The following is a 57,671-nucleotide window of genomic DNA, read 5'->3' as shown; positions in this document are numbered from 1 at the left end:
GCGGTAGAACTTTTATCAAACGGTAAATTATTAGAAAAAGCAACCCCAAGTAAAGGCACTATTTATGACGGATTAGAACATGCTCCTTTTCATTTTAAAAATATAAAATATGCTCCTGGAAAGTTAACTGCCAAGGCTATATTTACTAATGGAAGCATTCTTGAAACCTCAAAACAAAATGCTGGAAAACCCTATGCTATTACTCTAAAATTAGATACTGAAGGACGACAATTTAAGGCAGATGGTTCTGATGTTTTAATGGCTTACGCTACAGTTGTAGATAAAAACGGAACCACAGTTCCTAACACAAAGCACTTAATAAAATTTGCGGTTAAAGGAGATGCTTCAGTTATTGGAGATAAAGCTATTATAAATGCTAACCCTATGTTTACAGAATATGGTGTTGCCCCTGCCTTAATTAGAGCGGGAAATACGGTTGGTAAAATAACAATTACCGCAAAAGCTAAAGGGTTAAAATCGGCCAGCGCTAGTACTAATCTAGTTTCTTTTAGTACTAATACCCTTATTAATAATGCTATTGCTATCTATGATTTTACCAAAGAGAGAGTAGATTTAGGTGCTAGCGACCAACTTTTACAATTTAATTGGAACCCATGGTATGGAGCAGACGAAACTAATAATAGTTATTCTTTTAAGTCATTCAAAGGTGCTACAGCAACTATAGAAAAAGGTTCTGTAAATGGTATTAACCGTTGGTTAGGAGAAATGAATGTTATTGGTAAATATGGCTACGCCTATGGCGATGGTGTAATTACCATAGATGATAAAGGAGTAAACTTAGTTTTTAAAAACCTTCCTAAAGGAACTTATAAACTTAAAACGTGGCACCATGCTCCAAGTAGTAATTCAGACCTAATGGATCCTAACAAGGATAAATTAAAGTCTGCTACCATTCATAAATTACCTTATGAAGATGCTATTACCATACTATCAGATGCTTTGGTAGAAACAAAACCTATAACCGCAAAGGTAACATCTGGTAAAGAAATGCAATGGGAAACTCCAGGAACAGGAGAAGTAATTTTTACATCAGATGGAAACAAGCCAGTAAAAATTAATTTTAATGGTAAAGGAAATAAGGGTGTTTGGTTAAATGCTTTTGAGCTTAGTGAGTGGGAGAATTTTTAGAAGTTACCTTCTAAATTTATCCCATGATAAATAAACAATAGAAATTAAGAAAAAGCTGAACAGTGTTATCATTGTTCAGCTTTTTTAGTTGTACCATTTTTGTTTAGGCTATATGACAATAATGAGAAAGAAAAACAGTTTTCAATTAATGATATTATCCGTAATACTCAGAGAAAAGAACTTATAATTGAGCTAAAATCACATTTATATTTCTCTTTTCCGCAGTTGCAATTACTATACTATCCATTATAGTTTATTCAATATTTAATTATGAAAAATTTACTTAACTTAAAACGTCTTTTTATTGTACCACTAGTAATACTTACTACTGCATGTTCTTCGGAACAAGATGCAATTACACCAAATAATAGTGGGTCTATTAAACTATCTGATGCTGAAAACATTCAGATTTTCCCACAAAATCATCCACTAAATAAAGAGGTGTCTAATAGTCCAGTAGATTCAAAATCTAGTGCAATACTAGAAAATATAGGATTAAATGCGGGTCTTTTTGCCGATTTTGGTAGTGGTCTATATAACGACGTTCCTATTGGTATACCTTATACCGTAGTTAATGGTAGCCAACCAAATGTGCCTATTACTTTTAATGAAAGTGGTTATCCTTCAGAAAGTGATAAGGGTCCTTTTCCTATTCCCTTAGATGCTCCGATAGAAGGTAATGGAAAAGGGGATAGTCATGTTATTTCTGTGGATATAGAAAACGGTATGTTATATGAATTATTCCATTCAAAGCAAGTTGGTGCTGGTTTTGAAGTATCTAGCGCAGCAGTTTTCGATTTAAATGCAAATACCTTTAGACCAGATGGGTGGACATCTGCAGATGCGGCGGGTTTACCAATTTTCCCTTTACTTGTTAGATATAGTGAAATAGAAAAAGGAGAAATAGACCATCCCATTCGTTTTACAATACCTAGATCAAAAATTTATGAAGGGTATCTGCATCCTGCACGTCATTTAGTTTCTGGTAATAAAAATGACCAATTATTACCATTCGGAGCTGTTTTAAGACTTAAATCAACATTTGATACCAGTGATTTTTCTGAAACGAATAAAATAATTCTAAAAGCAATGAAAAAACACGGATTAATTTTGGCAGATGTTGGATCCACTATGTTTATATCTGGCGCACCAGATGAACGCTGGAATAATGACGACCTTAAAGAATTAAAAAAAGTAACCTTAAAGAATTTTGATGTCATCCAAATGGGAGAAATAAAAACGAAGTAAAATAGTCTAAGAAAAAACAATTTTCTCCAGAGTTACATCCGTAAAAGAAATGTAACGGAAAACTCTAGAATTAGGAGAAGTAATTTATACAATGGACGAAAACAACCCAGTAAAAATTAATTTCAAAGGGAAAGAAAATAAAGAAGTTTGGTTAAGTGCTTTTAAGCTAAGTGAATGGACCAAATTTTAGAACTCTCAACAAAAGCTGAATACAAACAAAAAGCCCTTACAGAAATGTAAGGGCTTTGTTTTGCTTGTGGTCCCACATGGGCTCGAACCATGGACCCCCTGATTATGAGAAACTAAAAAACAGTTACATTTAGTTGCTTATGTTTTCTTTTGTATTGATTATCAGTATTTTATAATATTTCTTTTTGCATCTATTTACTAATAAACTACCTTTAATCGATGATTTGTTGTACCTATGTTGTACCCGTTATAAAAAACAATGGCTTCTATCAAGACAATTTTACGAAAAAAATCACTAGCCAATGGCCACTTTCCTGTTTGTTTGAGAGTGACCAAAGATAGACGCACTAAATACTTTAAAACTCTTTTCAGTATTCCAGAAAATGAATGGGATTTAAAAGGCGGTCAATTCAATAAACGAAATGCAAATTATATTCAGAATAATCGCCTTTTAAATAAAATTCTGGATAGAGCTCTGAAGATTTATGGCAATTTAGAGATAGAGACCGAAGATTTTACTCTAGAAGATTTTGAAAAACATTTTAGGGTTGATTCCAATCCAGCTCGTCAAAAAGAGGTTTTTTCTTTTTGGAAAGAAATCATTGATGAAATGAATGAAGCAGGGCGAACAGGAAATGCCAAAGTAAACTCTGAAGCCTTAAACTCTGTAAAACTATTTCATCAAAAAGAAAGACTATCATTTAAAGAAATAACACCAACTTTTTTAATTAAGTATGAGGTTTTTTTAAGATCTCGCGGCGGTACTGATGGAGGAATTGGAGTACGAATGAGATCTATACGTGCGCTTTTTAATTTTGCAATTCAACGTAACATAACCAAGGAAGGCTATTACCCGTTTAGAACTTACAAATTATCTAAGCTTAAAGGAAAAGCCATAAAAAAGGCTTTAACGATGGACGAGGTTACGAAAATTACACATATAAATCTTGAAGATTATCCAACATTAATAAATGCCCAAAATTATTTCATCTTTAGCTTCTACACACGAGGAATGAATTTTGCTGATATGATTAAACTGAGGTGGAAAGATGTTAGCTATGATAGGATTCATTATACTAGGTCTAAAACAAAAGGTAATTTCTCTATCAAAATATTAGAGCCTGTTCAAAAGATTTTAGATTATTATAAGGATATAAATCCGCATACCTCTTATGTATTCCCTGTTCTCTTTAGAGAAGACTATACGCCCACTCAGTTAGAAAACAGAAAGCACAAAATGTTAGTTCGTTATAACCAAGATTTGAAAAAAATTGCTGCTATGTGCCAAATTAATAAACCCATGAGTAGCTATGTCGCTCGTCATAGTTTTGCCAATTGTCTTAAACAAAAAGGTGTAGCCACAGACATAATAAGTGAATCTATGGGACACAAAAATTTGACTGTAACCCAATCTTATTTAAAAGAGTTGGAAAGTCGTGTTATTGATGAAGCTAGTGAGATATTGCTCTAACTCAATTCATTCTCAAAAATCTAAATTTATACAGTGCTATTCCTAATTTCCTGCCATGCCATTTATAAATGTTTCAACAAAGTCTGTGATTCGGCTCAGTATTCTGTCGCCTAATTTTTTGCGTTGAAGAAGACTTGGTTTTTCACCTTCAAGTAGTTCTAAAACCTCATCTCTAAGTGGTATCTTTTCAGCAAAAAGATAGTCTTCAATTAGCTTTTCAGTTTTCTCAGAAGAAAGTTTTTCTTCTTCTACTAATTTGTCAAATGCGTTTTGCTGTTCCTTATTCCAGTATTTATCAAATTCAGGTATTACTTCATTAGAGTCTTTAATGATTGGTAAATTCTCTTCTATGAATCTTTCTATTAATTCACGTTTACTACGAAGCGTTGTTTCCGTATTTAGTAAGTTGAAAATTTCCTTTTCTGCTTTGCTTGTATCTTTTTGTGTGTTAGCTTTGAGTTTAATTAAAAGTTGGATAATGTAAGTGACATTAATTTCATCACGGTGAATTAACTCTAATTCAAAATCAACATCTTCTAAAATAGAGACTTTCTCCTTTTGGTTATTACTTTTTACCTTGTCATATAGATCAAGATATTTACTTTTATAATCTTCAAATTCTTGCTCCGACATTTGCAAACCTTCCCAATTAAAATCAGAAAATGCTGAAAGAATATTCTTAATACGCATTAAGTCACGAAATGCTTTGATAAAGTTTAACTCATCTTCTTCAGTTAATAAATGATTTACACTATCAACGGTTGGAGCGTAAAGTTTTAATTGTTCAAAAGCTTCATCAAATTTGGTTGCATATTCTTCATAAGGTTGCATAACAATTACCTCTATGGCCTCTTTGTTGCTAAATAGTGTAATAGCCTCATCCGTTCTGTTTTTTAGATTCCTGAATACTACAATGTTTCCTTGTGATTTTTGTTCATTTAGAATTCTATTCGTTCTTGAATAAGCCTGTATCAATCCATGGTGTTGAAGGTTCTTGTCCACATAAAGTGTGTTCAATGTTTTGCTGTCAAAACCAGTCAGGAACATATTAACGACTAACAGAATGTCAATTTTACGCTCTTTTACTTTTTTTGAAATATCGTTGTAATAATTGTAAAAATCTTGACTATCCTTGGTGCTATATTTTACATCAAAAAGCTGATTGTAATCCTCAATGTATTCATCTAGCTTTTCTCTCGTGTGTTTACTTTTTTTATATTGTGGACTGTCTTCGGCAACAATGTTTAAATCGAAACTGTCAAAATCTTCTTCAAAATTGATAAATCCATTTGCATCTTGATCAGGCTCATTTGCACCATAACTAAATATAGTGGCAATTTTAAGGTTGTGTTCTCCAGCTTCTTTCTTTCTTTTTAAAATGTCATAATATTTAATAAGTGTTGGCACACTATTAATACAGAACATTGCCGTAAACTCTTTGTTGTGTGTTTTACGACTGTGATTGGCAATGATGTAATCGGAAATCTTTTCCAATCGTTTTTCATCCTCCATCAATTCTTTTGTATCAATATCTTCAACTTCAATATCTATTTCAGTTGCAGAATTTTTCTTTTTGTACCTACCAACATACTCAACGGAAAACTTTAAAACATTCTCATCTTTAATAGCATCTGTAATCACATATTTGTGTAAACATTCATCAAATAAATCTTTAGTAGTTCGGGCAATAGCTTCACTTTTATTGGCGTTTTCTTTTAATATTGGAGTACCTGTGAAACCAAACATCTGATTATTGCTGAAGAATTCTTTTATTCGCTTATGTGTATCTCCAAATTGACTTCTATGACATTCATCAAAAATGAAAACAATTTTCTTGTCTTTCAGGTCAGCCATTTTAGCTTCATACTTCAGCTTAGTTATGGCCGTATTCAACTTTTGAATAGTGGTAACAATTAGTTTGGAGTTTTTAGATACTCCCTTTTTGTCTTTATAAGTTCCTGTGAATTGTTGGACTAGGTTTTTAGTATTGTCTGTTCCATCAATGCAACCTTCACTAAAGCTATTAAACTCCTTGGTTGTTTGGTAATCCAAATCTTTTCTGTCAACTACAAATACGACTTTATGAACTTCTGGAAGTTTCATAATTACCTGACTTGTTTTAAAACTCGTTAGGGTTTTTCCTGAGCCCGTGGTATGCCAGATATATCCGTTTTTGGTGGAGTTCTTTACGCGATCAATAATCGCTTCTACTGCATAATATTGGTATGGTCGCAAAACCATAGGGATTTTTTGTGCCTCATTCAGTACAATGTATTTACATATCATTTTACTGAGATGGCATTTTTCTAAGAACGAATCGGTGAATCCATTAAGTATATTCGTTTCTCTGTTGTTTTCCCTATCCGTCCAAAAGAAGGTTTGTTTGAAACTTTGGTTTCTGTTGTTAGCGTAATATTTAGTATTTCTACCGTTACTAACAACAAATATTTGAACGTATTGAAATAAAGCATTACCAGAACCAAAAGAATGACGTTGATAACGGTTGATTTGGTTGAATGCTTCTTTTAGCTCTAGACCACTTCGTTTGAGCTCTATTTGAACTAAGGGCATACCGTTAATCAGAAGCGTTACATCATAGCGATTTTTGTATTTACCTTCTTGTGTTATTTGATTAGTTACTTGGTATTGATTACGACACCAATATTCTGTATTTAGGAATTCAAAATAAAGGTTGTCTCCATTGTCTCGTACAATATGTTGTTTTTCTCTCAGTATTTTACTTTTTTCAAATACAGTTCCTTTGCTAAGGATATTCAACACTTTATCAAATTCAGTTGGAGAAAAAGTAATGCTATTATGTTTTTCTAATTGAGATTTTAAGTTTCGCAATAAGTCTTTTTCACTATTGATTACGGTAAATTCATACCCCAATTTTTGAAGTTGAGCAATCAACTGTTGTTCTAATATTTGTTCAGATTGTTTACTCATGTTCTTCCAATTCTAATGTTTCTAGATAATCTTGTAGTTCTTGCTCATAAGCAACTATATCTTGTTCAAACAATGCTTTACTGTAGCTTAAAAAGCCAAAATCATTTTCGGTATCTAATTTTTCATTGAATTCAGGGTTATCTTCATATGCTAACTCTTTTACAGCTTTTACTTTGGAAAAACAATGCAAAACATAATGAAGCATATTATCAGTAATATTCATCACTAAGTTTGAAAACTGGGAATCGCTGAAATAATCTTTAGGGGATAGCTTACCGTGAGAAATATCACCTCTTCTATTTCTTAATTCTCCAATAGAAACAATGAGTTTATTGATTTTATTGACAAAATCTATTTCTATATCCTCATTAAACTCTGCCAATTTATTCATAGATTTTCTGACTAAAGGATGAAAATCCATTTTGTCTGCTACTGCTGAATCATAAGCACTATCAACTTGATTCCAAATAAATTTTGAAATACCTTCTAAAAGTGCCTTGCAACTTTCAATAGCGATATCAGGATTATCGTTTACATTGTTTTCAATCTTATCAATAATAATATTATAATAATCAATGTTGCTATATTCAGCTTCTAATTGCTCCAAGATGTCTTTAGTTTGCTTCATAGCTTAACAAAACATTTTTTGTAATAATCCTTTTTTCCATTGCTCCGTATCGTTCAACTTTTTATCTATTAATCCTATTTTTTTGTCAATAGAAGATAGAAAGTCAGCTATTTTGGTTTGCTCATCTACTTTAGGAAAAAACCATTTAATTTTTAGAAACTCTTTTTTACTTAATACTCGGTTTCTACCAGCACCTCCAGGAGAAATTAAATCAAGAATATTTCGAAATTCTTTTTGGACAAAAACAAATTGAAAAAATTCATGAATAACTAAGTCTCTATTAAATGTATATGTTGGAAATCTATGTGAGACATGCCCTCCTTCATCTTTCTTTTTTACTAGGGCAATGGCTCCTTCCCAAGCAAAAGTGATATTGACAATCAAGTCATTTTCCTTTACAGTAAAGAGTTTATCCATTGAAATTTTTGATGGGTCTGAGTTTGGTTTTTGAAATGTGCCTTTACAATGACTTCTAATTCCAATTGCTAGATACTTATCTTTTGGAGTTGATACCTCTCTAAGTGTTGGAATTAAAAACTCTGAAAGCTCTAATTCCTCCCATTCAGGAAAATCTTTCCCTTTATCATTTTTAAATCGAATAGCTTGAGAGAATAATTTTTGAGAAACCCCTTTCTTGTATTCTTCCAATAACTCTTTATTGTTTTTGAGTGCTTGTGTTTTTTTGTCAATAGTAGAGAAGAAAGAAGCTATCTTGGTTTGTTCTGGTATTTTTGGAAGCAACAATTCCAACTGAGATAATTGCGTTGAATAAAGATGTACTACCGATATCCCTTGTGCCAATCTTGCTATCTCAATTTTCTTTTTACTGTTCAAATAATAGGAAAGAAAAACACCATTGTTTTCTGTCTTTATAATATTTAAATCCCCACCTAAAGCAATTCCTGATTTTAAAACACAAGATGCTGTAGCAATATCTAGTTGAGATTCACCAGATGCTGGAATAATTACATCATTTGCTTCGCTAAGTATTAATTCATTTTTATCAACATTTGTTCTCGAAACTACTTCATCTATTGTTTCTCCGTATGTCGTATAAAGCTCTCCATATCTAATGCATGCCGTCTCGCCATTTTCGGCTATGTCAGCTTTAGAAATACCCTTTCCTTTTGAGAAATTCTTTTTTTCTAAAGAACCTTTACTCCAATCTTCATTGAACTCAGGAAAACGCAGCTTGGGTATGTTTTTTTGTTTTGCCATTTCTAAAAAGGTGCTGTGATTTTAAGATCTTTACAGAATTGTTCTATTATTTTATCAATACCAACCATAGAATCATCCACTTTACTTATTTTTTTGGCAATAGCTTCTATATCAATATCAGGTTCCTCCTCAAATGTATCAACATACCGAGGTATGTTCAGGTTGTAATCGTTTTTAGCAATTTCTTTTAAGGTAGCTTTATGACTGTATTTTTCTAACTCATTTCTGTTACGGTAAGTCTCAACTATTTTATTAATATGTTTATCTTTAAGCTGGTTTTGGTTTTTAGCTTTTTCGTACTCATTACTCGCATCAATAAACAAGACATCATCAGGGTTTTCTCTACATTTTTTAAAAATCAAAATACAAGTTGGGATGCTCGTTCCATAGAAAATGTTGGCTGGTAAGCCAATTACAGCATCCAAGTAATTTTTATTTTCAATTAAATACCTTCTAATGTGTTGCTCTGCCGAACCTCTAAATAATACACCATGAGGTAAAATAATACCCATTGTTCCGTTTTCAGCTAAGTGGTGAATCATGTGTTGCACAAAGGCAAAATCTGCTTTACTACTAGGAGCTAGTTTACCATATTGGCTGAAACGGTCATCACTTGTAAATAATGGATTAGCACTCCACTTTGCGGAGAATGGAGGGTTAGCTACAATGGCTTCAAATTCCATATCAATGTGCTGTGGCCTCTCCAAGGTGTCTTCTTGCTTAATATCAAATTCACGGTAATGCACACCGTGCAAAATCATATTCATTCGTGCCAAGTTATATGTGGTACGATTCATTTCTTGTCCGTAAAAATCCCCCACATCATCTACTTCCTTTGCCACACGAAGTAATAGAGAACCTGATCCGCAAGTTGGATCATAAACAGACTTTAGTTTCTGTTTACCTGTAGTTACAATCTTTGCCAAGATCATAGAAACTTCCTGAGGGGTATAAAATTCACCTGCCTTTTTACCAGCATTACTTGCGAATTGCCCAATCAAATACTCATAGGCATCTCCTAGTACATCTAGTTCAGTATGTTCTAATTTGAAATCAATTTTATCAAGGTGAGTTAAAACTTTGGCAATAATGGTATTTCGAGCTTCAGGAGTTTTACCCAGTTTGGTACTGTTCAAATCCATATCTTCAAAGAGATTGTCAAAATCTTCCTCACTATCTGTACCCATAGTGCTCAATTGAATATTGAGCAATATTTTTTGTACATCCTCTAATATGAAACCTGTTTTTTCTTCATCAAAATGATCGTCTTCATTGTTTTCTCCTTTACCTCTTACAGCTACTTCAGAAAACAATTCTTCAGGTTTTAAGAAGTAACCTAGTTGTTCTAATGCTTCTTCTTTGATGGCCTTTAAATATTCATCAAAATCAGGCATTGAAGGGTTTATTTCTCGAAACTTTATTTTGTCTTGTTTCAATATTTCGTTGGCGAAAATTTCCATCTTTTCACTTAAGTACTTATAGAAAATGAATCCTAAAATATAATCGCGAAATTCATCCGCATTCATTTTGCCTCTAAGTGTATCAGCAATATTCCAAAGCTGCTTTTTTAATTCTTTTTTATGATCTTCAGACATTCTTTATTTCAATTCGTTCATAATATTTTTAAGTAGTACATCAAAACCCAATGATTCACCATGTATCATACTATTTTGCATTTCTTTATAATCAGATTTGTAGTTATCCAAGAATTCTTTTGGCGGAATAACATTAAGACTTTGTAAAGTCAAACTTTCATAATCCGTAGTTTTCATTGGGGTTAACACACTTCTATGAGTAATTATACTTTCAAAAAGAGATGTATTTTTCAAAGCAGCCTGCCCATATTCAGAATTTAGTATTTGCCCAATATCATAGAAATGCCTTGACATACGTAAATGCCTTATTTTCTCTGGAGGTTTTTGAAACTCTTCATGAAGGAGAATGAGTTTTTCTAAAAATGTCTTTTGAGGGTTAGTGGCATTCACAATAAATTCTTCTTCCGAAAAATCTGCTTCATGATAATGTTCATCAATTATTGATTTAATAGCAACTTCTTGATTGGGTTCAATTAACGACCTAGCGCTAACCTCAATCAATACTCTTGTAGGTAGATAAGGCAAATCTCCAAATAGTGACTGATAGTTCACTTTAATAGTTTCTGGATCTTGATCAGACACCTGTGTATTTTCTACTATAATTTCAAATAGGGTTTCATCTAACCCGTATGCTATTAATTGTTGTCTTAACAATTCGGATAAATCTTTAGAAACAAAAGAGTGGCAGGCTCTTCTTAATTTTCGAATTTGCCCTTTTGACAAATCCCCTTCAAACCCCAAGTATTGTCTGTCAATACCTAAATCAATATCTTCTGAAAACCGTTGAATTAAATTAAAAGCTTTACTCAATGAAGTTCCTCCTTTGAAAATTAAATGATTGGCTAAACCTGAAGTGAATATCATTCGTAACATTAATGTAACCCAAGCATCTTTTTCTATAGCCTGTGGAGGTAAATTGGTTTTTACACCAATTTGAGTAAACAATTCTGTTTGCTCTTCTTTTGATAATGTTAACCAGTTATTCATTTATCTACTATTATTTTCTGAATCCAAATAGGTGCATTATTTAGATTTTTATAAACTATTTCTTGTTCTTTACTCTTTTCTATTATCCTCTGTATTTTATCAAGCTGTTCTGGAGTAACATGTTTTTCTCCAATTTCTTTTAATGCCTGAATTATAAGATTGGTTAATCTATGCTCAATGCTTAAATTTTTAGGGTTTGTCTTTTTAAACTGAATAGTTTGATTTCCGACTTTTATGTTCCTAGCAGAACCATCTGTTAAGAACACTACTTTCAATGGGATTTGAGTAGATAACCCCAATAAATTTAAAGCTGTAGAACCCGTGGCTATTATCCGTGCCTTATCACGTTTTGCAATAGCTTTGGCTATTTGTTCAGCATGAGGATAAATAACCCCTAAGCGCTTGTGTATTTTGGGTAAAAAATATATTCCTTTTGCAATGCGTTTTATGCTATCATCCTTCGTTAAGCGTTGTAAAGATTTTCGAATTGCTTCGTAATTTCCAAGCTCGATAAAATCTGAAATAAAGAATATTTCTCCAGGTTTAATTTTCTTTTGTATGGTATTAAAATCCATCATTGTCCCAAAAATAGATAAAAATCGGGACAAATATAATTAAAATACTGCAATAATTGTCCCGAAAATAGTAATTATTTGGGACAATTCTATTAGAAGAAATGCGAGCTAAGTAGCATTTTTTACTATCTATCGTTCAAAATTACTAAACTTCTGAATACATAAAAATCAATTAATCATGGAGTTCTTTTCTCAATAGTAATATCAGAAGTTCTTTCTGAAACGACCTTTGTATGATAGACATAAACCAATGAAGTTACAGAAAAAAGAATAGCTACAATAAACGTGATAACCGCCCATTTAGGGTATACCCCAGCTGTCTTAAATAAGGATTCCATTCGATTGTAAAATCGTTCCTGTTGTTCCCTTTGATCCTCTAATTGCTTACTATGCTCTTTTAAAACTTCTTTGATCTCCTTCAGGTCGATAGAAATCTTTACATCCTTCATGTGGTCGTTGATGGTTTCCAATCGGTTGACATCATCTCGGAGAACTTCCATTTCAGACGTTAGCAATTCAATATATTCTTTAATCTTTATCATGATATAGTGTTTAAATTCCTAGCCCTGCATCAATGGTGTATTTTATTGTTTTTTTAGCAATTTTCTTTAGAATACTAATTGCCAATCTTGGAGCTACAGGAACTGCATTATTTAATATTTTTACGGGTGCTATACTTTTTATTTTGGTATTGGATTGACTATACAACTGTTGCCCAATATTACTTCCAGTCATACTCCGGTGTACCTCACTACCTTTTAAATTATAGCCATTGAATTCGAATCGAAATCCCTGGAGCTTTCCCCCTTTATTAATACTAGGAATTACTTTTACCCCATTAGTCTCCATCGATTTGATATAATCCTCGAAATTCTTGGGTGTAAATTGTTTTAATGTAAGTTCATGTCTTCGCTTTATTTCCTGTCTAACGTCTTGGAGTAAGAACTCCTTTTCCATTTGCACTTGCTTTACAGTTGTCAACTGCAATTGTTCCGCTACCTTTTCCGCTGCTTGTTGACTTAGTTTTCCAATAAAACTATCGTTATAAGCTACTCCTTTATAATCAATCCGATTTACGTATAAATGAATGTGAGTATGCTGTTTATCTCTATGAACAAAGGCAATCGCTTGTCGTTCTCCTAGTTTCATCTGTTCCATAAATTTTTGACATACTTTTTCAAAATCTTTTAGTTTCAATCGTTTCCCATCTTCTACAGTTGGGCTAAGAACAAAAGAAAGCGTGTTCTTTTGGCAATGATAATTTTGATCCTGGAGCATTTTAAATTCCTGTGTTATTTCTTCAGGGTTGTTGCCTATCAATTCCTGTTTAAAAACTACTTCAGCATCTTTTTCCTGATTCCATCCATAAGACATAGAAGCTTTGGTGTGGGCAATAGCCATTCCTTTTCCAATCATGGTGAGAACTTTTGAAGATGGTCTTTTATTTCGTCAGCCAACCAATACACTTTTTCAGTTAAATGAGGATTACGTTTTCGATACATGTTTCCTATTGCTTTAAAATTGTTGTGGAATTTTACTAGAGTCCTATAAATAGTAATCTCATCTTCCGTCAGGCGTTCGGTTATCTTTTTTTCAAAAGCAACCCTTCTAAAATATTCGCTAAGAGTCAATCCACATCGTCTTGCACGATTCTTCAATAGTTTCTTTTCTAGTGATGTACATCGGAATTTAATCAGTTCTGTTTTCCCTTTAAACACCCTTTTTTTTTCATTGCGACCATCGGGAGTAATCGAGTTTGTGTCCACAGACACACATCTCGAATTCGTTTGCACCGAATCTTCCTCGCCTAGCTGAAGTATTAAAAAATCGCTATCTTCTAACTGTTTGGTAGTAAGTTGTATTTTGTTTTTCCGTTCTTCTGATTTTCGTTCTACCCAATCAAAGTTTTCATCTCTGTCATCGTATTCTAATCCCATAACATCAATTTTTCATTAGCATCTTTATGAGCTTTATAAATTTCTCTACAATCAATAGTAGAAGGAAAAACATTTAATAAATATTCTGTTGCCTTATCTCCTGAAATATCGTTATCTAAACACAGTTTGATAGTTGTATAGCTTTTTAGCAAAAGACCAACACGTTTTACAAATGCCACTGAATTAAGAACAATCAAGTCATGCTCATGAAAATCCTTATTTAATAAAACTGGTAAAGAGAGTAAGTCAAACATCCCTTCAATAATCATTAGGTTTTCATTTCCGTTATTGAAATAACTATAAGATTTAGGTGTGGTAGACGTTTTATAATATTTGTTTCGAAGTTCCCATCCGTCTAACTGATTTTTGAGTCCAAGAGCGAAAAGTGTTTTTTCGTTATTTCTATACCAAACCTCTTTACAGTATCGTTTAGCTATTTGCAGTGGTATTTTTCTTGACTTCAAATAGTTAATTAATGCCTGATGTTGAATAAGCTGCACTTTTAGGATTTCTAATTTTCCTGTTTCTTTTTCCAATTCCAAAAATGAATGTTGTTGAACATAAACATCACTCATATCGTTTGATAAAATAGTTAGTGCTTCCTTTACAGAACAGTGGTTTAATTTAACTACCAAATCTATTGCATTGCCTCCCTCAAAAGTTCCAAAGTCAATCCAGTAGTTTTGTTTTAAAGAGACCTTAAAAGAGGCTTGTGTTTCTGACCTGAAAGGACTTAGAAACCAAGCTTCTTTTTCCGTTTTCCGATTGGGAAAATGTCCTAGTTTTGCAAGTATTTTAACGACGCAAAGACTACGGGCTTTTTCGCAATTCATTATTTCTTTTTTCATTTGCTTTTACTTTTTGTAATTTCTCTTACCTTCCTACCATTAAGCCTATACATGGGGATTCCCATCACATTAACTCAGTAAATAGTCTTACCTATCCTACACTTTTGGGTAGGTTAGGTAATCATTAGGTAGAATAGGTTTTAAGCATCTTACCTAAAAACACACCCTGTATTATTACTATTATATCTTTCAGGTAAGTAGGTAAGTGTTATTCTTGCTTTTTTGAAAATTCCATTTCCCAAGGAGAATCCTTAAAGCGAGGTTTAGCTAAATAACCGTATACCTGTCTTTTAGGGTGTTTCACTTTCTGAAACTTAAACCCGGATAAAGCTCTGCCAATATTAATATGGTTCAATCGAAGATTAAGGCAAGACATAGACACCAGAACATCAGAAGCAGTAACAAAGTCTTCCATGTCATTAGATTTCTCATAATACTTGGCAATCAACTCCTGTTCAGAGCTTAGTTTGGTGTATTTCTTATTACGCTCTTCATTTTCCTTGATATCATTAATACTTAATTCAGGATTAAAAGTTGGGTCATGGTATGCCAAGTGATAAGCTTGCGTCCAAACATCTTTAATATTGATTTCTTTTGAATAGGCAAAGTCAATTTTGTCTATCAATTCAAAACAAAGCCACCTTACCGAACCTGTTTCATCGTTTAGAAAAGAGGACATATTAGTAGAACCAAGAAAGGAACATATTCTTGGTAGTGTAGTGTTCTTTCTGTCATATGGTAATCGTTCATTGATAAAGGTTTTGGAGAAAAAAGATTTCAATGCATTCACATCCTTTTTTGATAGAACCGCTAATTCATCCAGATTGTATAAAAAGTTTCTGCACAATTGTACTCGTGCATCTTTATCATTACTGATATCCTCAGCCATAAATTCGGAAAGTTCTGGAGGACATAAAAATCTGCACCAAGTAGATTTTCCAGAATTTTGCCCCATATGAGAAAGAATAAACGCTTGTTTGTTGAAATAACTTGATTCCAATGCACACTTAATAGACCTTACCAACCATTTTCTAAAATGATACACAAAAGCTTCTTTTTCGTAAGTAGGCACATAGGATGCTAATTTCAATATATAATCTACACCATCCCATTTTGGAAGAGATTCAAAATACTCCTTGATTGGGTTGTATTTAGGTATCCATTCAGATCGCATGAGAATTTCTAATTTACTCGTACTAATATCGATACCCGCCTTGGTCAATTCTATAATTAATGAATTAAGATTAAGGTAATGCCAATTCCTGGAATCTTTAAAAGCAATCTGAAAATCGTGTGAAATCTCGTTATACATCACGTCATACTTCGTTTCCAAGTATTCCATTGTATAATCATAGATGGTTTTCTTTTTTGGATCCTTAACGTTGTATAAATCCTGTTTATCAGTAGCCATAACCAAGGATTTATTTTTTGTTTTTCAACAGCTGCTTATTAAATTGCTGTTCTAGGTATTCATCGGACAGATTAGGTTCTCCCATTAACCAGGCATCAATAGTTTCTTTATCAAAGAACTTTTGACGTATGTTAGGATTCCTACCTGCAGGTATTAATTTAAGCTGGGTAAGCTTGTATATTTTACTTTTCGATAATCCCGTATAAATTACTAGATCATCTACATTCATTACCTTTTTGGTGTGGGATAATAAACCTTTAATGTCGCGTAGTAATTCTACGACGTTTTCTTGTTCACTCATCACTCTTATTTTTAATATTTAGAAATGAGTAAATGGCCATTTACATTTTTGTACATGGCAAACATATGACAACAAATACCGCATAATCAATAGGGTAATTACAATTACGCTATCATTATTTCTTAATTATGCTATATCAAAAACACTTTTCCAGTATTTTATATAACCCTTGCCTTTATCTGAGCTTAAATCTCCTTTCCAACCTGAGAAACTGGATTTTAACGTCTTGTAATTGATAGTTTTTCCGTTCATTAAAAAAGAATCTTCGAGCATTTCAAAAAACACTTTTTTATGAACATCAGTTAAATTCTCTATTCCATCTTCAAGTATTACATGAAACATTGAAAACAACATTCGATGATTGGCAGAATCTTTACTTTTATTGTTCTCCTGAAAATTGATTTTATTTTGAACTTTTCTCCTGTTTAATAATAAGTGGAAGTCAATTTTTTCGTCATCATTAAGCTTTAGAGCATCGTAATTGATATTCCCTATTTTTAATGTTCTGTAAAGAAAAGGGTATAGTCTTTTATTTTTTATACGTTTCTTTTCGTGGTATGCTCCAACAATGGTCAATCCTATAAATCCCATAAAAATATAAGCGAAAAAGAATAGGAATCTATAAAAAACAGAATTAAACTCTGCGAAAAAAGCTATACTAATCGCCACAATCCCAAGCATAGAAATTAAGAAAAGAAAGGTAGAGTTATGCGTTCTTAAAATCCTTCTATTGAAAAAATTATCAATAGAATCGTCTAGGCTGCACCATAATTGAGCTATATTTTTAATTAACTTATCCATAAACTCCTACCTCTTAATAAAAGCAGTAATTAAAGATACGTAAAAAGAAAAGAGATTGTTGTACCTATGTTGTACCCGTCTTAAAAAACAAAAGCTTCCGATTTCTCGAAAGCTTTGTATTTACTAGTGTGGTCCCACATGGGCTCGAACCATGGACCCCCTGATTATGAGTCAGGTGCTCTAACCAGCTGAGCTATAGGACCCGCAAATTGCGGTTGCAATATTACTACTTATTTTATTATGGTGCAAGGAAATTCGGTGCTTCTATCCTATTTCTTGGCACAATTCTAATAAAACGCCATTCGTAGTTTTTGGGTGTACAAACGCAACTAATTTATTATCAGCACCTTTTTTAGGTTCATCGTTTAAAACGATGAACCCTTCTGCCTTTAAACGTGCTATTTCTGCTACTATATCTTCGACCTCAAAGGCTATATGATGTATGCCTTCTCCTTTCTTTGCTATAAACTTAGCAATTGGACTATCTTCCTTAGTAGCTTCTAATAATTCTATCTTATTAGGGCCTGTTTTAAAAAAGGAGGTTTTAACTCCTTCCGAAACCACCTCTTCCTCTTTGTAAGAAGGCGTTCCCAATAGTTTTTCATACAAATCATTAGACTTTTCTAAACTCTTTACGGCAATACCGATATGTTCTATTTTCTTCAAAACGTTACTTATTTTATAGATGAATATACGGAAAAACTAAAAAACTCCATTTTCTACGTACTTTTGTAGCATGGAAACGCAACGTCAGAAAAAAATAGCCGGAGTAATACAGAAAGATATTGTAGATATTCTACAACGAGCAGCAATAGATGGTGGACTTACAGGGACTTTAATTTCTGTCTCTAAAGTATCTGTAACTACCGATTTATCTATAGCTAAGGTATATGTTAGTATTTTTCCAAATAAAGGTGCAGAAGAGCTTTTAAAGGGTATACAATCTAACCAACCTCTTATAAAACATGAACTTTCGCAACGAACTAAAAATCAATTACGAAGAGTTCCGGAATTACTTTTCTATTTAGATGATTCTTTAGACTATATAGAAAAAATAGAAAAATCTTTAAAAGGAGAAGAAAACCCAATTGAAAATAGAGATCTTTTAGATAAAAGAAAAAAATCGTAACTATTGAACTTTCCATTATACATCGCGAAAAGGTACCTGCACTCTAGGAGCAGTCAAAATGCGGTGAATATTATTAATTTCATTACTTTTTTAGTTATTGTTATAGGCTCTGGGGCACTTTTTATTGTTTTATCTGGTTTTGCTGGTTTAAAAGAATTTAGTCTTTCTTATACAAATACTATTGATCCAGATTTAAAAGCAATACCCAAAACAGGGAAATTTTTCTCCATTACCCCTGAACAAGAGGTACAGCTTTCCAAAATTAAAGGAATAAGCTTTTACACCAAAGAGTTAGAAGAGAAGGTATACCTCTCGCACCGTCAAAAAAATCATATTGCGTATATAAAAGGGGTAGATTCTAGCTTTACAAAGGTAACCGGAATAGATAGCACCATACAGTATGGTAATTGGTCTATAAACAACGAGCAAGGAGTTACTGGTATTGGTATTGCCAATTTATTGGGAATATCTATCAACCAGTACAGACATCCATTAGTAATTTTAGCTCCAAAACCAGGAAAAGGAAACACTTCGCAACTAACATTAAAAACAAAACCATATAATGAGCTTGCTCTATTAATGAGTGGCGTTTATGTTATTGAAGAAAATATTGATAAAAAGTATGTCTTTGCGCACTTACCCTTAGTACAAGCATTGTTAGAAAAAGACAACACTGAAGTCTCAGGTATTAATTTTAAAATCTCAGACTCTGCAACTGGTGATGTACTAAAAAATGAAATAACAGCTATTATTCCTAACGTAATAATTAAAAGTAGAAAAGAACTGAATAGTACGCTTTATCGCATGTTAAACACTGAAAATTTAGCAACCTACCTTATTTTTACCCTAGTACTTATTATTGCTCTTTTTAATGTCGTAGGAGCCATAATTATGATGATTTTAGATAAGCAACAAAATTCTAAGACCCTATATAATTTAGGAACAACCATAAAACAGCTTCGGAAAATATATTTCTTACAAGGGGTTTTAGTAACTAGTTTAGGTGGGCTAATAGGTGTTCTTTTAGGCTCTTTATTAATTGGTTCGCAATTGGCTTTTGGGTGGTTAAAAATTACCCCAACCTTAGCCTATCCCGTACAATTTAATTTAATTAATGTAGTAATTGTTTTAGCCACTATTATTGTTCTAGGAATACTAGCCTCTTTAGTTGCTAGTAGTAGAATTTCTAAAAAATTAATTACTGCCTAGTAAGTAATTAATAGCTAAGAAAAACATATTAATATGATACATAAATTAGTAGTATTTCTTTTTTGGGGACAAATTATTTTTGCACAACCTAATACAGACAAATTAAATGTTTTAATTATTGATGGTTTTAATAATCATAATTGGAAACAAACTTCTTTACTTGTTAAAACAATTTTAGAAGAAACTAATTTATTTAAAGTAAGTATTTCTACAACACCTTCTATATCTGCAGATAAAAACTGGAAAAATTGGCGTCCAAAATTTAAAAATTACGATGTTGTTATTCAAAACACTAATAACATAAGCTGTAAAGATATACGCTGGCCCAAAGAAGTAGAAAAAAACTTAGAAGAATATCTAAGTCAAGGTGGAGGTTTATACATACTTCATTCTGCAAATAACGCTTTTCCAAAATGGAAAGAATATAATTTAATGATAGGATTAGGTTGGAGATCAAAAGATGAAGGGGTAGCATTACAGGTGAAGGAGAATAAAGAAATAATTACAATTCCTCCTCACGAAGGAAAAGCAACATTTCATGGACCAAGAAATGATGAAAATATTTATATCTTAAATAGCCATCCTATTAATAAAGATTTTCCAAAAATATGGAAAACTCCAGATATGGAACTTTATAAATTTGCACGTGGTCCTGGAAAAAATATTACTATTCTTTCTTATGCTAAAGACTCTAACACTTCTATTAATTGGCCCGTAGAATGGGTAGTTTCATACGGAAAAGGAAGGGTTTACAATTCTTCTATGGGACATCTTTGGAAAGACGATATATATCCTAAAAGTTACAGGTGCATAGGGTTTCAGACTACCTTAATCCGCGCAACTGAGTGGCTAGCAACAGGGAAAACTTCTTATAAAATTCCTAATAATTTTCCAGATTATAATACGATGGTGTTAGACACTACACCGTATAATAAAAAGAATTAAAAACTATCTAACAAACTGATAATTTCCAAATTTTTCTAGAACCTCATCAAAAGTAGCAAAGACATCTTTAGAAGCATCACTAGTAACCATTTTCATTCTATATTCTTTAAAGTCTGGAATGCCCTTAAAGTAATTTGTGTAGTGTCTTCTGGTTTCAAAAACACCCAATTTTTCACCCTTCCAATCTATAGACATTTGTAAATGCCTACGTGCGGCTGTAACACGTTCTTCCATAGTTGGTGGTTCTAAATGCGTTCCTGTATTTATAAAGTGTTTTACTTCTTTAAAAAACCAAGGATACCCAATACTTGCTCGCCCAATCATTGCCCCATCTAAACCATATTCATCGCGCATTTTTACAGCAGCTTCTGGGGTGTTTACATCACCATTTCCAAATACAGGAATATGCATTCTTTGGTTATTTTTTACCTCGGCAATAGGTTTCCAATCCGCATCTCCTTTATACAACTGCGCTCTAGTTCTACCATGAATGGCTATTGCTTTACAGCCAACATCTTGTATGCGTTCTGCAACCTCAACAATTTTAATAGAACTCTCATCCCACCCTAATCTGGTTTTTACCGTAATAGGCAGCTTGGTATGTTCTACCATGGCTTTGGTTAAAGACACCATTAAATCTATGTCTTTTAAAATTCCTGCTCCAGCACCTTTACTAACTACTTTTTTTACAGGACAACCAAAGTTAATATCTATAATATCTGGGTTAGATTTTTCTACTATCTCTACAGAGCGTAGCATAGAATCTAAATTAGCGCCAAATATTTGAATCCCTACTGGGCGTTCTTTTTCATAAATATCTAACTTCATTACACTTTTTGCAGCATCACGAATTAGTCCTTCCGAAGAAATAAACTCGGTATAAACCACATCTGCTCCTTGTTCCTTACACAAAGCTCTAAAAGGTGGGTCACTTACATCTTCCATAGGTGCAAGTAATAACGGGAAATCTGGTAATTGTATGTCTCCAATTTTTGGCATGGTACAAATTTACTACTATTCCAGTAGCTGTAAAAACAGAAAATGCTACTATCTTAGATTTATGTTTTTAAGCTTTTCTATTCCGTATGAACCTATTCTCTTTGGAATAAAGATTAATATGCACCTAATCTTAGAGTACTTAGCTTTTTTTATTGGCTTTCAATACTACCGCTTTTTACGCAAAAAAAGCTCCGATTTAATATCGTCTACAAACCGCTTATCAATAATTATTGGTGCTATTTTTGGAGCTTTATTCTTATCTAGGTTTGTTGCTTTTTTTGAAAACCCTGTACTACATTATAACCAAGGGTGGCTTTCTATTCTAAACAATAAAACAATAATGGGTGGCCTATTTGGTGGCCTTTTAGGGGTAGAGTTGATTAAAAAATATATAGGCGAAAAAACATCTTCTGGAGACCTTTTTACATTACCCATAATTGTAGGGCTTATCATTGGTCGTTTAGGTTGTTTTTTAACAGGCACCAATGAGTTTACTTATGGTATTGTTACTAATACTTTTCTTGGAATGTATTTGGGTGATGAATATTTAAGACACCCCATAGCGTTATATGAAATAGTATTTCTAATTTTCCTATTGGCCTTTTTAAAAAACCTTATTAAAAAGAATACGTTAGAAAATGGAATGCTTTTCAAAATCTTTATGATTAGTTATTTTATTTTTAGATTCTTCATAGAATTTCTAAAACCAAATGCATTTCTATTTTTAGAGCTTAGTAGTATTCAATATTTATGCCTAATTTGTGTACTATACTACTATAAAACAATACTTCAAGGAATACAATATGCCGGAAAGAAATTACACCTATTATGATTTTACATTAAGCCTATGTCCTGAATGTTTACGTAGGGTAGATGCCAAAATAGTTTTTGAAAATGAGAATGTATATATGCTCAAAAATTGCAAAGAGCACGGTCGTTCTAAAGTATTAATAGCGGATGATATTGAATACTATAAAAACATAAGAAACTATAACAAGGTTTCAGAATATCCAAAAACTTTTAATACCAAAACACATTACGGCTGCCCTTATGATTGTGGTCTTTGCCCAGATCATGAGCAACACTCATGCCTTACCGTTGTAGAACTTACGGATCGTTGTAATTTAACCTGCCCCACTTGTTATGCTTCTTCATCTCCAAGTTATGGTAGGCATAGAACTTTGGAAGAAGTAAAAAAAATGCTCGATGTTATTGTAAAAAATGAAGGAGAACCAGATGTAGTACAACTTAGTGGTGGGGAGCCTACGATACATCCTCAATTTTTTGAAATTTTAGAGTACGCAAAAACACTTCCTATAAGGCATTTAATGCTAAATACCAATGGAATTAAAATTGCTAAAGATTTTGAGTTTGCAAAGCGCTTGGCTAGCTATGCTCCTGATTTTGAAATCTATCTTCAGTTTGATTCTTTAGAGAATACCGTTTTACGGACCTTGCGTGGTGCAGATTTAGCAGAAACAAGATTAAAAGCCTTAGAACACTTAAATAAATTAAACCTCTCTACAACGCTTGTAGTTACCCTACAAAAAGGACTTAATGACCATGAAATGGGCAAAACAATTGATTTTGTTCTGAAACAAAAATGTGTGCGCGGGGTTACTTTTCAGCCCACACAAATAGCTGGTAGGCTAGATAATTTTGAAGCAGATGAAAATAGAATAACCCTAACCGAAGTTCGAAGAAAAATTTTAGAGCAATCCCCAATTTTTGAGCCCGATGATTTAATTCCTGTTCCTTGTAATCCAGATGCCTTAGTAATGGCTTATGCTTTAAAATTAGGTAATAACGTAAGTCCTTTAACACGGTACATAAACCCCGAAGATTTATTAAATGAAGGTAAAAACACCATAATTTATGAGCAAGACCCTGAGCTACATGGTAAAATGATAGACCTTTTTAGTACTGGAAATTCTGTAGAAAAAGCAGAGGAAAATTTAAAAAGCATTATGTGTTGTTTACCAGAAATTGATGCTCCTAATTTAGGCTATGATAATCTTTTTAGAATTATAATTATGCAATTTATCGATGCACATAATTTTGATGTAAGGGCTATTAAAAAATCTTGCGTGCATATCGTAAATAAAGATTATAAAATTATACCGTTTGAAACTATGAACCTTTTTTATAGAGATGATAAATTAAAACGCTTAGAAGAACTACAAAACGAAATATTATGAATATAACTCTACCCTTAGAAGTTGGTAATTTAGATGGCCTAGTTGCATTTCTTTTTGCCCTAATGTTTGGGCCAGCAATCTTATTATTAATAATAGGGTTTATTTTAAGAAGTAAAAGAAAGTATAAAGCGGGAAAAGTGCTTTTTATACTAGCAGGTATTTATTTACTAGTAAGTTTAGGCGTTTGCGGCGGATTAATGGGAGCATATTAAAAATTATATTCTCCCACGTTCTGCATTATTTTTTGATTTTTTATTAGCTTTTATCTTTTCATTTCCAAACTTATATCTAAACCCTAATGTGAAAAGACGATTTTCTCTTCTGGTAAAAGTAGAATTATTCTGATCGCCATATACCCTAGAAGCAAAATAGATGTCTTTTCTAAAAATATCGGACATTCCTAATGAAATACTTGCTTTTTTATTCCACAATGTTTTACGTATAGTTATACTTAAATTACTGCTAGCATCTGAGCTTTCGTTACCGTAAATTGTTGGCGAATAATATTCATAATCTACATCTGCCATTATACTTTTATCATCTAGTAGCGTAAAACTATTTCTTGTCCTAAACATCCACATCCAAATATTTCTGGATAATAAATCTCCAGAATTAAAATCAACAAATTCATTCTCTTTATTTGATATATATATTAGGGCATAAGTATCCCAAAAATTCGTAATATTTTTATTCATAGTAAAGTCTACCCCATAAGAAATATTCCTATCAATATTATAACTTAAATAACGTAATAAATTCGAGGCATTATCTTGGAATACTTGTTCGCTAAAGTAATTTTTTTCGGCCCTATAAGAAATCGCAATACTATACGCCTTCTTTAAAGTATATTCTAAAGCAATGTAATTTCTGGTTGCTGGTAATAAGTTTGGATTCCCTTCAATTACAGAGTTATTGCTTTCAAAATATTGAAAAGGATTAATTTTATTATATCTAGGCCTATTAATTCTTCTAAAATAGTAAAGTCTTACTCCATTATTTTTATTTGGAACAAAATTCAAAGAGAAGGAAGGAAATAGCTCTAAATAATTGTTTTCTGTTTTGCTAGGACTTGTATCTAAATCTCCTACTGTTTCTGTATATTCTATTCGTAAACCTGTGTTGAATTTAAACTTTTCCCAGCTAGCGTTAAAACTAGTATAGCCAGCGTAAATATCTTCATTATACAAAAATACTCCTGCATCTGTTGGGTTTATTCCGGGTTGATTACGGTCATAACCTTCTTGTCTGATAGTGCTCTCAGAATCTATTCCGGCATATCGAATTCCTGCTTCTACCCTACTAGATTCTCCAACTGGAGTAACAAAATCTATTTGAGCATTATAAAGGTTTATTTTCTGGTTAGAATCTGTGGTAAAGTTATTAACCCCTGTAGAAGATCCTAAATTATTAAAAAAAGTAGTGTTCAAATCTTGACCAATTTCTGACTTATAAAAAGTATAATGTGATCCAAAAGATACTTCAGCACCTTCTTTCTTTAATTTTCGTATCCAATCCGCATAATATGCCGTATTAAGATAATTTCTATCACTAAAAATTAGAGATTTAAAACTAGAATCCAAAGTGATATCTGCAAAGTTAATGTTTGTATCTGTATTATTAAGTGCACTATAATTTGGAGTAAGAACATTAAGACTAGATAGGCTAAGTGTATTTTTTTTATTTATAAAATAGTCAAAAAACAAATTTATATTGTGTTTGTTCTCGTTTCTAGTAGAATTTTGATTGGCAGTCCAATCTGAACTTGGGGTGCCTAAATAACTTGTTTTATCCGTATATCTAGTAATTTTCTTATTGCGACTAAAACTATAATTCACAGAAAAATCTGTTTTATCTCCCTTAAAATAATGGTCTGTACCCAAAGTATGTTTAGCAAAAATACCTTGTTTATAAGTATTATAAAGAGATCCGTTATAACCAGATGCTAAATTTTTATGCATTACAATATTAATCAACATACCACCTTCTGCACTATACTTTATAGGCGGATTGGTAATTACTTCTATAGATTCTACATTATTAGCACTAGTTCCAGAGAGTAAATTATACAAATCCTCGGTAGGTAAATTAACTTTTTTATTGTTGATCATGACCCCTATGTTATCTTGACCCTTAATTTGTAGTTTCTCCCCAGAAATAAGAACCGAAGGCGTTTTCTTTAAAACATCCCAAATATCGGAATCTGTCAAGGCGGTATTAGCAATATTAAACACTAAACGATCTGCTTTTCTTTCTAATCTAGGTTTTTGCAAAGTAACCACAACTTCGTCTAAGTTTTGGTCTTGTAGTAATAAGCTAATATTTTCTACAGTTATATTCTTATCTATTTGTACCGGTATTAGTTTAGAAGTATTACCAATATAACTAGCTTGTAAATAATACTTACCCCTTTTTATTTCTTCGATTTTAAATGTTCCATCTTCACTTGTAGACGTTCCTTTTATTAAAACAGAATCTAATCTTTTAACAACCACAGTAGCATAAGAAATAGGGATTTTATTACCATCTAAAACTGTTCCTGAAACTGTATATTCTTGAGCAAAAGAAGTTATACAATAAAAAAAAATGAAAAAAAGGGACGAATAAAGTTTTATCATGTAGGATTTTCGGTATTGTCGTAAATATAAATAAATATTTCAAGAAATACCCTACATTAATTGTAGTTTGTAGGTGTTTTTTATTCTTGTTTTACTTAAATAATATATACCGATAAGTACTAAAATAATAAAGGTTCTCTTGTAATAATAATTATAGTATAGCCTTAGATTCCAGTATTTAAATTAAACTATATTTGCAATTGCATTTCTTTACCAGAAATAAAACTGGTAAAAATTAAATGTAATAGCTCATTTTGCTCCTATGAAGAATATTAGAAATTTTTGCATTATTGCACATATTGATCACGGTAAAAGTACATTAGCGGATCGATTGTTAGATTTTACTGGCTCCGTAACCGATCGTGAAAAAAAAGAACAGCTACTAGATAGTATGGACTTAGAACGAGAACGTGGTATTACAATAAAGAGTCATGCTATACAAATGGAGTATACCTATAAGGGAGAAGAGTACATTCTTAATTTAATTGATACCCCTGGCCACGTAGATTTTTCTTATGAAGTTTCTCGTTCCATTGCTGCTTGTGAAGGTGCTCTTTTAGTTGTAGATGCTGCACAGAGTATACAGGCACAAACCATCTCTAATTTGTATTTAGCGCTAGAGAATGATTTAGAGATAATCCCTGTTCTTAATAAAGTAGATTTACCTAGTGCAAGTCCAGAAGAGGTTACGGATGATATTGTAGATCTTTTGGGATGTGATGCAGAAGAAGTAATTCCAGCAAGTGCAAAAACTGGAATAGGTATAGAAGAAATACTTGCTGCTATTATTGAACGTGTGCCTGCACCTGAAGGAAATTTAGAGGAATCTTTACAGGCTTTAGTTTTCGATTCTGTATATAATCCTTTCCGAGGTGTAGAAACCTATTTCAGAGTTATCAACGGAGAAATTAAAAAAGGGCAAAAAATAAAATTTGTAGCTACAGATAAAGATTATTTTGCGGATGAGGTTGGTACTTTAAAATTAGTACAACACCCTCAAAAAAGTATCAAAGCTGGTGATGTTGGATACTTAATTACCGGTATTAAAGATGCTAGAGAAGTAAAAGTTGGAGATACAATTACAGACGCTGCAAAACCTACAAAAAACGCAATTGAAGGTTTTGAAGACGTAAAACCAATGGTATTTGCTGGTATTTATCCAGTAGATACAGACGAGTTTGAAGAGTTACGTGCCTCTATGGAGAAGTTACAGCTTAATGATGCTTCCTTGGTTTTTGCTCCGGAAAGTAGTGCTGCTCTTGGTTTTGGTTTTCGCTGTGGATTCCTTGGAATGCTACACATGGAAATTATTCAAGAACGTTTAGAGCGTGAGTTTAATATGACGGTTATTACCACTGTACCCAATGTTAGTTACCATGCGTATACAAGAAAAGAACCTGAGACTCCTTTAATTGTAAATAATCCAACAGATTTACCAGATCCTTCTAGTATTGATCGTGTAGAAGAGCCATATATAAAAGCAACCATAATTACTAAAGCAGATTTTGTTGGTAATGTAATGTCCTTATGTATTGAAAAAAGAGGGCAAATTACTAACCAAACCTATTTAACTACGGAAAGAGTAGAGCTTAATTTTGATATGCCATTAGCCGAAATTGTTTTTGATTTTTATGATCGTTTAAAAACAGTTTCCAAAGGATATGCTTCTTTTGATTATGCTCCAATTGGTATGCGAACTTCTAAATTAGTACGTGTAGATATTTTACTTAATGCACAACCAGTGGATGCCTTATCAGCGCTAATACACGCAGATAATGCGGTTACTATTGGTAAAAAAATGTGTGAAAAACTAAAAGAACTAATACCAAGACAACAGTTTGATATTCCTATACAAGCTGCCATTGGTGCCAAAATAATTTCTAGGGAAACAACAAAAGCATTGCGTAAAGATGTTACTGCAAAATGTTATGGTGGTGATATTTCTCGTAAACGTAAGCTTTTAGAGAAACAAAAGAAAGGTAAAAAACGTATGCGCCAAGTAGGTAATGTAGAAGTACCCCAAGAAGCATTTATGGCTGTATTAAAGCTTAATGATTAAATATTTAGCAACATAGGCATTGTTAATATTATTTATTTACAACTATAAAAATAATAGTATTTCTTCCTATTTTTGCTGTCCTAATTATCCCCCGATTATGACATTATACATTGCTCAATTTACCGCTAAACATAGTATTATTCAGTTAGAAGAGCGTTCTATTTTTACTTGGAGACAGGAAAGTGGAGATATCGATGAGTCTATGTTAATAAACAAGATTAAAAGAGAATCTTCGGTTCACTTTTTTCAGCTTATTGCTGGCGTTAATTACCAAATAGAGGAGAAAGATATTACGGTAACCATTAACAAAGCCCAGCCTTTTTCTTAGTTAGAAATTACAAGTTTATAAGGTCTAGACAAAGAAGATAAACTATTGTTCAAAAAATAATTATAGAAAGAGTTTACACAATATTGAAAAGAATTTAAAGTAACAAAACGCATCTTTAAGCATTGATATTAAAAAGCACAATCAAAAAAGTTGGATAATGATATCATTATCCAACTTTTTATAATTAATTATTAATCCTTTAATAATTTGTATCGGTTATTTAGGACTTAATACCTATTTTTTACAATCCGCTACTAAATCTAATTGAGATATAAAAGTATCAAAAGAAACACCATCAAGTTCAACTGTTTGAGTTGTTCCTTGCGTTGTCACTGATATAGTTCCATCACCATTATCGCAGTACTTTGAGCTAGTTACAGTCCCTAACACATCCAAATCACAGGTTGAGCATGATGAAGCTTTATCATCATCATCTTTATTACAACTTGTAAATACAATAGAACTTCCTAAAGCGAGAAATAAAAATAACTTTTTCATAATTAAATTTGGTTTTTGGTTTATTAAATTAATTTGAAAAAAGAGAACGAGTCCTTTGTAGTTATATTCTTATAAAGCTTTTATTTTGTAGGTAAATGTTGTGAAACGGATAATTATAGATGCATAACTAACGTTTTAGTATATAATAAATACAAATTTATTGTAAAGATTTTCCTAAATAAACAAGCTTAAATCCTTTAGCAATAGTTTTAGTTTCTGCATCTATAGAAGAAATTATTTCAAGATTTCCCTTAATACCTTTAATAAACAATGGAATTGTAAAGATTTCTTTCCTTGTAAGTTCTAAAAGTTCTGAATAATGCTCCGGGCTTGTAATTTCTATTTCATTAATAGTAGGAAACTCTCTTGCCGCTTCTGTTAATTTAATAAAATCATCAGAAAGCGAAAAAAGACCTTCTTTTGGGTTGTTTTCAGGCTTATTCATCTCATCACTACTTACCAACCTAAACGCTCCATTTTCACCAAATTGTTTTTGAAATTTATTAATAGCAAATTTATTAATATCAGAATTACCTGTTAAGGCCATTAAATATCCCATATCATTTAATTCAATATTATCCATTAGACTATCGGAGTAAATATTAGCCACCAATGCCTCTAATCCTGCCTTCTTTGCTTTTTCAACATTAGTTTGGTTATTATCAATAAGTACTACGTGTCTACCGTTTTTAAGAAGATAATTCGCAATTAATCTAGAAACATTAGATCCACCAATAATTAAAATACCTTCCGATTTTTTTAAGAATACCCCGATTAATTTTGCAAACAATCTCGCAGTAGTAGCATTAAGCAAAACGGTTCCCAAAACAATCATAAAAACCAATGGCGTAATATATTCTGCTCCTGCTTCTCCTTTAGCTAAAAGTTTAGAACCAAATAAAGAAGCAATACCCGCAGCTACAATACCACGGGGACCCACCCAACTAATAAATAACTTTTCATTGAGTTTTAAATTTGACCCTTGCGTACTTAAGAAGACCCCTAAAGGGCGTACTATAAATATAATTACGGCAAAAAGTGCTACTGTTTTCCAATTATATATTAATTCTAAATCACGAATGTTAATATTGGCAGCTAAGAGAATAAATAGAATTGAAATGAGTAATACACTTAAAGATTCTTTAAAATATAACAACTCTTTAAGGTTAGGTAGGTTTATATTTCCTAAAACAAGCCCCATAACTACAACAGCTAAAAGTCCAGATTCATGGGCAAAAACATCAGAGGTTACAAAAACTAATAATACTATAGATAAGGAAGCTACATTTAATAAATAATGAGGAATTAAATTCTTTTTTATGGCAAAGGTTAACGCATGAGCAAAAGTAAAACCAAAACTAGTTCCAAAAAGTAATATTTTACCAAACTCTATTAACGCAGTTTGTGTATATCCATGACCTTCACCAACGCTAATAAATTCAAAAACCAATACCGCAGCTAAAGCACCAATAGGGTCTATTAATATACCTTCCCACTTCAAAACAGTAGAGACATCTTTTTTTAACGGAATATTCCTAAGAATAGGCGTAATTACGGTAGGTCCAGTCACAATAATTAAGGCAGAAAACAAAAAAGAAATTTGCCATTGTAATTCAAAAATATAATGTGCAGCCAAACCAGCTCCAAAAAAAGTAACTACAGAACCAAGCGTAATTAGTTTAGTTATTACAGGCCCTACGTTTTTTATCTCGGAACGTTTTAACGTTAGTCCGCCTTCAAAAAGAATAATACTTATGGCCAAGGATACAAAATAGTAAAGACCATCCCCTGGGAATAAACCATTTGTACCATTCCATATAGGTTCTATTAGTTTTAAACCATCTTCGGTAAATAAAGTGGCAATAGGCCCCACCAATAATCCGATTAATATTAAAGGTAAAATAGCGGGCAGTTTTAAACGCCAAGCCATCCATTGAGCTATAATTCCAAGTATAATAATTCCAGCAAGTTCTAGCATGATTTTATTTTTAGGGAAAATACCTTTTTATTTCAAAAATAACAATGTTAATATCCAAGAATTTATTTCTTAAATATTATAGTATCTTACGCACTTAATTTTTTTCATGAAAAACGAAATCCATCCGTTTAAAACTATCTTATTTGGATTTGCTTTTTCTCCATCACTCAATGTTAATGTGCTGGAAACTACACGCATTGCTCATTTTTTTAATGCCAAACTTATTTTATTACATGTTGGCGAAAAAACTGTAGAAAAAGAATTAAAAATTAAAGCTATTCTTTCTGCGATAGAACATCCAGATTTATCTGTGGAAATTCAATGGAAACAAGGAAATCCTTATGAAATTATTTTAAAAACTTGCAGCACCTCTAATATAGATTTATTAATGTTAGGGGCTATGCAACATGAAAATATGTTTCGATTCTATGTAGGTTCTATTGCTAGAAAATTAACACGTAAAGTTTGTTGTTCTGTACTTTTATTAATTAAACCTTCTGCGGAAAGGGTTCCTTGCAAACACGTTGTTGTAAATGGCTTAGATGCTCCCGAAACGCCTTTGGCTATTACAGATGCCTTTTATGTGAGTTATGCTCTTGGCGCTCAAAAATTAACGGTAGTAGAAGAGATTAGGCAAAAAGAAATTCATGTAACTGTAGAAGATGATCGCTCTCTTAAAAAAGCAACTATTGTAAAAGAACGATTAAAACACAGAGAAGAATTTAGAGTTCGCAAAATAATAGAAGACTTACCCAAATATTTAAAGACAAATTTAAAAGTTAAATCTCAGAGTATTTTTGGAAAAAGAGGCTACTCCATAGGGCATTATGCCGAGGTTGTTAGGGCAGATCTATTAGTAATGAATGCTCCAGCAAAAACAGGAATATTTGATCGTATATTTCCCCATGATACAGAACATATTTTATCTGATCTACCAACCGATTTATTAATTATTAGAAACAGAACTTGACCACAAAAACAAGCCAAACTAAAAATTTTATAAGCGCATTACCTAAAAATATATTTTCTGGTTTCGTTGTTTCGCTAATAGCCCTTCCTTTAGGTCTTGGTTTAGCATTGGCAAGTGAAGCTCCACCTATATCTGGAATAATCGCTGCCATTGTTGGAGGTATTGTTGTCGCTATTTTAGGGGGCTCCAATGTAACTATTACAGGTCCTGGAAATGGTCTTGTTATTGTTCTTCTTGGCGCCATTACAACCTTAGGTGGAGGAGATTTATACCAAGGGTATTTGTTTACACTTGCTGCTATTGTTATCTCCGGAGCTCTCATGGTTCTACTAGGTTTTTTAAAAATGGGACGCTTAGCAGATTTTTTTCCTGCATCTGCCATTGAAGGCATGTTAGCAGCCATAGGCTTAGGTATTCTTGCCAAACAATTTCATATTATGATTGGCCATAATAATGAAAGTGGCAGTATTGTAAGTCTTCTTGGAAAAATCCCAACAGGATTATATAAATTATACCTAGATACTCCTGAAATTCTCGTTGCTGCGACAATTGGAGCAAGTGCTTTGTTAATAATGATTTACTATTCTAAAATAAGGAATAAATACTTTCAACTTATTCCTGCACCAATGTGGATACTAATATTAACCATTGGCTTTAGTTATATTTTAGAGGCATTAGGTATTCCTTATCCTATGAGTTCTAAATTTTTAGTAAACATACCAGATAATGTACTTGGAAAATGGGCTTTTCCAGATTTTTCTATCATCCAAACAAAGGAATTTATATTAGTTGTTTTTGCTATTACCTTAATAGCAAGTATTGAGTCTTTATTAAGTATAAAAGCAGTAGATAAATTAGATCCACTAAGCCGGCGTTCTAATGTAAATAAAGATTTAAAAGCTTTAGGTATTGCTACTTCTTTAAGTGGTCTTGTAGGTGGGTTAAATGTTGTAACAGTTATTGCTAGAAGTTCCGTAAACGTTAATAATGGAGCTACTAATAGAACTGCGAACCTTTTTCATGCTCTATTTTTAGTTGCGTTTGTTCTTCTTTTTCAAAACCAATTAAGAATGATCCCTCTGGCCGCTTTAGCTGCCATTTTGGTATATACTGGTTACAAATTAGCAACACCAAAAACCCTTGGAAAAATTGCTAAAATTGGAAAAGAACAAATTGTAATTTTTCTTGTAACCTTACTCACAACATTATTTACTAATTTAATTACTGGAATAAGCGCCGGGATTGTGATTACCTTTTTAATTCACGTTCTTATAAATAAGAGTTTTTCTTTATTTATTAATCATATTACCAAGCCTAATATTTTAATGTATAAGGAAAAGGATGGTAATAACTATTATGTAAGTGTAAAGTACTTTTGTAGCTTCTTAAATTTTTATAAACTTAAAAATAACCTAGATGTAATTCCGGAAAATGAGAACATAATACTAGATTTTTCCCTATGCAGTTTTGTAGACCATACCGTAATGGATGGTATAGAAAGTTATGTAGATACTTTTAGTAAAAAAGGAGGAAGCATAGAAATTATTGGTTTAGATAAGCATAGAGCAGACTCTAAACACCCTTTTGCCATTCGTAAAGTAATTCCTTTTAGCAAAATAGGCGCTGTAGAAAGGTATTTTACGAAAAGACAAAAACTACTAAAAAATACCGCCAAAGAATACCATTGGAATTATGTTCCTAAAAAGGACATTAAAACAAATTTTCTAAATAATTTTATCTTTTTTAAAACAAGAGAAATTCCTTATATCTATAATACTTTAAAAGATAATGAGTCCAAATTTAAAGTAGTTGATGTAGAGTTTACAGAAGGTGCATTTATTGCAAAAGAGGTGGTTAAAACTACCATAATGTATATTCAATTAGACAATGAAATACCCGTTTTTACTTTAGATAAAGAAGGGTTACTAGATTTTATTTATGGCCTTGCTGGTTTTAAAGATATTACTATAAATAACCATCCCGACTTTAATAAACGTTTTTATTTAAGTGGTGAAAATGAAATTCCTATTAAAGAATTATTTACAGATGAGCTTATTCTTTTCTTAGAAAGTAACCCTTATTACCACATTGAATCTAATGGTTCTACTCTATTAATTCTAAAAAAAGAACGTCTTCTGAGTGTGCAAGAAATTAAGGCTATGATTTTCTTTGGACAACAATTACATACATTCTTACAATATAAAAATGAACCTATCTTGTTAAAAAACAGCTAATAAAACCGCCTATACCCCTAATTTCCTTACCATATTTCTTAATTTGCACAAATTATTTTTTACAATGAAAATATACCCTATAGAAACTGGTAATTTCAAGCTAGATGGAGGTGCCATGTTTGGCGTAGTACCCCAATCTATTTGGAATAGAACAAACCCTGCGGATGCTAATAATATGATAGATTTAGCTGCCAGATCATTACTTATCGAAGACGGCGACAAATTAATCTTGATCGATACAGGAATGGGTAATAAACAATCTGATAAATTTTTTAATTATTATTACCAATGGGGTAATCACACTTTAGATAATTCCCTTAAAATAAATGGATTTCATAGAGATGATATTACCGATGTTTTTATGACACATTTACACTTTGATCATTGTGGGGGAAGTGTTCAATGGAATAAAAATCGCACGGGGTACGAACCCGCCTTTAAAAATGCAACCTTTTGGACTAATGAAGAACATTGGAAATGGGCCACTGAACCTAACGTAAGGGAAAAAGCATCCTTCTTAAAAGAAAACCTGTTGCCCATGCAAGAAAGTGGTCAATTAAAATTTATAGAACGTGGAGAAACTTCTTTCCTAAAAGAATCTGAATTAGGTTTTGGAATTCTATTTGTTGATGGTCATACAGAAAAACAAATGCTTCCGCACATAACGTATCAAGGAAAAACGCTAGTTTTTACTGCCGATTTAATTGCTACTGTTGGCCATATTCCATTACCTTATGTTATGGGCTATGACACAAGACCATTACTTACTTTATCTGAAAAAGAATTATTTTTGAAAAATGCAGTTGAAAACAATTATTATTTGTTGTTTGAACATGATGCTCATAATGAAATATGCACTCTAAAAAATACCGAAAAAGGTATAAGATTAGATAAAACATACACTTATAATACCCTTTTTAACTAAAGACATACATTAACATAATAAATTTTATATGACTATTAAAATTTCAAAAACTGTTGTTGGCGTTACAACAGCTTTATTATTTGTTGGCTGTGGAGCCACAAAATTAGTAAGTACTCCGGTAGCAAATATTGATGCTACACCTCTTAAAATAGCAGACCTTACCGAAAAAGAAAAACAAAACTGGGGACATTTAGATTTAGTAAAGGATACTATCCCCGGAATGAGTGTAGATAAAGCTTATAAGGAGCTTATTCATAATAAAAAAGGAACTAAAGTTATAGTTGCGGTTTTAGATTCTGGAATGGATTTAAAACACGAAGATTTAGATGGTGTTCTTTGGACCAATAAAAAGGAAAAAGCCGGAAACGGAAAAGACGATGATAAAAATGGGTATATAGATGATATCCATGGTTATAATTTCTTAGGAGAGTCGTATAATGAGCAATTAGAGTTTGCGCGTATTCTTAGATTAAACCTTGGAGATGCTGCAATGCAAGCAAAAGCAAAAGCAGAATTAGATAAAAAATACCCAGAAGCAGTTCAAAATAAGCAACAATATGAGCAAATTTTACAACAAGTAAAAACAGCAGATGAAGCTGTAAAAAAACACTTGGGGAAAGATACTTATACCAAGAAAGATTTAACTGCTATAAAAACGGAAGACCAAGGTTTACAGCAAAGCATAGCTGTCTTAAGTCAAATGTTTAATTATGCCGATAGCATTCCTGAGGTTATAGAAGAACTTAATGGCGGCATTACACACTTTACCGAAAGTGCCAACTATAATCTAAATAAAGATTTTAATGGTCGTAAAGATGTAGGGGATAACCCATATGATTTCAACGATCGAGGTTATGGTAACGGAAACCCTCAAAATAGAGTAGAAGATGAAAGCCATGGAACCCATGTGGCAGGTATTATTGGGGCAGAACGGAATAATGGAAAAGGAGCAAATGGGGTAGCAAATAATGTGGCTATTATGAGCATCCGTGCTGTGCCTAATGGCGATGAGTACGATAAGGATATTGCCTTAGGAATACGGTACGCGGTAGATAATGGAGCAAAAATAATTAACTGTAGCTTTGGTAAGTCTTTCTCACCAAAAGCAGAATGGGTTTATGATGCTATTAAATATGCAGCCTCTAAAGATGTATTAATTGTACATGCTGCCGGTAATGATGGCTCAAATATTGACGATGCTAGCCATCCTAACTTTCCAAACGATCATGGCAATCATGCCGGTGCAGAAATTGCAAATAATGTTATTACAGTTGGTGCATTAGGAGAAAGATATGGATCCGAAATGGTAGCCTCTTTTTCTAACTACGGCGCAAACAATGTAGATGTATTTGCTCCTGGAGCAGCAATTTACTCTACTGTACCTGGTAGTAAATATAAATTTATGGGAGGAACTTCTATGGCTGCTCCTGCAGTTGCCGGTGTTGCCGCCCTTATTCGTTCTCAATATCCAAAATTAAAAGCGGCACAGGTAAAACAAATATTAATGCAATCTGGTCTAGCGCCAAAAGCGAAGGTTATTCTTGGTGGTGATGCCTCCAAAAGTAACACTTTAGATAAAATTTCTAAATCTGGAAAAATGGTAAATGCATATAATGCATTACTCATGGCTAAAAATGTTTCAGAAGGAAAAACACAATTGTAAATTGCTCCACGCCATAAAACTTTTAAGACTAAGAAGTTTTATGGCGTCTGTTTTATGCTACAACAATTTATTTATAGAAATTATGTAAAGCATAAAAATCATATTCATTTCCAAATAAACATCAGAAAAATTAAATATGCTGGTGGGATTAAAATAAAAAAACAGATGAAAAAGTTATCTTCTTTATATACGCTTCTCTTATTTAGTATTACAACCTCTCTATTAGCCCAAAATAATACAGCCTATTGGCAGCAGCACGTAGATTATACTATGGGTGTTAAGATAGATGTAGAAAACTATCAATATTCAGGCACACAAACACTAGTATATACCAATAACTCTCCAGACGCACTTTCTAAAGTATATTATCACTTATACTTTAATGCATTTCAACCTGGTAGTGAAATGGACATTAGGCTCCAAAATATAAAAGACCCTGACGCAAGAATGATAACCGAAGAAAAAACAAGTAGAATAGCTCCTTTATCTCCTTCCGAAATTGGTTTTTTACACGTGTCTTCTTTAAAGCAAGATGGGCAAAAAGTTACTTACTCAGAAGCTGGTACTGTATTAGAAGTAGAACTTGCAAAACCAATTCCTCCTGGGAGCAAGACAACATTAGAAATGGTATTTAAAGGACAAGTTCCTATTCAAATTCGTCGTTCAGGTCGTAATAGCACAGAAAAAGTAGCTCTTTCTATGAGTCAATGGTACCCTAAACTAGCTGAATACGATTTTGAAGGTTGGCATGCAGACCCGTATATCGCAAGAGAATTTCAAGGAGTTTGGGGAAATTTTGATGTGAAAATTACAATAGATAAAAACTATACGGTTGGTGGTTCTGGTTATTTGCAAAATCCAAATGAAATTGGTCATGGCTATGAAGCTCCTGGATCCAAAATAAAAAAGCAAAGAGGCAAAACCTTAACCTGGCATTTTAAAGCCCCTAAAGTACACGACTTTATGTGGGCAGCCGATCCGGAATATGTACACGATATTCTAAAAATGGAAAATGGTACAGAGTTACATTTTTTGTACAAAGACAATCCGAATATTAAAGAAAACTGGAAGAAATTACAGCCAAAAACGGCTGAAGCAATGACCTATTTTAATACCAACATAGGAGAGTATCCTTATAAACAATATTCCGTTATTCAAGGCGGAGATGGTGGTATGGAATACGCAATGAGCACCCTAATCACTGGAGAACGAAAATTTGGAAGCTTAGTTGGCGTTATGGCCCATGAATTAGCACATTCTTGGTTTCAGCATGTTTTAGCCAGCAACGAGGCTAAACATGAGTGGATGGATGAAGGCTTTACTACTTATATTTCTACACTTTGTATGGATAAAATAATGGGTACTAATAAGACAAACCCTTTAGAAGGAACGTATAAAGGATATCAATATTTAGTAAAATCTGGACAAGAACAGCCACAGACTACACATGCCGATCGTTACCATAATAACATGGCTTATGGCATTGCCGCTTATAGTAAAGGTTCAATTTTCTTATCTCAATTAGGATATATTATCGGAGAAGAAAAATTACAGGAAACTATTAAAAAATACTATTCCGATTTTAAATTTAAGCACCCTGTTCCGAACGATATAAAACGTACCGCAGAAAAAGTAACTGGCTTAGAATTAGATTGGTATTTAACAGATTGGACACAAACAACCAATACTATAGATTACGGAATTAAAGAAGTAATAGCAGAAGGAGAGAAAACAAAAATAACCCTAGAACGTATTGGGTTAATGCCTATGCCTCAAGAAATTCTAGTAACTTATACAGATGGTACTAAAGAAGCCTTTTATACTCCTTTACGTATGATGCGTGGTACAAAAGAAAATTTAGAAGCAACTATGTTAGCCGATTGGCCTTGGGCTTTTCCCACATATGACTTTACTATTGCAAAACCGATAAACAAAATAGAATCTATTGTTATAGATCCATCGCAACTAATGGCTGATATTGACGCTACAAATAATATGTGGAAGCAGGAATAAAATATAAATGAAAAAGGCCATTATTATTGGAGGAACTTCCGGAATCGGCCGGAGCCTTTCCCAAATATTATTTGATAATAATTGGACTGTTGCCTTAACTGGTAGAAGGACTGAATTGCTCGACGAAATAAAAGAAAATTCAAAAAATAAAATTTTAACCTTACGCCATGATATTATTGAAACGGATATTTCAGATATAAAAATGATATCTCTTTTTCAAAAATTAGGAACGGTAAATTTAGTAGTCATTTCTTCTGGCATATCTGATATAAATCAAAAACTAAATTGGGAAATCGAAAATGAAATAATTCAAACAAATGTTAATGGAATAGCTAAAATATATGAATTTGTATTTTCTAAGTTCAAAAAACAAGGCTACGGACATTTAGTTGGTATATCTTCTATTGCATCGATAAGAGGAAATAGGCATTGTCCTTCTTATAGCGCATCAAAAGCTTTTCAAGCAAATTATCTTGAAGCCTTAAGGTGTATTGCCAAAAATGAAAGATTACATATTAAAATTACGGATGTTCAACCTGGTTTTGTTAATACGCCAATGGCAAAAGGAAATGGATTATTTTGGGTTGCACCTGTAAAAAAGGCTTCAGCTCAAATCTATGCAGGAATTTTAAAAGAAAAGAAAAAAATATATATTACTAAAAGATTGAGGTTAATCGCTTGGATTATGAAAATTGCCCCAAATTGGATATTAGAAAAAATTTAAGAATATAATATAGCTATAACACAATAAACTATGAACTTGTCTTACCCAAAAAAAGAAAAGCTAAAAAGCAAAAAACGCATTGAACAGCTGTTTATAGAGGGTAAAAGCATTACTAGTTTCCCTTTAAAATTAATCTATTTAGAAACCACATTACCAGATGAAATAAAAATACAAACAGGTGTGGCAGTTTCTAAAAAAAGATTTAAAAATGCCGTAAAAAGAAATCGTGTAAAACGTTTGTTGCGAGAATCTTACAGACTTAATAAATTTATAGTTACTGACAATACGGATAGTAGCTATGCGTTTTTAATTTTATACATTGGTAAAAAAATGCCAACCTATACCGTAATTGAAAAACAACTACGACTCCTATTAGAAAAATTTAATACCAAAACAAATGCATAAATTGGTTAAGAAAAAAATCCTAATTCCTTTCGCAGCTATTGTTATTCTTGTTGCTGGATCCAGTTTTAAAAGTGATTTTTTTGAAATAGCAAAACAAATAGAAATATTTACTACGCTTTTTAAAGAACTGAACATGAACTATGTAGATGAAACTAATCCTGCAGAGTTAATGGATACTGCTATAAAAAACATGCTAGAGAACTTAGATCCTTATACCAAATTTTTAAATGAACAGGATGTAGAAGCTTTTAAAATTAATAATGCGGGCGAATATTCGGGTATAGGTTCTTTGGTTCGTTCTTATAAAGATAGGTTGCTTATTGTAGAGCCGTATAAAGATTACCCTGCAGATAAAGCTGGTTTAAAAGCTGGTGACGAAATCATAAAAATAGGAGATATTACTGTTGCCAATTTTGATGATAATGCTAGTGAGTTATTAAAAGGAGCTAATGGTACCACTGTTCGGGTTACTTTTAAAAGACAAGGCGAAACAAAAACAACTACTGTAAAACGAGAAGGAATAGATGTAGATGCCGTTCCTTTTTACAAAATGGTAAATGAAAAAACAGGTTATATTGTTTTATCTAAATTCAATGCAAAAGCATCTAAACAAACTAAAGAAGCACTTATAGATTTAAAAGGCAAAGGTGCAGAAAAAATTATTTTAGATTTAAGAGGTAATCCTGGGGGGTTATTATCCGAAGCAATAAATGTTACCAATTTATTTGTTCCTAAAGGAGAACTCATTGTAACTACAAAATCTAAAGTAAAAAAATTCAATAGAGAGTACAAAACTAAAAATAAGTCCCTTGATACTGAAATGCCTTTAGTGGTCCTTGTAAATGGCAGAAGTGCCTCTGCAAGCGAAATAGTTTCTGGTAGTTTACAAGATTTGGACAGGGCTGTTATAATGGGTGCAAGGAGCTTTGGTAAAGGTTTAGTACAACGACCAATGAAACTTACTTATGGTACGCAATTAAAAGTTACCATTTCTAGATATTATACTGCCTCTGGAAGGTGTATACAAGCTTTGGATTACTGGAATAGGGACGATAGTGGAAATGCCGTTAAAACCACGGAATTTAACGATTTTAAAACACGTAATGGTCGTAAAGTGCAAGATGGTGGCGGTGTATTACCAGATATAGAAATAGATGCAGCTAAAACTAATACCTTAACCAATGCACTACTTGCTAGTAATACTATTTTCGATTTTGCTACCGACTATAGTTATAAAAATAACATAGAAGACGTATCTAAATTTACATTTACCAACACTGATTTTTCGGACTTTAAAAACTTTGTTTCTAAAAGTAATTTTTCTTTTGAAACTAAAGCACAAAAAGCCTTAAGAGAAGCCTTATCCGCAGATGATAAAGATATTTATGGGTCCAATGTTCAAGAAGTTTATAAAAACTTATTGGTAGAAATGGATAAAAGTAAACTAAACGCCCTGGATACTTTTCAAAAAGAAATACAAAAAAATTTAGAGGATGAAATTGTAAAACGTTATTTCTATAGAGAAGGTCTTTATAATTACTATTTGCTAAAAGACGAAGCTATTCTTGCTGCTACAGAACTCTTGCAAAACAACCAAAAATATACTTCTATTTTAAAATAATTAAACTAGTTTTTATACAAAAAAATCTTTCCTAAAAACAAAAAAATCCCTTAATAAAGGGATACCTTTCAATAATCCAAAGGTTAAATTTGGCATTATAAATAAACCTTAAAAATTAATCTGTATGTTATTCTTTTTTGGCTCACGATCTTCAAAAATAAAGAAGAGAAAAATTAGGAAAACCTATTGTCCAAATTGTGAGACAAAAGATTCTTTTTTGGTTTCAACTTTTGGTAAATATTTTCATTTTTTTTGGATTCCTATTATTCCTTTGTTTAAAACACATGTAGCAGAATGTTCGCATTGTAAAATAAGTTATTCCAAGTTTCAATTTACTCCAGAGATGAATGCTGCACTCCAAAAAGAAAACGACATTAACCCAGTTAAAAGACCTATTTGGCATGGTTGCGGGTGCATAATTTTGGTAAGTTTCTTTGCCGTAGTGCTTTCTATATCCTTTTATGGTGTTTATCAAAGAGCAAACAACCCTGAAGCCTCTAACGTTGAAAAAGACCCAAGAAAAAAACTACTTGCTAATGATCTTGATAAACTTAGCTCTATTTTATTAAAAAGTAAAGACTCTGTTTCTATAGCCCTAAAACAATGCGTTACTTATGATATTGAAAGTGGTATTGATACAAAGAAAATAGAATACTTTAGCAAGGTAAATGAAGACAAAATTTTAGTACTACTACGTATTAAAGACCTAAAAAATATATCTGCTAAGGAAAGAAAAGTAATAATAGATATTGTTGAGGATTGCCTTAAAGTTATACCATATCATAACCACATTCAAAAACAATATATAGGTGTAGAAGGAAAATGGAATACCGTTTTAGTTAAAACACCAACAGATAGTGATTTAGGTGGGCGCTTTGCAGACAAAAACAAATTGCTTTCCTTCTATGATAAAACCAAAATCCCATTAGATTCTTTAAAATAAATAACATTTACTAAAGCGCCAATGTTCATTTGTTTAAAAACAAGTCTAAGAATCATAAAAAATATGATTTATAGATATATTAAAAAATGCAAGCTTCTGGGTCTGACTTAATAAAGTACTTTCTATAGTTTTTGGACTTAGGGTTCATACATCCTTTTAGATTTTTTATCCGCACATTTTTAAAATCTAATGGTTGCCCTTCACTTTGTAGAGCAATAAAACCCTCTGTTAAAGGTTGTCCGTCTTTTTTTTCCTCAGGATTATGTCCTTTTATTAATGCTCCGCCAATTGATGGTTTCGTATAGGTTAACACCAGTTCACCATTAATAATATGTTTTATAATAGAGTCTCCTAAAACTATTAATTCTGCTTTTACCCACTGCCCTTTAGGGTATGTTTTAGAAGAAGATTTTATACAATGTTTTGTAGCTTTTACTCCATTATAAACAATATCTGTACCTGGAGAACACATATTTCCTGTTGGTCTTTCTGTTCCTTTCTCTATTTCTGCCAAAAATTGCATTTCTACAGAAATAGGCCAATTCTGGTCTTTTAGCATTGTTTTAGGGTCTTGAGAATGAAACATAACCCCACTATTTAAATTTGTGTGTTTTGGTGCTCCCAAATACCAATCGCCAACAAACCTATAATCCATTTCTAAATGAAAATAAGAATACGGAGTGTCATAATACAAATGACCAAAACGGTCATTAAAATCTCCCTCATACTTATCATATCTAACTTCTAAAATACTGTCATTTACTCTAAACGTTTCTCCAAAATTATCGCCAGTTTCATAGTGTTGTATTTTGGTTGTCCACCCGCTTAAATCTTTACCATTAAATAAATTTTTCCATTCTTTATCATCTTCCTGAGCTTTTGTAAATCCGAAAATAAAACAACAGAGCAATACCATTTTTACCTGTAAAAATGAACTCGCGTTTTTTAAGTTTTTGTTAAATGACATAAAGCTATTTTTTGTAAGTTAGTACCTATTTTCTAAACTGCTAGAATTATTTTAACAAACTAACAAGTTGGTTCTTTATTCTTAAAAAATATAAATAGAATTTAAACAATAGTTTTATCCAATATTAATATCCTTTCAGCGATTATATAGATCATCAGCAAAATAATTAAAGTCTAAAATACCAACCGAAGAGTTTGTTTTTAATATTTAGTATATATTTAATTAAGAACCAGAATCAATCCTTAAAAATAGGGGTGTTTACCAAATTTACTAAAGCCGGATCTTCTTCTTTTAACAAGCGTTTGGAGCGTAAATATCTATCTACATTATAGGCATCATAATTAGCAGCACTACTATCTGTACTCCCAATTTGTACACGACCTGTACCAGAAGCATGTATAAACTCTTTATTGCCAATCCACATACCCACATGTACTACTCTCTCTTTGGTAGAGTCTGTTTTTTTTCTTCCAAAAAAGAGCAAATCTCCTTTTTGAAGAGTATTAAAATTACTAACGGAGTCTATCTCTTTCCCTGTATGTACTTGTTGAGAGGCATCTCTAGGAATTACCATCCCATTTAAAAAATAAATGCTTTTTGTAAAACCGCTACAATCTACTCCTTTAGTAGAAGTGCCTCCCCATAAATAAGGCAATCCCATAAATTTTTTAGAAGTAGTTACTAAATTTTCTCCTGTAGGATTAACAGTAGAAATCCAATTACCATAATCCATTGCTTGGGTCTTTAAAACAAATCCTTTTCTACCATCAGGAAAACCAACTTTATAAAATTCTTTTTCTTCTCCTAAAAACTCCATAATACCTCCAGCAACAACATCCGATAGTATTTGCGATTGTTTATTCGCTATGGAATAAACATATCCCGTAGTATTGGTAAATATTATTTTTGGCGCCTTTTTCCATTGTAAATAGGCTTCATGATTTAAGACCGTAATTGCACCAAAATCTACCCAAGAAATATATTTATCTGGTGTTTGTATTAAAAACCAATCTTCTTCTCTTTTTAAAACGTTAACAGGTGTTCCTAATGTTGCCTGCGTGGCCAATTCTGCAGAATGTTTTGCATTACTCCTAATATTTGCTACAGAAATGGTAACAATGCCTTTTGTTTTTCCTTCCAAATCTGCATTTGGTAACATAGTAATACTGTCTACAAAAGCTAGGTTCTTTTCCTTTAAGTTTTTCTTTAAGGCTTCTACTGCGTTTGGTACATTACTTTCTCCGTTTAAAATATAGGTGTCCCTCTGTTTTGTTGCCGCAATTGAAAACAAAGCAACACGCTTATCTGGAGCATATTCTTCTCGGATTTCATCTATTTCTGCCATTAATGGTATTTTTTCTAATTTAGTTTCGTCTATACAAGAAGAAACTAAAGTTCCAGTAAAAAGCAGTAATAACAAGAACCTATAAAGCAAATTCATTTCTATTTTTTTCTGAAAATTAAAACTTTTTAAGGACTTACTTCTATAATCTATAAAACTATCTACTTCATTTTAACTAATTTTAGCCACTACTATATGAAGAAACTAAAAGTAATAGAGCTTTTTGCGGGTGTGGGTGGTTTTAGACTTGGACTCGAAAAAACAAATAAATACCAGGTTGTTTGGTCTAACCAATGGGAACCAAGTACAAAAACGCAACATGCCTCCTTGGTGTATGAAGCTCGTTTTGGTTCTGAAAATCATAGTAATGAAGATGTTGCAAGTGTGTTAACTTCTAATATACCAGATGCCGATGTTTTAGTGGGTGGGTTTCCTTGTCAAGATTATTCCGTTGCTACTACCTCTCAAAACTCTAAAGGTCTTATTGGTAAAAAAGGTGTATTGTGGTGGTCTATACATCGTATTTTATCGGAAAAGAAAAACCCACCTAAATATTTGTTTTTAGAAAATGTTGATCGTTTGTTAAAATCTCCCACTTCACAGAGGGGGCGAGATTTTGCTATTATGTTACAAAGTTTAAATACTTTAGGCTACGCTGTAGAATGGCGCGTAATAAATGCTGCAGATTATGGAATGCCACAAAGAAGACGGCGTATTTTTTTCTTGGCTTACCATAAATCTACAACTGTTTATAAAAATCTAAAAAAGGCAAATAAATTAAATTGGATTAGTTCTGAAGGTACAATAGCTAAAGCTTTTCCTGTTTTACCGCAACTAAAAATAGACGCTACCTTTTCTTTAGAAGAAGATTTAGTAACACTTTCTAATACCTTTAATAAAGAAGGAAAACTATCTCCTTTTTTAAATACAGGTGTTTTTTGTGATGGAACCGTTTATACTTCTAAAACCCAGCCCAAACTGGAAACCAAGAAAACTGTTTTAAAAGATATTTTACAAAATGGAGAAGTAACTCCGGAATTTTATATTGATAAAAAAGACCTTCCTAAATGGGAATATTTAAAAGGTTCTAAAAAAGAAGTTAGAACTGCAAAAAGCGGGTTTACATATAATTATAGTGAAGGTTCTATGGTTTTTCCCGATGCTTTAGATAATGCATCTAGAACTATTATTACTGGTGAAGGGGGCAAAAGTGCCTCTAGGTTTAAACATGTTGTTGCTACTCCAAATGGGCTGCGAAGATTAACTCCTATAGAACTGGAGCGTTTAAATATGTTTCCAGATAACCACACCAAACTAGAAGGAATATCGGACACTAAAAGGGCATTTTTTATGGGAAATGCTTTAGTTGTTGGCGTTGTAGAGCGTATTGCTAAAGAATTATTTACTACTATTAATTCTTAAAAATGGGAGTCCAAAGTAATTTTAAAAAGGACTTACAAAAAGAAAAAGATCTTGCTGTTTTTTTAGATACGCTTTACCATAAGCATTTAAAAAAATATTCTACAAAACGTATACAAGATATTAAACAGCAACTCCAGGGGGTTGATGTTTTATTTACTAATAAAGAAACTCAAGAAGTTTTTAAAATAGATGAAAAAGCCCAACTAGATTATATTGGAGATGATTTACCAACTTTTGCATTTGAAATTAGCTATTTAAAAGAAGATTCTCTTAAAAAAGGATGGCTTTTTGATACTACCAAAACCACAGATTTTTATGCGCTTATTACTGCTATTTATAAAGATGAGCCCAATGCTTTTACCTCTTGTAAAATAATCTTTGTTAATAGAGAAAAATTAATTGCGCTACTACATTCTAAAAATATTACCCAAAAAACACTTTCTAATTATATAGCGTTGGATTCTAAAATTCAAGGCAAAATAAAAATTAAAGAACTACACAGTTATAAAGAAGGATACCTTTATTTATCGTCTACAAATAAGCCCGAAAAACCATTAAATTTGATATTAAAACTAGATTATTTAATAGAAAAAGGGGCTGCAAAAAGGCTAATATAATTTTTAATACAAACTATTGGGTTGGTTTGCTATTTGTAACAACTTTAATTAGTATAAAAATTGACTAATCACCTTAAGAAAAGTGTATATAATCCTATTAGAACAACTTTTGTTGTTATAGTACTAATTAAATAAACCAACCTTTAAGTCGGTTTTATAAAATTTAAGGAATTACGTTCTAATCATTCCAACATGCGGAATACCATCTTCTAAATACCCTTCCCCTACTTGTTTAAACCCTAAGGAACTATAAAATTTTATTAAATATTCTTGCGCGGAAATATGAATTTTTGTTTCATTAAAGTGTATTTTAACTGCATTTATAGAAGCTTCCATTATAACCTTTCCATAGCCATACTTACGTTCTGATTGCTTTACCACTACCCTACCAATACTAGCGTCTTTAAAATAAAACCCTGGAGCAAATATTCTAGTATACGCAACTACTTCTCCATTTTTAGTTCCTATAATATGCAAAGCATTTTGGTCTTTATTATCTATATCCTGATATACACAGTCTTGTTCTACAATAAATACCTCACTACGCAATTGCAAAATTGCGTAAAGTTCTTCTATTGTAAACTCTTGGAACTTTTTAGTTTTAATTTCTAACATTAGTCTTGTACTATAATATTTTTAGGATCGCATTTACCAAATTCTGGTTGAATATTAACATGATTAATTCCATAATTATGATATAACTCTTCTTCTATTTGTTCTAAAATTGTATCGAACTCTGAGAGTTTTATATCTTGATTAAAATCTATATGCGCCTCTAAATGTACTTCGTCTTCATTTAATTGCCAAATATGAACATGATGCACATTTTTAACACTAGGAATCTTATTAACAACGTTCACAATTTCATTAATTTTAATAGTATCAGGAGTAAATAACATAAGAACTTTTGTAGAATCTATAAGTAAATCATAACCCATATATATTAAGTACAGCGCAATTGCAAAAGTCAAAAAAGGGTCAACCCAGTACATCTGAAAATATTTCATTAACAGGCCTCCTATTAAAACAGCAAAAGATGCTAACATATCTGTTAATAAATGTAAATATGCCGATCGCATATTCATATTACTATCTGCATCTTTTTTTAATAAAAAAACACTTAATCCGTTTGCTAAAATCCCAAATAAAGACAACCAAATAACAAGATTAGATTCAACTTCTTGTGGAAACATAAACCTCTCTATTGCTTCTTTTATAAGTATTATTGCAACTACAATTAGTGCTGCTGCATTTACAAAGGCAGCCATAATTTCAGCTCTTTTGTAACCAAAAGTTTTATGGTTAGATGCTTTTTTTTTAGAAAGCCTATTTGCTACATAACTAACAACTAATGAAAGTACATCGCTAAAATTATGAAGAGCATCCGAAAGAAGAGATAAACTACCAGAAATAAAACCACCAATTATCTGTGCAACAGTAATAAGTATGTTTAAAAAAATAGAAAACACAAGATTTCTACCTTTTAAATCGGGATGTGCATGGTTATGATTATGATGAGAATGTGCCATAGTCAGTATAAATTTATATAATTGTATACTGCTATTCTAATATATAACTATTTATAGAGAACGTTATTAAAAAATAAAATTCCTCAAGGGTAAACCTTGAGGAATTATTTATAAACTAATTGTATTTATATAATTACCTAAAAAATATTATTTACAAGGCATTTTTTCTATTCTGCGTTCATGTCTACCACCTTCAAAATCAGTATTTAAAAAAGTCTTAACCATTTCTAATGCTTGAGGTAAAGAAATAAAACGAGCAGGTAAACTTAAAATATTAGCATCATTATGCTCTCTTGCTAAAGCTACTATTTCTTTATTCCAACACAAAGCAGAACGAACTTTTTGATGTTTATTAGCGGTCATAGATGCCCCATTACCACTACCACATATAATAATACCTAAATTTACGGTATCGTTTTCAACATCTTTTGCTACGGGATGTACAAAATCAGCATAATCTACACTATCAGTACCATCTGTACCATAGTTATTAACTTCTATATTTAAAGACTTTAATAAACCAACAATTGCAAGTTTATATTCTGTACCAGCGTGATCGTTACCTATAGCTATTTTCATTTGTTTTGGTATCATAATTAATAATACAAATGTACAATAGATAAGCGTATACCACAATAATTAACTATTTCACAACGTTTTTTATAGTATATAAATAAACAGTTGTTAATTACACCTTTAAATCATTGTATTAGTTGTTAATAAACTTTCCATAGAAAATAACTTTATAATTTTGATTTCTCATTTGAATTTTGCCTTAGAAAAGAAATCAAGAAAAACTAATTAACTTCTTAGAATATAATAGAAAGATATTAAGTACTACTTTATAGAAGTTAACACTAAATTAATATTTACTTATCCTTAATTTGATGTTAACAGAGGTTATTAAGATGTGTTAATAAGATATGTAATACATTGATAACTATAAAAAATAGACTTGTATAAATTGTCAATAAAAATTAAAACCGGTTCAATACAAATTATTCTTCATTTTTTTATCACCACTATTAACAAGCTATAATAACCACTATTGTTTTTTTAAATTTAAATAAAAGAAAAATGAATATTATATATATGTTAATAACCTTAAAATTATTTTAGCGTAATATCTAAAATAATAGGTAGTGGATTATAATTCGTAATTTTCCGACAAATTAGAAAGAAAGATTAATGTCAAAGAGAAATAAAAAATCAAAAAATCATAGAAAAAACGAAATTACTAAAGGAATTTTTACCGTATTGGAAAAAGATCCAAAAAAAAGTTTCACTTATAAACAAATTGCTTCTAGAATGAGTATTACAGATGCCCATGACAGAAACCAATTAATAAAGAAATTAGTTCAATTAAAAGAGAAAAAAAGAATTTTAGAAGAAACAAGAGGTCATTATAAGGCTATAGCTTCTACAAAAACATACCAAACTGGTATTGTTGATATTACTAGTAGAGGTAATGCATATATTATAATTGAAGGAATGGAAGACGATGTTTTTATTCCTAACAATAAGGTAAATAAAGCTTTTCATAGAGATACTGTAGAGGTATATGTGTACCCAAGAAGAAAAGGTAAAAAGTTAGAAGGAGAAATAACAAAAATTGTTTCTCGTAATAAAACGGAATTTGTTGGTATTGTAGATATGCAAAAAGATTTTGCTTTTATTAGACCTACAGATGTTAGAATGTATACCGATATTTTTGTTTCTAAAGATAAAGTTGGAAAAGCAGAAGATGGTGATAAAGTAATTGTTGAAATTACAGAATGGCCAGATAGAACAGATTCTCCTTTTGGAATAATAAAAGAAATTTTAGGTAAACCAGGAGAGCATAATACGGAAATACACTCCATTTTAGCAGAATATGGTTTACCATATGAGTTTCCTGTAGAAGTAGAACGTTATGCGCAAAAATTGGATACTTCTATAAAAGAAGAAGAAATAGCTAAGCGCAGAGATATGCGTAATGTATTAACATTTACTATAGATCCTAAAGATGCTAAGGATTTTGATGACGCTTTGTCTTTTGAAATTCTTGAAAATGGAAATTATGAAATAGGGGTGCATATTGCCGATGTTTCTCATTATTTACAAGAAAATACTATTTTAGATGATGAGGCTTATGAAAGAGCAACATCTGTTTATTTAGTAGATAGAGTGGTACCAATGTTACCAGAAATATTATCTAATAATGCATGTTCTTTAAGACCAAATGAAGAAAAATATACTTTTTCTGCGATTTTTGAAATAGATAAAAATTCAAATGTTATTAACGAATGGTTTGGTAGAACTGTAATTAATTCTAACGAACGTTTTGCCTATGAAGAAGCACAGCATATTATAGAAACAGGTGATGGCGATATACCAGAAGAAGTTTCTATACGTAATTCTTCTTATGTAGTTTCCGATGAAGTTGTAAATGCCACCGTAATCTTAGATAAATTAGCTAAAATTATGCGGGCTAAACGTATGCAAAATGGAGCTATATCTTTTGATAAAGTAGAAGTTCGTTTTAATTTAAATGAAGAAAGTATACCTACTAGCGTATATTTTAAAGAAGCAAAAGATGCAAATAAACTTATTGAAGAGTTTATGTTATTAGCAAATAGAAAGGTTGCTGCGTTTATTGGTAAACAAAAACCAGAAAAAACTTTCGTTTATAGAATACATGATGATCCTAATGAAGACAAACTAATAGCTCTTAATGGTATTATTTCTCGTTTTGGACATAAGTTAGACTTTAAAGATAAAAAATCTATTAGCGCTTCTTTAAATCAGCTTTTAGAGGACGTTAAGGGACAAAAAGAACAAAATTTAGTAGATACGTTAGCTATTCGTAGTATGAGTAAGGCAACATATACTACAGATAATATAGGACATTATGGTTTAGCATTTGAGTATTACTCTCATTTTACATCACCAATTAGAAGATATCCAGATGTTATGGTTCATCGTTTATTACAGCATTATTTAGATGGAGGAAAAACGGTCAATGCAGAGTTATATGAAGAAAAATGTAAACATTCTTCGGATATGGAAATACTTTCTTCTAAAGCAGAAAGAGATTCTATAAAATACATGCAAATTAAATTTATGCAAGATCACCAGGATAAGGAATTTATCGGTGTAATAAGTGGCGTTACTGAATGGGGTATTTATGTAGAAATTATAGAAAATAAATGTGAAGGAATGGTAAGTATTAGAGATATAAAGGGAGATTATTATATCTTTGATGAGAAAGAGTATTCCATTACAGGAGAAAAAACAAACACAACATATCAATTAGGAGATGAAGTTGTAGTAATGGTTAAGAATACAGATTTAATAAAACGACACTTAGATTTTTCTTTGATTGGAAAAAATGAAAAAGTTTCTATTTTGGAATAAATTTTGTTTTAGTACGTATATACTTACTTAAAAACGAATATGAAAAAAGCAGTTTTATTTTTATTTTTTGTTGCAATTAGTTTACAAGCTTTGTGTGCTCAAAATGAAGAAATAACCGTAAGCTTATCCAAGTTTACAGAGTTAAAGAGTTTTGACGGATTATCTATTAACTTAATTCAAAGTACAGAGAATAAAGCTGTTATTAGTGGAGATAATATAGATAAAGTTGTTTTTGTAAATAAAGAAGGTGTATTAAAAATACGCATGGAAATCAATAAAATATTTAGTGGTTATAAAACTTTTATTGATTTGTATTATTCCCAACCAATTGTAGTTATAGATGTTAATGAAGATGCTAGAATTGTATCAGAAAAAACCATAACGCAAGATGTTTTAGAATTAAAAGCACAAGAAGGCGGAGAATTGGTTATTTCGGCTGAAGTAGAACAACTTCTTATAAAAACAGTTACTGGTGGAGTAATAGAAACTTCAGGCACATCAGATTTACAAGATGTTGCAATTAATACAGGAGGAATTTATGAAGGAAAAGATTTAAAAACAAAATTCTCTACTATTAATGTTAATGCTGGATCAAGAGCAGAAATATACGCTACAGATTATGTAAAAGCTTCTGTAAAGGCCGGTGGAGAAGTATTAGTATATGGAAACCCAACAAAGCTCGAAGAAAAAACAGTTTTTGGTGGTAAAATAACTAAAATGTAACTTCCCCCATTTATGCTAGAAGATATACAGGGTGCTATTCCTCTTGGTTTTTTATTAAGTTTTATGATTGGCCCTGTTTTTTTTGTACTATTAGAAACTAGTGCTATAAAAGGCTTTAGAGCAGCAATTGTTTTTAATTTAGGAGTAATTATTGCAGATATTGTATTTATTACAATAGCCTATTTTAGTAGCTTTCAATTGTTAGAAAATTTAAGTAATGAACCTGGGTTATATGTTTTTGGAGGTGTAATACTTGTAATTTATGGTATTACAAGTATTGTTAAAAAAGAAGCTAAAAAAGAAGAAACTATAAAAATTACTTCAGGTCATTATATTAGTCTATTTATAAAAGGCTTTCTACTTAATTTTATTAATATAGGTGTATTGGTTTTTTGGCTGGGAATAATAATAGTTGTTGGTCCTAGTTTAAATAATGACTCTAATAGAATAATTATTTTCTTTTCTGCTGTTTTAATAACCTATTTTATTATAGATATATTTAAAATATTATTAGCAAAACAGCTCAAGAAAAAGTTAACTTTTGAACGAATTAGATTAGTAAAAAAGATTTTAGGAGTTGTTTTAGTTATATGTGGATTGGTGCTTATTATCAAAGGATTTTTACCAAAAGATAAATTTAACATTGAAAAGGGGATAGAAAAAATGGAGCAAATTAGAGAGTAAATTTTTTTAATATGCTAACACATAATATCTTAAAATAAAAAAACCCTCTATTAGAGGGTTTTTTTGGAGGCATCGAGCGGATTCGAACCGCTGTACAAGCTTTTGCAGAGCTCTGCCTAGCCACTCGGCCACAATGCCATTTTAATACTGCAAAGGTAATGCGTTATTTTAAGCTTTCAAAAATATATAATCAGGATCTTTTAGAATTTAATGTGATAGTAACTTTTTCTACATCGCCTCCAATAGGCGGATTTATTTTAGAGACAGATACTATTACTTCTTTAACTATATTGATTTCTAGTAAAATACGCTGTATAATTCGGTCAGCAACATGTTCTAAAAGCTTCGCAGCAATTGCCATTTCTTCTTTTACAATATGATTAATATGTACATAATCTACCGTATCTTTTAAGTTATCAGATGTTGCTGCTTTTATTAAATCGGCTTTTACAGATACATTAACAAGATAATCGCTACCTATTATTGTTTCTTCGTTTAAACAACCGTGATAGGCATAAACTTTAATATTGGTAACTTCAATGATTCCCATACTTGTCTTTAATTTTTTACAAAATTAAAGTAAACATTTGGTATTTAATAGGTACATCTGCAATTACTAACACCTTGGAATAAATCTACTCCTAATGTTATAACATGTGTTCCAGAACTATACCCTAAAATTTCGTTTAAAATTACTTGGTATGAATACCCAAAATAGAAGTTGCTCTTTTTTAAACCTATAATTGGTGCAATATATAAAGGATCTCCGATTTGATCATTTAAGAAACGATAAGTAACACCTGCATAATAATAATCTTCAAAATCGTACCATCTAAATTTTACATTTAAATCTGTAACAGATCTACCATCACTTTCGAATAATTGAAAGAATACAGATGGTTCAATTTCTAAATCACTATTTTTATTTTTCTTATATCTATAACCAGTATACAAATAGTAATTTCTTAATCTATTTGGTTCGTAAATAGGATTAAATTTGGTTAAATTTTTATCTATAAGATTGGATGCATTAGCACTGATATAAAATTTATCTTTTCTATATAAAACACCAACATCAAAGTTATGATTAGTTGTTGCCCTATCATCAGTTACACTTGGATCTAAAGCATCAAAATTTTCAATATCTATTCTAAATTGATTAAAGTTATAAGATATACCAAAGGACAAAAATTCGTCATCATATCTATCTAAAGTTAAATGGTGTGCAAAAGAAATTCTAGCTCCTCTTTGTTTGGTTTCTCCATTACTATCATTATATAAAAGAGCACCTAAACCTGATCTTTCTCCTATACGCATATCTGCAGCTAAAGATTGCGTGTCTGGCGCATCTTTAATTCCTACCCATTGTGTTAATCCATTAATCCTAATTTTCACATGATCTCCAATACCTGCATAGGTAGGCGACATTACAAAAGGATTATCTGCTAAATACTGCGAGAGTTGTGGTAATGTTAACTCTTGCGCTTTAGCACCAAAGACACTTAGTAGGAGGAGGACTAAGGTTAATAATTTATTATACATAGTTGTTTAGGTTAAGTTTTTATCTATATAAAGTAAAATGGCCAACAAATTCACGATCGTCTTCTTCTCCACGTAATTTTATTACATACCAATAATCCCCTGTTGGTAGTTCTGTTTGTCGGTAAAGACCATCCCATGGATTATCATTAATACCCATTCTATAAACTTCTCTACCATAACGATCAAATATGATAGTTAGTATTTCTGGGAACGCTTCTTGGTTCTTTGGAGCCCAAGTATCATTTTGGTTATCGCCATCTGGGGTAAAGAAATTAGGTATCTCAATATCTATAAACTCCATATAAATACTTGCGGAAGATTCACATCCATTAGCATCTATAACGGTTACGGTATAGGTACCAGTTTCTGTAATTCTTAAAGTATTATCTGTACCATTATCTCTGTCTCCGAAAAGGAATGTAAATTCTTCTTTACCACCGGTTGCTATAGCTGTAATTTCATTTAAATTACGTTGTTCAAGAGATAGAACAAGAGGTTCAAAATCTTCTATTACAAAATCAAAGGTTTGTACGCATCCATTTGCGTGTGCTATTGCTATGTAATGTGTTCCTGGAGTAGAATTTCTAAAATCAGGATTTAATTGCATATCATTAGGATCTGTAGAGTCTATTGCATATAATACATCTCCTAAAACACTAGAATCTTCTAAGGTTATGTTTACATAATTAGTAGGCACATCTCCCGTACACTCATAAATAGGAACAATAGTTGCGTTAAGATTTACACCTGGATTAACATCTACAACAAGATTCGTTTCACAGTCATTAGCATCTCTTACAAAAATTAAATAGTTACCAGCAGCCAGATTCGTAAAATCTAAACGATCTTGTATAAAATCTACTTCGGAATTAGAATTAATAGCTGTTCTATATGGTGCTGTTCCTCCTTGAATGTTAATAGTAATAGCACCATCTTCATCGCCAATACATGTTTCTGGGGTTATTACGTTTGGATCTACTGTTAAAAGGTCTGGAGCAGTAATAGTATAATTTAATTCTTCAAAACATCCGTTTTGATCTTGTGCAATAATAGTATAGTCACCAGGAGCTAAATCTGTAAATGTATTAATAGTATCAAATTGGTTTAAGTTTGGAGAAATAGCATATTGATACCCTCCAGAACCTCCAGAAAGAGTTACTGTTATACTACCATTTTCTTCACCATTACATAAAACATTTATAACTTCTTCAGTGTAAGTTAAAGGCGTTGGTTCTGTTATAATTACTTCTTCTGCAGGAGCTGTACAATCTTCGCTGATTACATTTACATAATATGTACCTGCTGGTAGATTACCAAACTCACCTTGTGATTGTGGTCCTGCTATTCTTGATCCTATTGTTAAAGCAGCATCCGTAAATAATTCATATTGATAGTTACCTAATCCACCATCTGCACTTGCATATATAGTTGCTGTAGATTCTCCATTACAACTAATAATAGCAGCGGAAGTATCAACCGTTAAAGTAAGAGGAACTATAGCATTTTCTGTAATAGCATTTGAAGTTAAAGAAGCACATGCGCCACCTAAATCTCTTACAAAATATTGATGTTCCCCTGCACCTAATATACCTGTTTCAGGTAATGGCATTGGATTACTAGTCATAGGTAGAAAAGTAATATTATCTGAACTATATTCGTAAGTACCACTACCGCCTGTTACACTTAGTTCAAACTCTACTCCTGTTGCACAAGTTAAAGGGTTTGTACGTAGTAAAGTTGCTTCTATTCTAGTTGGTTCTGTAATAGTTACCTGATTAGTTTCCACATCACAATTCCATCCATCAGAAACAGTAATGCTATATATGCCAGGACCAAGATTTGTAAAATCAGGACTTGTTTGTCGTCCGGAAGTAAACGTAATAGTAGTACTAGTAGTATCGTAATAATTTAATTGGTACTCATAACTACCACTACCATTTATAACATTTGTAGCAGATACTGTTGCTGTTTTATCTCCAAAACAAGCTAAAGTAGTGTTTAATGGAATTGCATTTGCAGTTACTGCAAGTGGCATTACCAATAAGTTAGGGTAGTTATTTGTAATAGAACATCCACCAGCATCTACAACGGTAACGCTATAGTCTCCTGCAGATAATCCTGTAAATAAAATTGTGGTTACATCAAAAGCAGTATCGAATACTTCTGCTGTTGTTGTATTAGTAACGGTAATATCATAAGGAGCAAAACCACCTGTTGGGGATATACTTATTTCTCCCTGATCATTAGTACATTCAACATTTGTTAAAACAGTAGTTATTTCGGTTAAGTCCATATCTGGAGATACTATAGTTACCATATTAGTATCATCGTCACAGAAAGGCTCCGTAGTTTCTGTTATTCTTACGTAGTAATTACCACCGTTAAGACCTGTAATTAATCTTGGATTAACACTTGTATCTGTATTAACTTGCGCTCCAATTGGGTTATCTGAATCATCAAATACTTGATAATCATATGTACCACTATAACCAGTAATATTAATTTCAATTGAACCATTACCATCATTGAAACAGATTACTGGGTCAATAGCGGTTGCAGTTACCTCGATTAAATCATACGGCGCAATTTCATACGGAGCTGTAAGTACATAACATCCAGTGTTTGTGTCCGTAATTCTAAAAGTATAGCTACCCACTTGTGTTAAGTTAAATTCAGCTGTAACATT

General features: G+C 31.8%; 51 protein-coding genes and 2 tRNA genes (1 of these 53 running past the window's edge). 25 read left to right on the top strand and 28 right to left on the bottom strand.

Going from position 1 to position 57,671, the window contains the following annotated elements:
* From Q0856_RS16865 to Q0856_RS16855, 3 genes are all read left to right on the top strand, one after another.
* Positions 1–1,149, top strand: partial view of a glycoside hydrolase family 2 TIM barrel-domain containing protein gene (locus Q0856_RS16865; RefSeq protein ID WP_298506924.1) — the 3' portion only. The gene continues 1,776 nt to the left of window position 1, outside the view; only the last 1,149 of its 2,925 coding nucleotides appear in the window; the start codon falls outside the window, past its left edge; the stop codon is at positions 1,147–1,149.
* Positions 1,150–1,419: 270 nt separating this feature from the next.
* Entirely contained in the window at positions 1,420–2,397 is a 978-nt protein-coding gene (locus tag Q0856_RS16860) for a hypothetical protein (RefSeq protein WP_298478396.1), read from the top strand.
* Positions 2,398–2,845: 448 nt separating this feature from the next.
* The gene (locus tag Q0856_RS16855) at positions 2,846–4,057 is read left to right on the top strand and encodes a site-specific integrase (RefSeq protein ID WP_298506923.1); all 1,212 of its coding nucleotides are present in this window, start codon (positions 2,846–2,848) and stop codon (positions 4,055–4,057) included.
* Between the two features lie 42 nt (positions 4,058–4,099).
* On the opposite strand, the gene Q0856_RS16850 is transcribed toward Q0856_RS16855, so the two are convergent.
* The 15 genes from Q0856_RS16850 to mce all read right to left on the bottom strand — a co-directional run bounded on the left by Q0856_RS16850 (position 4,100) and on the right by mce (position 17,973).
* Positions 4,100–7,006 carry a type I restriction endonuclease subunit R gene (locus tag Q0856_RS16850; RefSeq protein ID WP_298506922.1) on the bottom strand — a complete coding sequence of 969 codons (2,907 nt, stop codon included), beginning with the start codon at positions 7,004–7,006 and terminating at the stop codon, positions 4,100–4,102.
* Positions 6,999–7,634, bottom strand: a complete 636-nt coding sequence (locus Q0856_RS16845) for an abortive infection family protein (RefSeq protein WP_298506921.1) — start codon at positions 7,632–7,634, stop codon at positions 6,999–7,001. Before Q0856_RS16845 ends, Q0856_RS16850 begins: the two co-directional genes overlap by 8 nt.
* 3 nt (positions 7,635–7,637) lie before the next feature.
* Entirely contained in the window at positions 7,638–8,852 is a 1,215-nt protein-coding gene (locus Q0856_RS16840; protein ID WP_298506920.1) for a restriction endonuclease subunit S, read from the bottom strand.
* Positions 8,853–8,854: 2 nt separating this feature from the next.
* Complete coding sequence (locus Q0856_RS16835) at positions 8,855–10,447, bottom strand: type I restriction-modification system subunit M (RefSeq protein WP_298506919.1); 1,593 nt, start codon at positions 10,445–10,447, stop codon at positions 8,855–8,857.
* Between the two features lie 3 nt (positions 10,448–10,450).
* Positions 10,451–11,434 (bottom strand): nucleotidyl transferase AbiEii/AbiGii toxin family protein, encoded by a 984-nt coding sequence (locus tag Q0856_RS16830; RefSeq protein WP_298506918.1) that lies wholly within the window; start codon positions 11,432–11,434, stop codon positions 10,451–10,453.
* Positions 11,431–12,012, bottom strand: a complete 582-nt coding sequence (locus tag Q0856_RS16825; protein ID WP_298506917.1) for a DUF6088 family protein — start codon at positions 12,010–12,012, stop codon at positions 11,431–11,433. The genes Q0856_RS16830 and Q0856_RS16825 overlap by 4 nt, the downstream gene beginning before the upstream one ends.
* 173 nt (positions 12,013–12,185) lie before the next feature.
* Entirely contained in the window at positions 12,186–12,551 is a 366-nt protein-coding gene (locus Q0856_RS16820) for a DUF6730 family protein (RefSeq protein ID WP_366139618.1), read from the bottom strand.
* Between the two features lie 10 nt (positions 12,552–12,561).
* Positions 12,562–13,425 carry a relaxase/mobilization nuclease domain-containing protein gene (locus Q0856_RS16815; protein ID WP_298506915.1) on the bottom strand — a complete coding sequence of 288 codons (864 nt, stop codon included), beginning with the start codon at positions 13,423–13,425 and terminating at the stop codon, positions 12,562–12,564.
* A complete protein-coding gene (mbpA, locus tag Q0856_RS16810; RefSeq protein WP_298506914.1) occupies positions 13,422–13,946 on the bottom strand; it encodes a mobilization protein MbpA in 525 nt (174 codons plus the stop codon). Before mbpA ends, Q0856_RS16815 begins: the two co-directional genes overlap by 4 nt.
* Positions 13,937–14,794 (bottom strand): toprim domain-containing protein, encoded by an 858-nt coding sequence (locus Q0856_RS16805; RefSeq protein WP_298506913.1) that lies wholly within the window; start codon positions 14,792–14,794, stop codon positions 13,937–13,939. Before Q0856_RS16805 ends, mbpA begins: the two co-directional genes overlap by 10 nt.
* A gap of 208 nt (positions 14,795–15,002) precedes the next feature.
* Positions 15,003–16,205 carry a VapE domain-containing protein gene (locus Q0856_RS16800; RefSeq protein WP_298506912.1) on the bottom strand — a complete coding sequence of 401 codons (1,203 nt, stop codon included), beginning with the start codon at positions 16,203–16,205 and terminating at the stop codon, positions 15,003–15,005.
* A gap of 10 nt (positions 16,206–16,215) precedes the next feature.
* The gene (locus Q0856_RS16795; RefSeq protein ID WP_298506911.1) at positions 16,216–16,506 is read right to left on the bottom strand and encodes a hypothetical protein; all 291 of its coding nucleotides are present in this window, start codon (positions 16,504–16,506) and stop codon (positions 16,216–16,218) included.
* A 126-nt stretch (positions 16,507–16,632) separates the two neighbouring features.
* Entirely contained in the window at positions 16,633–17,307 is a 675-nt protein-coding gene (locus tag Q0856_RS16790) for a hypothetical protein (RefSeq protein ID WP_298506910.1), read from the bottom strand.
* 129 nt (positions 17,308–17,436) lie between these two features.
* Positions 17,437–17,510: transfer RNA gene (locus tag Q0856_RS16785), tRNA-Ile, on the bottom strand.
* Between the two features lie 61 nt (positions 17,511–17,571).
* The gene (mce, locus tag Q0856_RS16780) at positions 17,572–17,973 is read right to left on the bottom strand and encodes a methylmalonyl-CoA epimerase (RefSeq protein ID WP_298506909.1); all 402 of its coding nucleotides are present in this window, start codon (positions 17,971–17,973) and stop codon (positions 17,572–17,574) included.
* 70 nt (positions 17,974–18,043) lie between these two features.
* Here mce and rbfA point away from each other — a divergent pair, with 70 nt between their 5' ends.
* The 3 genes from rbfA to Q0856_RS16765 are packed head-to-tail and all read left to right on the top strand — an operon-like array spanning position 18,044 to position 20,590.
* Positions 18,044–18,436, top strand: a complete 393-nt coding sequence (rbfA, locus tag Q0856_RS16775) for a 30S ribosome-binding factor RbfA (RefSeq protein ID WP_298478389.1) — start codon at positions 18,044–18,046, stop codon at positions 18,434–18,436.
* Between the two features lie 3 nt (positions 18,437–18,439).
* Positions 18,440–19,645 carry an FtsX-like permease family protein gene (locus tag Q0856_RS16770; RefSeq protein ID WP_298506908.1) on the top strand — a complete coding sequence of 402 codons (1,206 nt, stop codon included), beginning with the start codon at positions 18,440–18,442 and terminating at the stop codon, positions 19,643–19,645.
* Between the two features lie 33 nt (positions 19,646–19,678).
* The gene (locus tag Q0856_RS16765; RefSeq protein WP_298506907.1) at positions 19,679–20,590 is read left to right on the top strand and encodes a ThuA domain-containing protein; all 912 of its coding nucleotides are present in this window, start codon (positions 19,679–19,681) and stop codon (positions 20,588–20,590) included.
* 3 nt (positions 20,591–20,593) lie between these two features.
* Here the strand turns inward: Q0856_RS16765 and dusB are convergent, their stop codons facing one another.
* A complete protein-coding gene (gene dusB, locus Q0856_RS16760; protein WP_298506906.1) occupies positions 20,594–21,589 on the bottom strand; it encodes a tRNA dihydrouridine synthase DusB in 996 nt (331 codons plus the stop codon).
* A gap of 61 nt (positions 21,590–21,650) precedes the next feature.
* On the opposite strand from dusB, the gene Q0856_RS16755 reads away from it, so the two are divergent.
* Genes Q0856_RS16755 through Q0856_RS16745 form a run of 3 tightly spaced genes read left to right on the top strand, consistent with a single transcriptional unit; the run spans position 21,651 to position 23,999 of the window.
* Positions 21,651–22,421 (top strand): prolipoprotein diacylglyceryl transferase family protein, encoded by a 771-nt coding sequence (locus tag Q0856_RS16755; RefSeq protein WP_298506905.1) that lies wholly within the window; start codon positions 21,651–21,653, stop codon positions 22,419–22,421.
* Positions 22,393–23,787: a radical SAM protein gene (locus Q0856_RS16750; RefSeq protein WP_298506904.1), complete on the top strand. Its 1,395-nt coding sequence runs from the start codon at positions 22,393–22,395 to the stop codon at positions 23,785–23,787. The genes Q0856_RS16755 and Q0856_RS16750 overlap by 29 nt, the downstream gene beginning before the upstream one ends.
* The gene (locus tag Q0856_RS16745) at positions 23,784–23,999 is read left to right on the top strand and encodes a hypothetical protein (protein WP_298506902.1); all 216 of its coding nucleotides are present in this window, start codon (positions 23,784–23,786) and stop codon (positions 23,997–23,999) included. Before Q0856_RS16750 ends, Q0856_RS16745 begins: the two co-directional genes overlap by 4 nt.
* Positions 24,000–24,002: 3 nt before the next feature.
* On the opposite strand, the gene Q0856_RS16740 is transcribed toward Q0856_RS16745, so the two are convergent.
* Positions 24,003–26,402 (bottom strand): outer membrane beta-barrel family protein, encoded by a 2,400-nt coding sequence (locus Q0856_RS16740; protein ID WP_298506901.1) that lies wholly within the window; start codon positions 26,400–26,402, stop codon positions 24,003–24,005.
* Positions 26,403–26,664: 262 nt separating this feature from the next.
* On the opposite strand from Q0856_RS16740, the gene lepA reads away from it, so the two are divergent.
* Complete coding sequence (gene lepA, locus Q0856_RS16735) at positions 26,665–28,461, top strand: translation elongation factor 4 (RefSeq protein WP_298506899.1); 1,797 nt, start codon at positions 26,665–26,667, stop codon at positions 28,459–28,461.
* A 97-nt stretch (positions 28,462–28,558) separates the two neighbouring features.
* On the top strand, positions 28,559–28,789 hold the full coding sequence (locus Q0856_RS16730) for a GTP-binding protein LepA (RefSeq protein WP_298506898.1): 231 nt from the start codon (positions 28,559–28,561) through the stop codon (positions 28,787–28,789).
* A 234-nt stretch (positions 28,790–29,023) separates the two neighbouring features.
* On the opposite strand, the gene Q0856_RS16725 is transcribed toward Q0856_RS16730, so the two are convergent.
* A complete protein-coding gene (locus Q0856_RS16725; protein ID WP_298478355.1) occupies positions 29,024–29,287 on the bottom strand; it encodes a hypothetical protein in 264 nt (87 codons plus the stop codon).
* A gap of 157 nt (positions 29,288–29,444) precedes the next feature.
* Positions 29,445–31,265: a sodium:proton antiporter gene (locus tag Q0856_RS16720; protein ID WP_298478352.1), complete on the bottom strand. Its 1,821-nt coding sequence runs from the start codon at positions 31,263–31,265 to the stop codon at positions 29,445–29,447.
* 106 nt (positions 31,266–31,371) lie between these two features.
* Here Q0856_RS16720 and Q0856_RS16715 point away from each other — a divergent pair, with 106 nt between their 5' ends.
* The 9 genes from Q0856_RS16715 to Q0856_RS16675 all read left to right on the top strand — a co-directional run bounded on the left by Q0856_RS16715 (position 31,372) and on the right by Q0856_RS16675 (position 42,763).
* Entirely contained in the window at positions 31,372–32,235 is an 864-nt protein-coding gene (locus Q0856_RS16715) for a universal stress protein (protein WP_298478348.1), read from the top strand.
* Positions 32,232–34,469, top strand: a complete 2,238-nt coding sequence (locus tag Q0856_RS16710) for a SulP family inorganic anion transporter (protein ID WP_298506897.1) — start codon at positions 32,232–32,234, stop codon at positions 34,467–34,469. Before Q0856_RS16715 ends, Q0856_RS16710 begins: the two co-directional genes overlap by 4 nt.
* Positions 34,470–34,533: 64 nt before the next feature.
* A complete protein-coding gene (locus tag Q0856_RS16705; RefSeq protein WP_298506896.1) occupies positions 34,534–35,394 on the top strand; it encodes an MBL fold metallo-hydrolase in 861 nt (286 codons plus the stop codon).
* Between the two features lie 28 nt (positions 35,395–35,422).
* Positions 35,423–37,057 carry a S8 family peptidase gene (locus tag Q0856_RS16700; protein WP_298506895.1) on the top strand — a complete coding sequence of 545 codons (1,635 nt, stop codon included), beginning with the start codon at positions 35,423–35,425 and terminating at the stop codon, positions 37,055–37,057.
* 165 nt (positions 37,058–37,222) lie between these two features.
* Entirely contained in the window at positions 37,223–39,070 is a 1,848-nt protein-coding gene (locus Q0856_RS16695; RefSeq protein ID WP_298506894.1) for a M1 family metallopeptidase, read from the top strand.
* A 7-nt stretch (positions 39,071–39,077) separates the two neighbouring features.
* Positions 39,078–39,794: an SDR family NAD(P)-dependent oxidoreductase gene (locus Q0856_RS16690; protein WP_298506892.1), complete on the top strand. Its 717-nt coding sequence runs from the start codon at positions 39,078–39,080 to the stop codon at positions 39,792–39,794.
* Between the two features lie 30 nt (positions 39,795–39,824).
* On the top strand, positions 39,825–40,199 hold the full coding sequence (gene rnpA / locus Q0856_RS16685) for a ribonuclease P protein component (protein WP_298478331.1): 375 nt from the start codon (positions 39,825–39,827) through the stop codon (positions 40,197–40,199).
* Positions 40,192–41,820: a S41 family peptidase gene (locus tag Q0856_RS16680; protein ID WP_298506891.1), complete on the top strand. Its 1,629-nt coding sequence runs from the start codon at positions 40,192–40,194 to the stop codon at positions 41,818–41,820. Before rnpA ends, Q0856_RS16680 begins: the two co-directional genes overlap by 8 nt.
* Before the next feature lie 217 nt (positions 41,821–42,037).
* Positions 42,038–42,763 carry a hypothetical protein gene (locus Q0856_RS16675; RefSeq protein ID WP_298478325.1) on the top strand — a complete coding sequence of 242 codons (726 nt, stop codon included), beginning with the start codon at positions 42,038–42,040 and terminating at the stop codon, positions 42,761–42,763.
* A 79-nt stretch (positions 42,764–42,842) separates the two neighbouring features.
* Here the strand turns inward: Q0856_RS16675 and Q0856_RS16670 are convergent, their stop codons facing one another.
* The gene (locus tag Q0856_RS16670) at positions 42,843–43,730 is read right to left on the bottom strand and encodes a DUF1080 domain-containing protein (RefSeq protein ID WP_298506890.1); all 888 of its coding nucleotides are present in this window, start codon (positions 43,728–43,730) and stop codon (positions 42,843–42,845) included.
* A gap of 235 nt (positions 43,731–43,965) precedes the next feature.
* Positions 43,966–45,171, bottom strand: a complete 1,206-nt coding sequence (locus tag Q0856_RS16665) for an SH3 domain-containing C40 family peptidase (RefSeq protein ID WP_298506889.1) — start codon at positions 45,169–45,171, stop codon at positions 43,966–43,968.
* Between the two features lie 96 nt (positions 45,172–45,267).
* Between Q0856_RS16665 and dcm the strand changes: the two genes are divergently transcribed.
* The gene (gene dcm / locus Q0856_RS16660) at positions 45,268–46,494 is read left to right on the top strand and encodes a DNA (cytosine-5-)-methyltransferase (RefSeq protein ID WP_298506887.1); all 1,227 of its coding nucleotides are present in this window, start codon (positions 45,268–45,270) and stop codon (positions 46,492–46,494) included.
* A gap of 2 nt (positions 46,495–46,496) precedes the next feature.
* Entirely contained in the window at positions 46,497–47,111 is a 615-nt protein-coding gene (locus tag Q0856_RS16655) for a hypothetical protein (protein WP_298506885.1), read from the top strand.
* Positions 47,112–47,282: 171 nt separating this feature from the next.
* On the opposite strand, the gene Q0856_RS16650 is transcribed toward Q0856_RS16655, so the two are convergent.
* The 3 genes from Q0856_RS16650 to Q0856_RS16640 all read right to left on the bottom strand — a co-directional run bounded on the left by Q0856_RS16650 (position 47,283) and on the right by Q0856_RS16640 (position 49,219).
* Entirely contained in the window at positions 47,283–47,726 is a 444-nt protein-coding gene (locus Q0856_RS16650) for a GNAT family N-acetyltransferase (protein WP_298506883.1), read from the bottom strand.
* Positions 47,726–48,640 (bottom strand): cation diffusion facilitator family transporter, encoded by a 915-nt coding sequence (locus Q0856_RS16645; RefSeq protein WP_298506881.1) that lies wholly within the window; start codon positions 48,638–48,640, stop codon positions 47,726–47,728. The genes Q0856_RS16650 and Q0856_RS16645 overlap by 1 nt, the downstream gene beginning before the upstream one ends.
* A 147-nt stretch (positions 48,641–48,787) precedes the next feature.
* A complete protein-coding gene (locus tag Q0856_RS16640) occupies positions 48,788–49,219 on the bottom strand; it encodes an RpiB/LacA/LacB family sugar-phosphate isomerase (protein ID WP_298478298.1) in 432 nt (143 codons plus the stop codon).
* Positions 49,220–49,828: 609 nt separating this feature from the next.
* On the opposite strand from Q0856_RS16640, the gene rnr reads away from it, so the two are divergent.
* From rnr to Q0856_RS16625, 3 genes are read left to right on the top strand one after another with little or no spacing between them, the layout of a single operon-like run.
* Positions 49,829–52,036 (top strand): ribonuclease R, encoded by a 2,208-nt coding sequence (rnr, locus tag Q0856_RS16635; protein ID WP_298478295.1) that lies wholly within the window; start codon positions 49,829–49,831, stop codon positions 52,034–52,036.
* A 39-nt stretch (positions 52,037–52,075) separates the two neighbouring features.
* On the top strand, positions 52,076–52,759 hold the full coding sequence (locus Q0856_RS16630; RefSeq protein WP_298478292.1) for a head GIN domain-containing protein: 684 nt from the start codon (positions 52,076–52,078) through the stop codon (positions 52,757–52,759).
* Positions 52,760–52,771: 12 nt separating this feature from the next.
* On the top strand, positions 52,772–53,443 hold the full coding sequence (locus Q0856_RS16625) for a LysE family transporter (RefSeq protein WP_298478289.1): 672 nt from the start codon (positions 52,772–52,774) through the stop codon (positions 53,441–53,443).
* Positions 53,444–53,507: 64 nt separating this feature from the next.
* Here Q0856_RS16625 and Q0856_RS16620 read toward each other — a convergent pair.
* From Q0856_RS16620 to Q0856_RS16605, 4 genes are all read right to left on the bottom strand, one after another.
* A tRNA-Cys gene (locus tag Q0856_RS16620) sits at positions 53,508–53,581 on the bottom strand.
* Positions 53,582–53,633: 52 nt separating this feature from the next.
* On the bottom strand, positions 53,634–53,993 hold the full coding sequence (gene folB, locus Q0856_RS16615) for a dihydroneopterin aldolase (RefSeq protein WP_298506879.1): 360 nt from the start codon (positions 53,991–53,993) through the stop codon (positions 53,634–53,636).
* Positions 53,994–54,037: 44 nt separating this feature from the next.
* On the bottom strand, positions 54,038–54,985 hold the full coding sequence (locus Q0856_RS16610) for a type IX secretion system membrane protein PorP/SprF (protein WP_298506877.1): 948 nt from the start codon (positions 54,983–54,985) through the stop codon (positions 54,038–54,040).
* Between the two features lie 19 nt (positions 54,986–55,004).
* The coding region (locus tag Q0856_RS16605) for a T9SS type B sorting domain-containing protein (RefSeq protein ID WP_298506874.1) at positions 55,005–57,671 on the bottom strand (2,667 nt) is incomplete at its 5' end.

Source organism: uncultured Maribacter sp. (assembly GCF_947496775.1).
Taxonomy (GTDB): domain Bacteria; phylum Bacteroidota; class Bacteroidia; order Flavobacteriales; family Flavobacteriaceae; genus Maribacter_B.
This window is presented reverse-complemented; position numbering and strand designations above follow the sequence as displayed.

Bases quoted from the DNA above. Each gene is read 5' to 3' on its own strand.
- dusB (WP_298506906.1), bottom strand. From the start codon at position 21,589: ATGCCAAAAATTGGAGACATACAATTACCAGATTTCCCGTTATTACTT.
- Q0856_RS16795 (WP_298506911.1), bottom strand. From the start codon at position 16,506: ATGAGTGAACAAGAAAACGTCGTAGAATTACTACGCGACATTAAAGGT.
- mbpA (WP_298506914.1), bottom strand. From the start codon at position 13,946: ATGGGATTAGAATACGATGACAGAGATGAAAACTTTGATTGGGTAGAA.
- rnr (WP_298478295.1), top strand. From the start codon at position 49,829: ATGTCAAAGAGAAATAAAAAATCAAAAAATCATAGAAAAAACGAAATT.
- Q0856_RS16850 (WP_298506922.1), bottom strand. From the start codon at position 7,006: ATGAGTAAACAATCTGAACAAATATTAGAACAACAGTTGATTGCTCAA.
- rbfA (WP_298478389.1), top strand. From the start codon at position 18,044: ATGGAAACGCAACGTCAGAAAAAAATAGCCGGAGTAATACAGAAAGAT.
- Q0856_RS16665 (WP_298506889.1), bottom strand. From the start codon at position 45,171: ATGAATTTGCTTTATAGGTTCTTGTTATTACTGCTTTTTACTGGAACT.
- lepA (WP_298506899.1), top strand. From the start codon at position 26,665: ATGAAGAATATTAGAAATTTTTGCATTATTGCACATATTGATCACGGT.
- Q0856_RS16715 (WP_298478348.1), top strand. From the start codon at position 31,372: ATGAAAAACGAAATCCATCCGTTTAAAACTATCTTATTTGGATTTGCT.
- Q0856_RS16830 (WP_298506918.1), bottom strand. From the start codon at position 11,434: ATGAATAACTGGTTAACATTATCAAAAGAAGAGCAAACAGAATTGTTT.
- Q0856_RS16650 (WP_298506883.1), bottom strand. From the start codon at position 47,726: ATGTTAGAAATTAAAACTAAAAAGTTCCAAGAGTTTACAATAGAAGAA.
- Q0856_RS16765 (WP_298506907.1), top strand. From the start codon at position 19,679: ATGATACATAAATTAGTAGTATTTCTTTTTTGGGGACAAATTATTTTT.
- Q0856_RS16610 (WP_298506877.1), bottom strand. From the start codon at position 54,985: ATGTATAATAAATTATTAACCTTAGTCCTCCTCCTACTAAGTGTCTTT.
- Q0856_RS16860 (WP_298478396.1), top strand. From the start codon at position 1,420: ATGAAAAATTTACTTAACTTAAAACGTCTTTTTATTGTACCACTAGTA.
- Q0856_RS16680 (WP_298506891.1), top strand. From the start codon at position 40,192: ATGCATAAATTGGTTAAGAAAAAAATCCTAATTCCTTTCGCAGCTATT.
- Q0856_RS16705 (WP_298506896.1), top strand. From the start codon at position 34,534: ATGAAAATATACCCTATAGAAACTGGTAATTTCAAGCTAGATGGAGGT.
- Q0856_RS16700 (WP_298506895.1), top strand. From the start codon at position 35,423: ATGACTATTAAAATTTCAAAAACTGTTGTTGGCGTTACAACAGCTTTA.
- Q0856_RS16840 (WP_298506920.1), bottom strand. From the start codon at position 8,852: ATGGCAAAACAAAAAAACATACCCAAGCTGCGTTTTCCTGAGTTCAAT.
- Q0856_RS16745 (WP_298506902.1), top strand. From the start codon at position 23,784: ATGAATATAACTCTACCCTTAGAAGTTGGTAATTTAGATGGCCTAGTT.
- Q0856_RS16825 (WP_298506917.1), bottom strand. From the start codon at position 12,012: ATGATGGATTTTAATACCATACAAAAGAAAATTAAACCTGGAGAAATA.
- Q0856_RS16690 (WP_298506892.1), top strand. From the start codon at position 39,078: ATGAAAAAGGCCATTATTATTGGAGGAACTTCCGGAATCGGCCGGAGC.
- Q0856_RS16730 (WP_298506898.1), top strand. From the start codon at position 28,559: ATGACATTATACATTGCTCAATTTACCGCTAAACATAGTATTATTCAG.
- Q0856_RS16855 (WP_298506923.1), top strand. From the start codon at position 2,846: ATGGCTTCTATCAAGACAATTTTACGAAAAAAATCACTAGCCAATGGC.
- Q0856_RS16655 (WP_298506885.1), top strand. From the start codon at position 46,497: ATGGGAGTCCAAAGTAATTTTAAAAAGGACTTACAAAAAGAAAAAGAT.
- Q0856_RS16740 (WP_298506901.1), bottom strand. From the start codon at position 26,402: ATGATAAAACTTTATTCGTCCCTTTTTTTCATTTTTTTTTATTGTATA.
- Q0856_RS16805 (WP_298506913.1), bottom strand. From the start codon at position 14,794: ATGAAAAAAGAAATAATGAATTGCGAAAAAGCCCGTAGTCTTTGCGTC.
- Q0856_RS16640 (WP_298478298.1), bottom strand. From the start codon at position 49,219: ATGAAAATAGCTATAGGTAACGATCACGCTGGTACAGAATATAAACTT.
- Q0856_RS16725 (WP_298478355.1), bottom strand. From the start codon at position 29,287: ATGAAAAAGTTATTTTTATTTCTCGCTTTAGGAAGTTCTATTGTATTT.
- Q0856_RS16630 (WP_298478292.1), top strand. From the start codon at position 52,076: ATGAAAAAAGCAGTTTTATTTTTATTTTTTGTTGCAATTAGTTTACAA.
- Q0856_RS16625 (WP_298478289.1), top strand. From the start codon at position 52,772: ATGCTAGAAGATATACAGGGTGCTATTCCTCTTGGTTTTTTATTAAGT.
- Q0856_RS16695 (WP_298506894.1), top strand. From the start codon at position 37,223: ATGAAAAAGTTATCTTCTTTATATACGCTTCTCTTATTTAGTATTACA.
- Q0856_RS16720 (WP_298478352.1), bottom strand. From the start codon at position 31,265: ATGCTAGAACTTGCTGGAATTATTATACTTGGAATTATAGCTCAATGG.
- Q0856_RS16750 (WP_298506904.1), top strand. From the start codon at position 22,393: ATGCCGGAAAGAAATTACACCTATTATGATTTTACATTAAGCCTATGT.
- Q0856_RS16645 (WP_298506881.1), bottom strand. From the start codon at position 48,640: ATGGCACATTCTCATCATAATCATAACCATGCACATCCCGATTTAAAA.
- Q0856_RS16670 (WP_298506890.1), bottom strand. From the start codon at position 43,730: ATGTCATTTAACAAAAACTTAAAAAACGCGAGTTCATTTTTACAGGTA.
- Q0856_RS16845 (WP_298506921.1), bottom strand. From the start codon at position 7,634: ATGAAGCAAACTAAAGACATCTTGGAGCAATTAGAAGCTGAATATAGC.
- Q0856_RS16835 (WP_298506919.1), bottom strand. From the start codon at position 10,447: ATGTCTGAAGATCATAAAAAAGAATTAAAAAAGCAGCTTTGGAATATT.
- Q0856_RS16815 (WP_298506915.1), bottom strand. From the start codon at position 13,425: ATGATTGGAAAAGGAATGGCTATTGCCCACACCAAAGCTTCTATGTCT.
- Q0856_RS16800 (WP_298506912.1), bottom strand. From the start codon at position 16,205: ATGGCTACTGATAAACAGGATTTATACAACGTTAAGGATCCAAAAAAG.
- dcm (WP_298506887.1), top strand. From the start codon at position 45,268: ATGAAGAAACTAAAAGTAATAGAGCTTTTTGCGGGTGTGGGTGGTTTT.
- Q0856_RS16790 (WP_298506910.1), bottom strand. From the start codon at position 17,307: ATGGATAAGTTAATTAAAAATATAGCTCAATTATGGTGCAGCCTAGAC.
- Q0856_RS16820 (WP_366139618.1), bottom strand. From the start codon at position 12,551: ATGATAAAGATTAAAGAATATATTGAATTGCTAACGTCTGAAATGGAA.
- Q0856_RS16755 (WP_298506905.1), top strand. From the start codon at position 21,651: ATGTTTTTAAGCTTTTCTATTCCGTATGAACCTATTCTCTTTGGAATA.
- rnpA (WP_298478331.1), top strand. From the start codon at position 39,825: ATGAACTTGTCTTACCCAAAAAAAGAAAAGCTAAAAAGCAAAAAACGC.
- folB (WP_298506879.1), bottom strand. From the start codon at position 53,993: ATGGGAATCATTGAAGTTACCAATATTAAAGTTTATGCCTATCACGGT.